The organism is Salinicoccus jeotgali (assembly GCF_055379195.1).
The window spans coordinates 1-56,030 of sequence record NZ_AP043833.1; the positions used below are offsets into that span (position 1 = coordinate 1).

71 protein-coding genes (1 of these 71 running past the window's edge) are annotated in these 56,030 nt (G+C 37.0%); 46 read left to right on the forward strand and 25 right to left on the reverse strand.

Annotation, left to right across the window (positions count from 1 at the left end; genetic code table 11):
- Positions 1-275: ribbon-helix-helix domain-containing protein (locus tag ACZ43I_RS12125; RefSeq protein WP_464761775.1), on the reverse strand; the 275-nt coding region annotated here is incomplete at its 3' end.
- Between the two features lie 197 nt (positions 276-472).
- Between ACZ43I_RS12125 and ACZ43I_RS12130 the strand changes: the two genes are divergently transcribed.
- Positions 473-901 (forward strand): hypothetical protein, encoded by a 429-nt coding sequence (locus ACZ43I_RS12130; protein WP_344701887.1) that lies wholly within the window; start codon positions 473-475, stop codon positions 899-901.
- A gap of 94 nt (positions 902-995) precedes the next feature.
- Positions 996-1,220, forward strand: coding sequence for a type II toxin-antitoxin system RelB family antitoxin (relB, locus tag ACZ43I_RS12135; protein ID WP_344701885.1), 225 nt, complete (start codon positions 996-998; stop codon positions 1,218-1,220).
- A 100-nt stretch (positions 1,221-1,320) separates the two neighbouring features.
- Here the strand turns inward: relB (ACZ43I_RS12135) and ACZ43I_RS12140 are convergent, their stop codons facing one another.
- From ACZ43I_RS12140 to ACZ43I_RS12150, 3 genes are all read right to left on the reverse strand, one after another.
- The gene (locus ACZ43I_RS12140; RefSeq protein WP_344701884.1) at positions 1,321-1,617 is read right to left on the reverse strand and encodes a type II toxin-antitoxin system RelE family toxin; all 297 of its coding nucleotides are present in this window, start codon (positions 1,615-1,617) and stop codon (positions 1,321-1,323) included.
- 3 nt (positions 1,618-1,620) lie between these two features.
- A complete protein-coding gene (locus ACZ43I_RS12145) occupies positions 1,621-1,932 on the reverse strand; it encodes a hypothetical protein (protein ID WP_239416358.1) in 312 nt (103 codons plus the stop codon).
- A gap of 142 nt (positions 1,933-2,074) precedes the next feature.
- Entirely contained in the window at positions 2,075-2,191 is a 117-nt protein-coding gene (locus tag ACZ43I_RS12150; RefSeq protein ID WP_464761771.1) for a hypothetical protein, read from the reverse strand.
- Here ACZ43I_RS12150 and ACZ43I_RS12155 point away from each other — a divergent pair.
- The 3 genes from ACZ43I_RS12155 to ACZ43I_RS12165 all read left to right on the forward strand — a co-directional run bounded on the left by ACZ43I_RS12155 (position 2,139) and on the right by ACZ43I_RS12165 (position 3,390).
- Entirely contained in the window at positions 2,139-2,306 is a 168-nt protein-coding gene (locus ACZ43I_RS12155; RefSeq protein WP_239416362.1) for a hypothetical protein, read from the forward strand. The two genes, ACZ43I_RS12150 and ACZ43I_RS12155, sit on opposite strands and share 53 nt — an antisense overlap.
- A 198-nt stretch (positions 2,307-2,504) precedes the next feature.
- Positions 2,505-2,708, forward strand: coding sequence for a hypothetical protein (locus tag ACZ43I_RS12160; protein WP_344701879.1), 204 nt, complete (start codon positions 2,505-2,507; stop codon positions 2,706-2,708).
- Position 2,709: 1 nt separating this feature from the next.
- Entirely contained in the window at positions 2,710-3,390 is a 681-nt protein-coding gene (locus ACZ43I_RS12165) for a uracil-DNA glycosylase (RefSeq protein WP_344701877.1), read from the forward strand.
- Between the two features lie 228 nt (positions 3,391-3,618).
- Here the strand turns inward: ACZ43I_RS12165 and ACZ43I_RS12170 are convergent, their stop codons facing one another.
- Complete coding sequence (locus ACZ43I_RS12170) at positions 3,619-4,125, reverse strand: hypothetical protein (protein ID WP_344701875.1); 507 nt, start codon at positions 4,123-4,125, stop codon at positions 3,619-3,621.
- Positions 4,126-4,210: 85 nt separating this feature from the next.
- Between ACZ43I_RS12170 and ACZ43I_RS12175 the strand changes: the two genes are divergently transcribed.
- Positions 4,211-4,441: a helix-turn-helix domain-containing protein gene (locus tag ACZ43I_RS12175; RefSeq protein WP_344701873.1), complete on the forward strand. Its 231-nt coding sequence runs from the start codon at positions 4,211-4,213 to the stop codon at positions 4,439-4,441.
- A gap of 748 nt (positions 4,442-5,189) precedes the next feature.
- Here the strand turns inward: ACZ43I_RS12175 and ACZ43I_RS12180 are convergent.
- Both ACZ43I_RS12180 and ACZ43I_RS12185 read right to left on the reverse strand, forming a co-directional pair.
- Positions 5,190-5,720, reverse strand: coding sequence for a hypothetical protein (locus ACZ43I_RS12180; protein WP_344701870.1), 531 nt, complete (start codon positions 5,718-5,720; stop codon positions 5,190-5,192).
- 10 nt (positions 5,721-5,730) lie between these two features.
- A complete protein-coding gene (locus ACZ43I_RS12185) occupies positions 5,731-6,012 on the reverse strand; it encodes a hypothetical protein (protein WP_344701868.1) in 282 nt (93 codons plus the stop codon).
- 139 nt (positions 6,013-6,151) lie between these two features.
- On the opposite strand from ACZ43I_RS12185, the gene ACZ43I_RS12190 reads away from it, so the two are divergent.
- The gene (locus ACZ43I_RS12190) at positions 6,152-6,967 is read left to right on the forward strand and encodes a protein rep (protein ID WP_464761772.1); all 816 of its coding nucleotides are present in this window, start codon (positions 6,152-6,154) and stop codon (positions 6,965-6,967) included.
- Positions 6,968-7,767: 800 nt separating this feature from the next.
- Here the strand turns inward: ACZ43I_RS12190 and ACZ43I_RS12195 are convergent.
- Positions 7,768-8,319 carry a hypothetical protein gene (locus tag ACZ43I_RS12195; protein ID WP_344701864.1) on the reverse strand — a complete coding sequence of 184 codons (552 nt, stop codon included), beginning with the start codon at positions 8,317-8,319 and terminating at the stop codon, positions 7,768-7,770.
- A 167-nt stretch (positions 8,320-8,486) separates the two neighbouring features.
- Here ACZ43I_RS12195 and ACZ43I_RS12200 point away from each other — a divergent pair, with 167 nt between their 5' ends.
- From ACZ43I_RS12200 to arsB (ACZ43I_RS12220), 5 genes are all read left to right on the forward strand, one after another.
- Positions 8,487-8,672, forward strand: coding sequence for a hypothetical protein (locus ACZ43I_RS12200; protein WP_344701862.1), 186 nt, complete (start codon positions 8,487-8,489; stop codon positions 8,670-8,672).
- A gap of 194 nt (positions 8,673-8,866) precedes the next feature.
- Positions 8,867-8,989 (forward strand): hypothetical protein, encoded by a 123-nt coding sequence (locus ACZ43I_RS12205; RefSeq protein ID WP_344701860.1) that lies wholly within the window; start codon positions 8,867-8,869, stop codon positions 8,987-8,989.
- Positions 8,990-9,201: 212 nt separating this feature from the next.
- Complete coding sequence (locus ACZ43I_RS12210; RefSeq protein ID WP_239416306.1) at positions 9,202-9,531, forward strand: ribbon-helix-helix protein, CopG family; 330 nt, start codon at positions 9,202-9,204, stop codon at positions 9,529-9,531.
- On the forward strand, positions 9,528-10,052 hold the full coding sequence (locus tag ACZ43I_RS12215; protein WP_344701858.1) for a hypothetical protein: 525 nt from the start codon (positions 9,528-9,530) through the stop codon (positions 10,050-10,052). Before ACZ43I_RS12210 ends, ACZ43I_RS12215 begins: the two co-directional genes overlap by 4 nt.
- A gap of 802 nt (positions 10,053-10,854) precedes the next feature.
- Positions 10,855-12,123, forward strand: a complete 1,269-nt coding sequence (arsB, locus tag ACZ43I_RS12220) for an arsenite efflux transporter membrane subunit ArsB (protein ID WP_344701907.1) — start codon at positions 10,855-10,857, stop codon at positions 12,121-12,123.
- Between the two features lie 66 nt (positions 12,124-12,189).
- On the opposite strand, the gene ACZ43I_RS12225 is transcribed toward arsB (ACZ43I_RS12220), so the two are convergent.
- The 3 genes from ACZ43I_RS12225 to ACZ43I_RS12235 all read right to left on the reverse strand — a co-directional run bounded on the left by ACZ43I_RS12225 (position 12,190) and on the right by ACZ43I_RS12235 (position 13,634).
- On the reverse strand, positions 12,190-12,306 hold the full coding sequence (locus ACZ43I_RS12225; protein ID WP_046790824.1) for a hypothetical protein: 117 nt from the start codon (positions 12,304-12,306) through the stop codon (positions 12,190-12,192).
- Positions 12,307-12,339: 33 nt separating this feature from the next.
- Positions 12,340-13,224, reverse strand: a complete 885-nt coding sequence (locus ACZ43I_RS12230) for a permease (RefSeq protein ID WP_344701853.1) — start codon at positions 13,222-13,224, stop codon at positions 12,340-12,342.
- An 89-nt stretch (positions 13,225-13,313) separates the two neighbouring features.
- Positions 13,314-13,634 carry an ArsR/SmtB family transcription factor gene (locus tag ACZ43I_RS12235; protein WP_020006652.1) on the reverse strand — a complete coding sequence of 107 codons (321 nt, stop codon included), beginning with the start codon at positions 13,632-13,634 and terminating at the stop codon, positions 13,314-13,316.
- Positions 13,635-13,960: 326 nt separating this feature from the next.
- On the opposite strand from ACZ43I_RS12235, the gene ACZ43I_RS12240 reads away from it, so the two are divergent.
- The 6 genes from ACZ43I_RS12240 to ACZ43I_RS12265 all read left to right on the forward strand — a co-directional run bounded on the left by ACZ43I_RS12240 (position 13,961) and on the right by ACZ43I_RS12265 (position 18,120).
- On the forward strand, positions 13,961-14,263 hold the full coding sequence (locus ACZ43I_RS12240) for a PadR family transcriptional regulator (RefSeq protein ID WP_344701851.1): 303 nt from the start codon (positions 13,961-13,963) through the stop codon (positions 14,261-14,263).
- Complete coding sequence (locus ACZ43I_RS12245) at positions 14,260-14,709, forward strand: hypothetical protein (protein WP_344701849.1); 450 nt, start codon at positions 14,260-14,262, stop codon at positions 14,707-14,709. The genes ACZ43I_RS12240 and ACZ43I_RS12245 overlap by 4 nt, the downstream gene beginning before the upstream one ends.
- Before the next feature lie 421 nt (positions 14,710-15,130).
- Entirely contained in the window at positions 15,131-16,033 is a 903-nt protein-coding gene (locus ACZ43I_RS12250; RefSeq protein WP_464761770.1) for an IS30 family transposase, read from the forward strand.
- Between the two features lie 248 nt (positions 16,034-16,281).
- Positions 16,282-16,653 (forward strand): GntR family transcriptional regulator, encoded by a 372-nt coding sequence (locus ACZ43I_RS12255; RefSeq protein ID WP_344701647.1) that lies wholly within the window; start codon positions 16,282-16,284, stop codon positions 16,651-16,653.
- Positions 16,654-16,658: 5 nt separating this feature from the next.
- Complete coding sequence (locus ACZ43I_RS12260; protein WP_344701649.1) at positions 16,659-17,525, forward strand: ABC transporter ATP-binding protein; 867 nt, start codon at positions 16,659-16,661, stop codon at positions 17,523-17,525.
- Positions 17,518-18,120, forward strand: a complete 603-nt coding sequence (locus ACZ43I_RS12265) for an ABC-2 transporter permease (RefSeq protein WP_425568293.1) — start codon at positions 17,518-17,520, stop codon at positions 18,118-18,120. The genes ACZ43I_RS12260 and ACZ43I_RS12265 overlap by 8 nt, the downstream gene beginning before the upstream one ends.
- Before the next feature lie 373 nt (positions 18,121-18,493).
- Here the strand turns inward: ACZ43I_RS12265 and ACZ43I_RS12270 are convergent, their stop codons facing one another.
- Positions 18,494-19,108 carry a recombinase family protein gene (locus ACZ43I_RS12270; protein WP_344701653.1) on the reverse strand — a complete coding sequence of 205 codons (615 nt, stop codon included), beginning with the start codon at positions 19,106-19,108 and terminating at the stop codon, positions 18,494-18,496.
- Positions 19,109-19,448: 340 nt separating this feature from the next.
- Between ACZ43I_RS12270 and ACZ43I_RS12275 the strand changes: the two genes are divergently transcribed.
- The 8 genes from ACZ43I_RS12275 to ACZ43I_RS12310 all read left to right on the forward strand — a co-directional run bounded on the left by ACZ43I_RS12275 (position 19,449) and on the right by ACZ43I_RS12310 (position 26,584).
- Positions 19,449-19,790 carry an ASCH domain-containing protein gene (locus ACZ43I_RS12275; protein WP_239416343.1) on the forward strand — a complete coding sequence of 114 codons (342 nt, stop codon included), beginning with the start codon at positions 19,449-19,451 and terminating at the stop codon, positions 19,788-19,790.
- Positions 19,791-19,888: 98 nt separating this feature from the next.
- Positions 19,889-20,890, forward strand: coding sequence for a S66 family peptidase (locus ACZ43I_RS12280; RefSeq protein WP_344703173.1), 1,002 nt, complete (start codon positions 19,889-19,891; stop codon positions 20,888-20,890).
- 538 nt (positions 20,891-21,428) lie between these two features.
- Positions 21,429-21,641 carry a helix-turn-helix transcriptional regulator gene (locus tag ACZ43I_RS12285; RefSeq protein ID WP_344703171.1) on the forward strand — a complete coding sequence of 71 codons (213 nt, stop codon included), beginning with the start codon at positions 21,429-21,431 and terminating at the stop codon, positions 21,639-21,641.
- A gap of 22 nt (positions 21,642-21,663) precedes the next feature.
- Positions 21,664-22,035, forward strand: a complete 372-nt coding sequence (locus tag ACZ43I_RS12290; protein WP_344703169.1) for a DUF2178 domain-containing protein — start codon at positions 21,664-21,666, stop codon at positions 22,033-22,035.
- A gap of 23 nt (positions 22,036-22,058) precedes the next feature.
- Positions 22,059-22,229: a DUF3784 domain-containing protein gene (locus ACZ43I_RS12295; RefSeq protein WP_464761777.1), complete on the forward strand. Its 171-nt coding sequence runs from the start codon at positions 22,059-22,061 to the stop codon at positions 22,227-22,229.
- 97 nt (positions 22,230-22,326) lie between these two features.
- A complete protein-coding gene (gene istA / locus ACZ43I_RS12300) occupies positions 22,327-23,562 on the forward strand; it encodes an IS21 family transposase (protein WP_344703131.1) in 1,236 nt (411 codons plus the stop codon).
- Complete coding sequence (gene istB, locus ACZ43I_RS12305; RefSeq protein WP_239416364.1) at positions 23,555-24,286, forward strand: IS21-like element helper ATPase IstB; 732 nt, start codon at positions 23,555-23,557, stop codon at positions 24,284-24,286. Before istA ends, istB begins: the two co-directional genes overlap by 8 nt.
- A 495-nt stretch (positions 24,287-24,781) precedes the next feature.
- A complete protein-coding gene (locus tag ACZ43I_RS12310; protein ID WP_344703165.1) occupies positions 24,782-26,584 on the forward strand; it encodes an ATP-binding protein in 1,803 nt (600 codons plus the stop codon).
- 217 nt (positions 26,585-26,801) lie between these two features.
- Here the strand turns inward: ACZ43I_RS12310 and ACZ43I_RS12315 are convergent, their stop codons facing one another.
- Positions 26,802-27,908, reverse strand: coding sequence for an AAA family ATPase (locus tag ACZ43I_RS12315; protein WP_344703163.1), 1,107 nt, complete (start codon positions 27,906-27,908; stop codon positions 26,802-26,804).
- Positions 27,908-28,759, reverse strand: a complete 852-nt coding sequence (locus ACZ43I_RS12320; RefSeq protein WP_344703161.1) for a DUF6414 family protein — start codon at positions 28,757-28,759, stop codon at positions 27,908-27,910. The genes ACZ43I_RS12315 and ACZ43I_RS12320 overlap by 1 nt, the downstream gene beginning before the upstream one ends.
- Before the next feature lie 589 nt (positions 28,760-29,348).
- Here ACZ43I_RS12320 and ACZ43I_RS12325 point away from each other — a divergent pair.
- Complete coding sequence (locus ACZ43I_RS12325; RefSeq protein WP_344701905.1) at positions 29,349-29,930, forward strand: recombinase family protein; 582 nt, start codon at positions 29,349-29,351, stop codon at positions 29,928-29,930.
- Positions 29,931-29,947: 17 nt separating this feature from the next.
- Positions 29,948-30,535, forward strand: coding sequence for an AbiV family abortive infection protein (locus tag ACZ43I_RS12330; RefSeq protein ID WP_344701903.1), 588 nt, complete (start codon positions 29,948-29,950; stop codon positions 30,533-30,535).
- 891 nt (positions 30,536-31,426) lie between these two features.
- Here the strand turns inward: ACZ43I_RS12330 and ACZ43I_RS12335 are convergent.
- Genes ACZ43I_RS12335 through ACZ43I_RS12345 form a run of 3 tightly spaced genes read right to left on the reverse strand, consistent with a single transcriptional unit; the run spans position 31,427 to position 37,286 of the window.
- On the reverse strand, positions 31,427-33,982 hold the full coding sequence (locus tag ACZ43I_RS12335) for a type I restriction endonuclease subunit R (protein ID WP_464761779.1): 2,556 nt from the start codon (positions 33,980-33,982) through the stop codon (positions 31,427-31,429).
- Positions 33,979-35,277 carry a restriction endonuclease subunit S gene (locus ACZ43I_RS12340; protein WP_344701899.1) on the reverse strand — a complete coding sequence of 433 codons (1,299 nt, stop codon included), beginning with the start codon at positions 35,275-35,277 and terminating at the stop codon, positions 33,979-33,981. Before ACZ43I_RS12340 ends, ACZ43I_RS12335 begins: the two co-directional genes overlap by 4 nt.
- Positions 35,274-37,286: a type I restriction-modification system subunit M gene (locus tag ACZ43I_RS12345; protein ID WP_344701897.1), complete on the reverse strand. Its 2,013-nt coding sequence runs from the start codon at positions 37,284-37,286 to the stop codon at positions 35,274-35,276. The genes ACZ43I_RS12340 and ACZ43I_RS12345 overlap by 4 nt, the downstream gene beginning before the upstream one ends.
- Before the next feature lie 389 nt (positions 37,287-37,675).
- On the opposite strand from ACZ43I_RS12345, the gene ACZ43I_RS12350 reads away from it, so the two are divergent.
- The 3 genes from ACZ43I_RS12350 to ACZ43I_RS12360 all read left to right on the forward strand — a co-directional run bounded on the left by ACZ43I_RS12350 (position 37,676) and on the right by ACZ43I_RS12360 (position 40,691).
- Positions 37,676-38,506, forward strand: a complete 831-nt coding sequence (locus ACZ43I_RS12350) for a ParA family protein (protein WP_344701895.1) — start codon at positions 37,676-37,678, stop codon at positions 38,504-38,506.
- A gap of 15 nt (positions 38,507-38,521) precedes the next feature.
- Entirely contained in the window at positions 38,522-38,833 is a 312-nt protein-coding gene (locus ACZ43I_RS12355) for a hypothetical protein (protein WP_344701893.1), read from the forward strand.
- 382 nt (positions 38,834-39,215) lie between these two features.
- A complete protein-coding gene (locus tag ACZ43I_RS12360) occupies positions 39,216-40,691 on the forward strand; it encodes a primase C-terminal domain-containing protein (RefSeq protein WP_344701891.1) in 1,476 nt (491 codons plus the stop codon).
- Positions 40,692-40,892: 201 nt separating this feature from the next.
- Here ACZ43I_RS12360 and ACZ43I_RS12365 read toward each other — a convergent pair whose 3' ends face one another.
- Complete coding sequence (locus ACZ43I_RS12365; RefSeq protein WP_344701889.1) at positions 40,893-41,321, reverse strand: ribbon-helix-helix domain-containing protein; 429 nt, start codon at positions 41,319-41,321, stop codon at positions 40,893-40,895.
- Between the two features lie 197 nt (positions 41,322-41,518).
- On the opposite strand from ACZ43I_RS12365, the gene ACZ43I_RS12370 reads away from it, so the two are divergent.
- Both ACZ43I_RS12370 and relB (ACZ43I_RS12375) read left to right on the forward strand, forming a co-directional pair.
- Complete coding sequence (locus ACZ43I_RS12370; protein WP_344701887.1) at positions 41,519-41,947, forward strand: hypothetical protein; 429 nt, start codon at positions 41,519-41,521, stop codon at positions 41,945-41,947.
- A gap of 94 nt (positions 41,948-42,041) precedes the next feature.
- Positions 42,042-42,266, forward strand: a complete 225-nt coding sequence (gene relB, locus ACZ43I_RS12375) for a type II toxin-antitoxin system RelB family antitoxin (protein WP_344701885.1) — start codon at positions 42,042-42,044, stop codon at positions 42,264-42,266.
- Positions 42,267-42,366: 100 nt separating this feature from the next.
- Here the strand turns inward: relB (ACZ43I_RS12375) and ACZ43I_RS12380 are convergent, their stop codons facing one another.
- The 3 genes from ACZ43I_RS12380 to ACZ43I_RS12390 form a co-directional block, all read right to left on the reverse strand.
- Positions 42,367-42,663, reverse strand: coding sequence for a type II toxin-antitoxin system RelE family toxin (locus ACZ43I_RS12380; RefSeq protein WP_344701884.1), 297 nt, complete (start codon positions 42,661-42,663; stop codon positions 42,367-42,369).
- Between the two features lie 3 nt (positions 42,664-42,666).
- A complete protein-coding gene (locus ACZ43I_RS12385) occupies positions 42,667-42,978 on the reverse strand; it encodes a hypothetical protein (RefSeq protein ID WP_239416358.1) in 312 nt (103 codons plus the stop codon).
- A gap of 143 nt (positions 42,979-43,121) precedes the next feature.
- Positions 43,122-43,238, reverse strand: coding sequence for a hypothetical protein (locus ACZ43I_RS12390; RefSeq protein WP_464761771.1), 117 nt, complete (start codon positions 43,236-43,238; stop codon positions 43,122-43,124).
- Between ACZ43I_RS12390 and ACZ43I_RS12395 the strand changes: the two genes are divergently transcribed.
- The 4 genes from ACZ43I_RS12395 (at position 43,186) to arsB (ACZ43I_RS12410) (ending at position 45,775) form a co-directional block, all read left to right on the forward strand.
- Positions 43,186-43,353, forward strand: coding sequence for a hypothetical protein (locus ACZ43I_RS12395; protein WP_239416362.1), 168 nt, complete (start codon positions 43,186-43,188; stop codon positions 43,351-43,353). The two genes, ACZ43I_RS12390 and ACZ43I_RS12395, sit on opposite strands and share 53 nt — an antisense overlap.
- Before the next feature lie 198 nt (positions 43,354-43,551).
- Positions 43,552-43,755: a hypothetical protein gene (locus tag ACZ43I_RS12400; protein WP_344701879.1), complete on the forward strand. Its 204-nt coding sequence runs from the start codon at positions 43,552-43,554 to the stop codon at positions 43,753-43,755.
- 1 nt (position 43,756) lies between these two features.
- Positions 43,757-44,437, forward strand: a complete 681-nt coding sequence (locus tag ACZ43I_RS12405) for a uracil-DNA glycosylase (RefSeq protein ID WP_344701877.1) — start codon at positions 43,757-43,759, stop codon at positions 44,435-44,437.
- A 69-nt stretch (positions 44,438-44,506) separates the two neighbouring features.
- The gene (gene arsB / locus ACZ43I_RS12410) at positions 44,507-45,775 is read left to right on the forward strand and encodes an arsenite efflux transporter membrane subunit ArsB (RefSeq protein WP_344701907.1); all 1,269 of its coding nucleotides are present in this window, start codon (positions 44,507-44,509) and stop codon (positions 45,773-45,775) included.
- Positions 45,776-45,841: 66 nt separating this feature from the next.
- On the opposite strand, the gene ACZ43I_RS12415 is transcribed toward arsB (ACZ43I_RS12410), so the two are convergent.
- The 3 genes from ACZ43I_RS12415 to ACZ43I_RS12425 form a co-directional block, all read right to left on the reverse strand.
- Entirely contained in the window at positions 45,842-45,958 is a 117-nt protein-coding gene (locus ACZ43I_RS12415) for a hypothetical protein (RefSeq protein WP_046790824.1), read from the reverse strand.
- 33 nt (positions 45,959-45,991) lie between these two features.
- Entirely contained in the window at positions 45,992-46,876 is an 885-nt protein-coding gene (locus ACZ43I_RS12420) for a permease (protein WP_344701853.1), read from the reverse strand.
- 89 nt (positions 46,877-46,965) lie between these two features.
- Positions 46,966-47,286, reverse strand: coding sequence for an ArsR/SmtB family transcription factor (locus tag ACZ43I_RS12425; protein WP_020006652.1), 321 nt, complete (start codon positions 47,284-47,286; stop codon positions 46,966-46,968).
- Positions 47,287-47,613: 327 nt separating this feature from the next.
- Here ACZ43I_RS12425 and ACZ43I_RS12430 point away from each other — a divergent pair, with 327 nt between their 5' ends.
- From ACZ43I_RS12430 to ACZ43I_RS12455, 6 genes are all read left to right on the forward strand, one after another.
- Positions 47,614-47,916 (forward strand): PadR family transcriptional regulator, encoded by a 303-nt coding sequence (locus ACZ43I_RS12430; RefSeq protein ID WP_344701851.1) that lies wholly within the window; start codon positions 47,614-47,616, stop codon positions 47,914-47,916.
- On the forward strand, positions 47,913-48,362 hold the full coding sequence (locus ACZ43I_RS12435) for a hypothetical protein (protein WP_344701849.1): 450 nt from the start codon (positions 47,913-47,915) through the stop codon (positions 48,360-48,362). Before ACZ43I_RS12430 ends, ACZ43I_RS12435 begins: the two co-directional genes overlap by 4 nt.
- Positions 48,363-48,783: 421 nt before the next feature.
- Positions 48,784-49,686, forward strand: a complete 903-nt coding sequence (locus ACZ43I_RS12440; protein ID WP_464761770.1) for an IS30 family transposase — start codon at positions 48,784-48,786, stop codon at positions 49,684-49,686.
- 248 nt (positions 49,687-49,934) lie between these two features.
- On the forward strand, positions 49,935-50,306 hold the full coding sequence (locus ACZ43I_RS12445; protein WP_344701647.1) for a GntR family transcriptional regulator: 372 nt from the start codon (positions 49,935-49,937) through the stop codon (positions 50,304-50,306).
- Positions 50,307-50,311: 5 nt separating this feature from the next.
- Entirely contained in the window at positions 50,312-51,178 is an 867-nt protein-coding gene (locus tag ACZ43I_RS12450; protein WP_344701649.1) for an ABC transporter ATP-binding protein, read from the forward strand.
- A complete protein-coding gene (locus ACZ43I_RS12455) occupies positions 51,171-51,773 on the forward strand; it encodes an ABC-2 transporter permease (RefSeq protein ID WP_425568293.1) in 603 nt (200 codons plus the stop codon). The genes ACZ43I_RS12450 and ACZ43I_RS12455 overlap by 8 nt, the downstream gene beginning before the upstream one ends.
- A 373-nt stretch (positions 51,774-52,146) precedes the next feature.
- Here the strand turns inward: ACZ43I_RS12455 and ACZ43I_RS12460 are convergent, their stop codons facing one another.
- A complete protein-coding gene (locus ACZ43I_RS12460) occupies positions 52,147-52,761 on the reverse strand; it encodes a recombinase family protein (RefSeq protein ID WP_344701653.1) in 615 nt (204 codons plus the stop codon).
- A gap of 365 nt (positions 52,762-53,126) precedes the next feature.
- Here ACZ43I_RS12460 and ACZ43I_RS12465 point away from each other — a divergent pair, with 365 nt between their 5' ends.
- The 3 genes in view from ACZ43I_RS12465 to ACZ43I_RS12475 are tightly spaced (each overlapping or abutting the next) and all read left to right on the forward strand, a layout consistent with a single transcriptional unit that may run on beyond the window.
- Entirely contained in the window at positions 53,127-53,495 is a 369-nt protein-coding gene (locus ACZ43I_RS12465; protein ID WP_046513385.1) for an ArsR/SmtB family transcription factor, read from the forward strand.
- Positions 53,488-55,956, forward strand: coding sequence for a heavy metal translocating P-type ATPase (locus ACZ43I_RS12470; RefSeq protein ID WP_344700745.1), 2,469 nt, complete (start codon positions 53,488-53,490; stop codon positions 55,954-55,956). Before ACZ43I_RS12465 ends, ACZ43I_RS12470 begins: the two co-directional genes overlap by 8 nt.
- Positions 55,953-56,030: the start of a CadD family cadmium resistance transporter gene (locus ACZ43I_RS12475; RefSeq protein ID WP_344700746.1), read on the forward strand. Its footprint extends 543 nt past the window's final position; 78 of the gene's 621 nt are visible here — the first part of the coding sequence; the start codon lies at positions 55,953-55,955; its stop codon lies off the right edge, out of view. The genes ACZ43I_RS12470 and ACZ43I_RS12475 overlap by 4 nt, the downstream gene beginning before the upstream one ends.

Here is a 56,030-nt window from a genome sequence, read left to right on the forward strand (position 1 = left end):
ATTATATTATCATTTTCAACTTTATCTAGGAGATCTTTAATTGCTCGATTAATGAATTGACTTTTATATCCGTATTTTTCTTCAGCTAATTTATCTAGACGATTTATTAGGTCTTTTTCAATGATAAATGTAGGCCGTATATGGGTGTTTTCTAGTTTATTTTCTTTTTGATAAATATAATTAAATTTCTGTTTACTAGATGGGGAATGGGAAGAGTTTTTTTGTGTTCCTTGGTTGAGTTCTTTAAAGATATTTTCTAGTTCTTTTTTTGTCATGTTCTCATCGTTTAAGTAAAATTTAAAAGCGGATTTTTATTAGGGTTTTATGTATTTTTCCTTAGTGAATTATATAATTAAGAATATCTTATTTTAATACTAAAATGAAATATAAGGTTTAATCGGAGGGAATAAAATAGATTTAGAGACTTCTGAATTAGTTACTTAATTCGCTGCTGAGTTAGCGAAAATATCTTATGAGTGGATCCTTTCTAGGATGGAACAAGCGAAACTTTAAAAAAAAGAGTGATGAGCAACAGGAGATTTATCAAGAGATAATTATCAAATTGATGAATGATAAAGCTGAATTGGAACTTATTGCGGGTGAATATAAATCCAGATATGAGAAAGTTAATATTAGTGACGATGATATAGAGTACCTTCAATCTTCACTTGAGAGACTTGAGAGACTTGCAGAGATTCTAAAAAATTATGGTGTTGTTCCTGTAGGGAAAGATGAAGATGTGAGAATGGTTATTGATTTATTTAATAAAGATACATTAAAGACTGCGCAGTTGTTAGGTTTTAATTATAGAGAAGCTATTGGAGAACCTCTCACGGTAGCTTGTGCAAATGTAATCAATAACAAAGTGGGTAATACTAGAACGAACCAGTCAAAAAGGTAGGAAATAATCTTAATTAGAGATGTTTACTGAGATTCTTTTATTGAAAATATAATATCGGACAATATATATGGTCCAACAGAAGGGGTGGATGCAGGTGGGTACGGTTACAGTGCGTTTGAATGCTAAGGAACAGGAAGTGTTTGAAGCCTATGCTGAGCGCCACGGCGTGCTTCTGTCTACGATGATGAAGCATGCGCTCGAAGAACGTATAGAAAATGAATTTGACATCGCAGTTCTTAAATCTTATGAGTCCGATGTTCAAAATGATGGCGTGACGACTTATGACTACGATGAAATGAAGAAAATGCTGGATTTATAGCATGATAATTGGACCGACGTCCTTAACGGGGTGTCGGTCTTTTTTCCCCAGAAAAGAGTGCTTGGTTTATCCTGAAAAAAAAAGACGAGCGTATGCCCGTCTATTCATCTATGATGCGTTTCATTGCATCTTTATATACTTGTGATTTATCGCGTTTACCGATGGCAATGACTTGTATGACTTCCATGCGACCTTCCACTTCACGAAAGACGATACGGAGCCCCTGCTTTTTGAGCTTGATCTTGTTGCATCCCTTGAGTTCGTCCCGGAGTGCCTCTCCTGCTTGCATACCGCGTTCCTTGATGCGCTTTAAGCCTTTCAGAATCAACTGTTTCTGACTGCCGTCGAGTTTTTCATAGTCCGACTTGGCGTATTCTGTGAGTTCTACAATATACATTGATTACTCCCAGCCGTCGTTTTCATCAAGTTCAATGTCATCGAGATTGATGCCTGTGGCTTCTTCAACACTATAGGTTTTGACGTTGGTATCTTTGAGGCGTTCTTTGACGATGAGTTCATCGATGCGGTCATACAGTGCTTCGATTTCGTTATTCATGTTTTCATACTGTTCTTGCGTCAGGACAACCCCTGCGACTTTGTCGCGATTGAAGATATAGACGCCATTATTTCGTTCTTCGGCCTCTTTGAAGATGGTCATCGGGGATTTCTTTACATCGGAGATGCTTTTGAATGGTACATCTAAGGTTTTCATGCTATCCCTCCTCTAATCCATTTAAGTATAGCACGAATAAAAGTTTTTTAAAAGTCTTTATAATATACTTTTAACCAGGGTCTGTCGGTCTTTTTTTGCCAACAGTCCATTTGCTCGAAGTACCAGATAACTCCAGGACGGATTACTGACCGGCTTCGCCGTCGAGTTGCTCGCGCAATATGCGGGCAACTTTTGGACTCAACACAATGTTGCCACCAGCAAGCACCATATTGTCCTGGGATGACTCCTCAGTAATCATACAGGTCATCATCGTATCCTGCCGCCACGGTGGCGATACGCGCTACACGACAGAAGTCCTCGCCGTCGGTGCTAAGACACCGGAGGAAGCCATAGAGACTGCCAAGCGCAAGTAGAAGAAGCATTACCGCTATGTGTGCCACCGGGTCGAAACCACCCCGGAGACCCGGCTCCTGCAAGGAGAAATTGCATTCCGCATCAAGCGTGACACAAAGGGCGACCGGTTGACCTATCATCCGATGCGTAGAGGCTGACCGCCTAGCAGAAACGAATATATCGAAAAAGTTGTTCTAAATCAGAAAGGAAGAGATACCATGACCGACATCGTCATCCATTACGTCAGCGGAAAAGCTGACCACATCTACGACCTGGCGGGCGTTCGTGCCGCAGCCGACGAATTAATACTGTTTCATAAAGACCCCGATACCGGGGAGATCATCAAAGAGTATATCCGATATGCGTCCATCGCCTCATATTCAGTTACGCACCATGTCTCCATCGAAAGGCGGGTCAGCTAGTATGCTCCAACGCATGCCACAGGACTGGGTACGTGCAATTACGCCCCATATATCCAATCCAAACGCGCTGTCGGCACTAAAATGCGCCGTGGACACGGAATACCAGAACCACACCGTGTTCCCCCAGCGCAGTCTGATTTTTCACGCGTTCCAAAGAACGCCGTATCGAGACGTCAAAGTGGTCATTCTCGGCCAGGACCCTTATCCGACACCGGGACACGCCACGGGGATGGCGTTCTCAGTACCCCAAAACGTCAAAATTGCCCGTTCCCTCTCAAACATCTTCAAAGAGCGACTCAACGATGTCGGGATTCCCGTCAGTTCGTCCGGCAATCTATCGCACTGGGCCGACCAGGGCGTCTTATTGCTCAATACGATCCTGACGGTAAGGTCCGGTGCGGCAAACAGCCACAAGTCAATCGGCTGGCAGCACATCATCGACCCTGTAATCGAAGCGCTGAACCATAAACCCCACCCCATCGTCTATATTCTGTGGGGCGGTCATGCACATGCCTACGAAAAACGGATCGACACGTCCAAGCATATCGTGATCAAAAGCAGTCACCCGAGCCCACTCGGTGCATACAAATCGGGCGCGCCGTTCATCGGGTCGAAATGCTTTTCACGAACAAACGCCGCATTAATCCGTCATGGGCTTACCCCCATCGACTGGTCGAACTGACTAATCGTAAGAAAAACCACGATATTAACGTGGTTCGGATTAGATCGGTTTTGATGAGCACCGGAAACTCGGGATACCCCCCTGTATTAAGTCGGTTTTGGGAAGTGCCGAAAACTTGGGCGATGCCCTGTATTAATATTGTTTTATTTGATATTGGTTGTCACATGTAAAAATAAAAATCATCCATGAAAATTCTCAGGCTGAAGTGTGTAAATGGATATGTATCAATTAATCCTCGTAAATCACCTGATAATTCGTGTCGGCTAAATCGATTTTAACAATATCAAACGCCTCATACCAATCATCTTGTTGAATTAATTTTTTGATTGTAGACACTAAAAAAGGATGAGAAAAATCATCAGTGTAAGGGTCATCTGAGTGTTTCGCTTTGTCTAATTTTTTAAGATATTCTAAAGCAAATTGCGGTTCGTCATTCCAAAACTGTCTGGCATTGCTTTCAATCCATGAATCAATATAATCATCTTTCTCTTGTTCATTTAATTGCTGTAGGCGTTCAGGGACTTCATTTTGATCTATATCAAACAGATATCCTTGATCATCGTGATAAAACTGTGTAAGCAATCCGTCACCAAAAGAAAAATCTTTGATAAAGTAATTGAGATTTTCATCGTCGATTTGATCCATAGCAAAGGTATCCAATGCTTCTGCTTTTGACTCAGCTTCGACAACTGAGATTTTACTATCTAATGCATAAACAACATATAAGTGACTCAAAATACTGCCTCCTTTAAAGTGTTTAAAAATAAAATGCTATTTATAGTCTGTCGATTTATAGTATTCATATTAGCAGAATTAATCCATGGATACTAATAAAAATAAATCAGAAGTACTGAGAGACATCGGTAAAAACATTCGTCAATATCGTAAGCAAAAAGGCTGGTCACAAGAAGATTTAGCATTTGAATGTGAGTTTCATCGCACATATATCGGCGCCGTGGAAAGAGGGGAGAAGAACATTACGATACTAAATCTATTGAAAATAAAAGAGCAACTGGGGGTGCGTTTAGTAGATTTATATCCAGAAGAATAATACATGTGATAGTCGGAAGTACCCATTTAAGAAATGTTTATCTTGAATGTTATATGCGCTTTGGCATTGTATGTAGAATGATTTTTTCTTTAACTACTCAAAAATCACTTTAAATTTGCATATATACTTTTGTATATATTTCTATTATTACACCAAAATAAGGCCGTTTTTATATATAAAACCATATATACTTAGCCGAAAACCATCCGGAAGAAAAATATGTCGGCACTGCCGACATATCAAGGGGTTTGAGGTTTTGCAGGATAGAAATCCGGAAAAACCTCCTTATGCTCTTTTACTTAAATTAACGATTTTCAAATTCTGGATTCATTCCTGGTATCCAAACTAACTTGAAGTTAGATGTCTTTTCAAAGCTCAAATAAGCCCATATGAGCATTTAAATGAATTTTAAGGGGTGTTTATATGGGTCTGGGTTAAGATAATCCATGAGGGCGCACTTATACGTCGCATACGATGTTTCTGCGGGAATTTTTCTTGCCTGTGCTAGAAAAAACAGTGGAGATCCATTTATGCCGAGAAAACTTTTGGTGGGAAAAGCACCCCTGAATAAACTAAAAAGCCGGTAGGCAGATACCGTGAGGTATCAAAAATGCCTGCCGACAGCTTTTGGGTTTTTAGGGGTGCCGTTGGTTCACACCAAAAGGAAATTGGAATAAAAAAATAAAAGGTCTGACTAGATAGAATTAGGCCTTTTATTTAATTTTGTGTAGTTTTAATATTAATTATTTTAAGTTACTTGTTGACCACCACAATAAGCAGTGTACATTACTAATTGGCCGGCAGTTGCTACTACGTTTGCTTTACCTACTGAACCTCCAATAGAACTTAGAACTATTCTCGCAACTTCCATCCAGGCGCCTCGTTCAACAGCACCAGCGATAGCATTAGCAAGATCTCCATTTACAGCAGCGATTTCAGTGCTGAAATAATTGGCTAGAATACATTTACTGTAGTCTACTATCCCATAGGTAGTTATTCCTGTTTGTTGTGCTTCATAGTTAGCTTGTGCTAGAACACCTTGGGCTGTTTCGTCTCCAGAATCTGCTCTTTCTTTAAGTAATTCATAATCATGTATAGTATAGTTGCCGTTTTTGTCTAATTTACCGACTTCTTCAAAATAGAATTGCATTTCTTTTGCTACTTCTTTTACTTCTTCTTCAGTAAAATTTTCAACTTCTGATGCCATAGTCACATTAGATAAAATTCCCGAGGAAGCGATTAAAATTATCGCTAGAGAAAGTATAATTTTCTTATACAAAAAATCACTCCTAATTTTTGAAAGATTTTATTAATACCCATATTGGAGATATCAAATAGGCAACAATCATTGAATAACTAGCAATAATAGCATTCCAATCTTTAGTCTTTTCTCCAAGTTCTGTACTAGCTGGAGTTAGCGTGAAGATAGAAATAAAAAAATATATTGTTAGTATGATAAAGGGAAAACTAAGAATATCTTGATTAAGTACGGCATTAACAATTGTAGTATAAAAAATAAAGAAGAAAATGCCGACCAATATATTAAGAGAATATGTGGCTTTTTTATTCATAATTTAAAAACTCCTATCCTTCTATATTTATTCCTATATTTTGAGTGATAAAACATATTTTATAATATTAGAATTTTAAACAAAGAGGGTGTTTTTGAAGTTCTTTTTTGTAGCTTTGAATTAGTTTTTTCTTATCTTGATGGTGGCAGATAAAACTATGGAAAAAACAAAATTACATCGCTCGAACAATTGTGATAATCGATTTTGTCCGATTTGTGCTTGGAAGAAGTCACGTAAGAATGCACTGAAAATTAGTGTGTTAATGCAGTATTTGAGAGAAGAAGAAAGGAAAGATTTTGTCTTTCTAACTTTGACTGCACCAAATGTTAAAGCAGATGAACTTGATGATGAAATCAAGCATTATAACAAGTCATTTCAACGGTTAATGCAACGTAAAGAAGTTAAGAGTGCAGTAAAAGGTTATGTACGAAAACTTGAAGTGACTTACAACAAAGAACGAGATGATTATCATCCACATTTTCATGTAATTTTAGCAGTAAACAAGAGCTATTTTACGGATACTAAAGCTTATATAGCACGTGATAGATGGCTTGAACTTTGGCAAAAATCAACGAAAAATAATTTGATAACACAAGTAGATGTTCGAAAAGTCAAAGCAACAGATAACAAAAAAGAAGTCTCTGAAATTGCAAAATACAGTGCAAAAGATAGCGATTATCTGGAAGATGAAAAATTTTTTGATACGTTTTATAAATCACTTTCTGGAAAAAGATTAATCGTTTATTCGGGATTATTTAAAGACGCCAGCAAACTTTACGAAAATAAAGAATTAGAAAAATATAAAGAGTTAGATCCAACTCAATATATTTATCAAATTTTTTATCATTGGGGTCAGCAAAAATATCTAGAAACTGAGAAAAAATTAATGACTGAAGATATGCAAAAAGAAGTCAATAATCAAATGCTAGACGAAGAAGATTTTGAAGATGAGTAACTGAAAAGTTGCTCATTTTTTGTTTTCACCCATGAGGCGATATTTTGCCCAGTGAGCGCTCGTTTTTTCGTAAGAAAAATATGTGCGTATAACTGGGCGGTGTTCCGATATTCAAATAATGCAAATAACAAAAGTGCTAAAAAAGAATTGTACTTTGAACTTAAAATGCAATTTAAAACGCAAATAAAGCCCATATGAGCTTTTAAATTAAATTTAGGTACAAAAACTAGTGTTTAATACAAAAATCTTCTCTATGAGCTTATATGAGCTTTAAATGCTTTTCTGTTTTTAGAATTTATCAGTAAACCCGTATAGGGTGCATTTATACGTCGTTGAACGACGACATGCAAAAAAAGACACCAAAACTTTTGAAAAGTGGTGTCTTTTTTATTCTCGCCTACGCTCGATTTATCAAAAGTCAAAACCTAAAAAAACGGCAATGATCTGTTTATGCCGAGAAAACTTTTGGTGGGAAAGGCGAAACGGAAACATACTAAAAAGCCGAATGGCTGATACCGTTTAGGTATCAATTTTGCCATTCGACAGCTTTTTTATTTTTTGTTTCGCTGTTGGTTCACACCAAAAGGAAATTGGAATAAAAATTATATAATATAAATTATTGTTCTAGCGATGTAATATGCAATTAAAAATATTAATAGTGGTTTTATAAAACTTTTATTTTCTTTTTTGTAAACTACAATAATTGAAATGGAGAATATGAGTGGTAACCATAAGAACCAAAACAATAAATTATTGAAAAAAAATTCTAAAATGTTAATCATCCTTTTAGTTCAGATTAATTAATATACACTATGTTTTGAATTTGCTTCTTTAATACATGTGTAGTTCATATGAACATATACAGCTGCTAGCCCTGCAGGTGTTACTTTAGCACCATTTTTAACAAGTTCTTTAGCGGCTGCTGACCAATTACCAGCAAATACTAATCCTATTGCTGAACCTAAAGCTGCTACGCTGAATTCATCTTTTAGATATTGTGAAGCACAAGCATCTCTTGCTGCTACCCATTTAGGATTCCTATTATCTGAAGCCATTGTTGCTATATTTGGGTTTTCCTTTGTTGTTAACATATTTGCGTTTTTTAATTCAGTATAGATTTCATCATAATGTTTGTTACTTCCTAGATTTTCTTTTAATTTATTTTCGTTGATTAAGCTAGTGCCGTCTGCCATTTGTACACTACTTTGATTTAAACTTTCAAGAATTTGAACGGCTTCTTCCGTTTTTAATTCTTGTGTACTTGCTGATGCGTTTAGAGATAAAGTGCTAGAAATAGTTAGAACAAGAGCTAAAATCATAAAAAATGTTTTTAAGGCAAATTTTTTAGACATATTAATCTCCTTTTATAATTTATGTATTTTCTTGTAGTTTGTCATTGTTTATTTACTTTTAATAGTCGAGTTAGATAATCTTAACTTAATCTTTACATTGATTTTTAAGAACGCAGCGCATCACACACAGAAAAGGAAATTGGAATAAATGTATGGGGGGGTAAAACATGAATAACTTTTTTTACAGAACATTACTTGCAGTTGGTATTGTCATTCTTTTTTATATAATTTTTGATACTAAACCTAGTGGCTTTATATTATTCATTCTTGGGTTATGTATTATTTATTTGCTTGCGATGTTTTTTAAAAATATTTTTGTAGGAAAAAGTAAAGAAAAAGAGAGAGATATTTAAGGGGTTTTGACCGGTTTTTTCTTATCTTGATACTATACGTCATATCTTTTTCAGTTGCTTTTATCTAAAAGAATACGATATGACTTTAATGCTATAACTTTATAATATTCAATACGAATATATATCATCAACTTAGAAAATATTTAATCTTTGTAATATTTTGATCTCTGAATTGCTTAACTTAAGTAATTTATATGATGACGGACGAAGAAAAAAGCGAGATAGAATCTTTTGAAGAAGACATAAAAGATATCGAAAATGACATTGAAGGACGTGAGGAAAAGCTTTCAATCCTTGAAGCAAATCTCTCAAATTGATTTTTTAAGTAAGAGCATAAGGAGATTTTTCCGGATTTTCATCCTACAAAACCTCAAAAACCTTGATATGTCGGCAGTGCCGACATATGTTTCTTCCGTCTCAAAAATAGTTAAATATATAGTGAATTATATAGAAAAATGCTATCTTTTTAGGGTAATATTATAAATATATAGAAATATATATAGGATAATTAAAGGAGATTGATAAAAAAATGGCACGTATTGATGTAAAAGATTTTGATGAACAAGTTATGATTCAGCTGAAAGCCATTGCAAAAGAAAGAGGTATGACATTTAGTGATTTGATTAGAGAAGTATTAGAAAATTATGTGGAAGATCGGATTTTATCGACGTCTCTCACGAAATTTGAAATCGCATTGAGGAATACTCAGGAAAGTTTAGATGCAAATACAGAGGCATATAATCTATTCCTTGAGGAAAATAAACGCTTCAGGAAGTTCTTTATTGACTTAATGACTGAAGAGGTATTGCATCTGGATGAAGATTTTTATCATAATGATGAGGCGGGTGAGATCAAATGAAATTGAAGTCATTTGAATTAAGTGAAGAGACAATATCACTCATCAAAACAATTAAAGCTGCGAAGAATATGAAGTCAGAGAAACAAGTTATTGTCGAAGCAGTGGAAAACTATGCTTTATCTGAAATGATCGAGCATCAATCTGCTGAGTATAAAATGCTTGAAAAGATGCGTGATATTGAAAATGAACTGAAAAATTTGAAGAGAAAAATCAATTATATCGATCATGGGGTCAGCGTGAATAATCTGTTTCTTGCGTCTTGGTTTGAGATAGGGAAATATCCAAAAGCAATTATTAATCGAAGAACATTGGATGGATATTATCATGATGCAGCGAGAAAAGAGATTACAAAAATGATTCGTGAGCGAGATGCGAAGAATAGAATTTCAAAGCAGTCAGAAGAAAAATTAGAGACGAAAGAAGAAGTGACTGAGAAGAAGAAAGCGGATGTTACAGACGATGCGCCAAAGAAAAAAGATCGAATAGATGAACTGTTTGGGGATGACTGGTTGAACATTTAATCATGGAAATAAGAATGATGGATTGATAGTCAGAGTACCGGGTAAAGCATTTGCAGATATTGATTGCGAGTCGTGCGGTGCATTCGAAATCAACTCAGAAACGAAAAAATCATATTAAGATGTAGTGAAAGCAGAAACTCAAACACTGATGACATGGCTAAGTACCGCTCAAGAAAATTTATTTTCAAAAAATGAGGAGAATTATGACTTTGGGAAAGCGTTAGATGAGTTTATATATGATAATCAACATGCACAAGCCAGTTGTCATTATGTAATCAACCCAATAATCGTTATGAGTACCTTGTGAAAAATAAAATTAATGACGACGAACTTTTAGTTGGTGGTGAATGTATAAAGAAGTTTGTAAATGAGCTCGGAGAGATTGGGGTGAGGTTGTTCGATAAGAATAAAGTTAAAGTCACGGAAGAATGATTGGGTCTGATAAAAAACCTTATCTGAAAGACGTCACTTTAAGACTGATCCAGTATTGTTGGAAAAGCAACATGACAGATTTTAAAAGCGCGATTATTCAAGTTATTGAAGCAGGTCAAACTTTGACAATGAATCGAGCCAAATTTTTTAAACAATGTCCATGTTTTTGGAAAAAACGGGACAAAAGGTATGAAACGGCTAATGAAGAGTGCAATTAAGATTTCATTAAAGAAGAAAAAACATAAACATCAGTGGAAACAACTGAAACATGATGAAAAAGCGTTTATCAAGTTATTTCTATCTACACAATAAAAACATACTAAGATTAGTACCACAGGACCCGGCCAGGTCCTGTGGTACTAATCTTAGTATGTTTTTAGTCACACTGATCTTTGTTATATGGCAGCCCAGAAACCTAGATATCGGCATTACTGCCTTGGCGGGGGCATTGCTTGCAATCATCACTGGGGTCGTTTCGTTCGGTGATGTAATCGAAGTCACGGGTATTGTCTGGAATGCGACGTTAACGTTTGTTGCAGTCATTCTTATTTCATTGATCCTTGATGAAATTGGCTTTTTCGAATGGGCTGCAATACATATGGTTAAAGCATCAAACGGAAATGGCTTGAAAATGTTCATATATATCGCACTATTAGGTGCAATCATCGCAGCATTTTTCGCTAACGATGGGGCGGCTTTGATACTAACACCCATTGTGCTTGCCATGGGCAGAAACTTAAAATTAGAAGAAAAAGTTATTTTTCCATTTGTGATCGCCACTGGATTTATTGCAGATACCACATCTCTGCCGTTGGTCGTCAGCAACTTAGTAAATATTGTGTCCGCAGATTACTTCGATATCGGATTTCTAGAGTATTTAAGCCGGATGTTTATCCCGAATATTTTTTCATTAATTGCGAGTATTGTCGTCCTTTGGCTACTATTCAGAAAATCCATTCCCAAAACAATCGACCAAACGCAGTTAAAAACGCCCGAGTCTGCGATAAAAGACAAAAAAATGTTCAATTATTCCTGGGTGGTCCTTTTAATATTACTTGTTGGTTATTTGGTCAGTGAATTTATCAATGTCCCTGTCTCATTCATTGCCGGGGGTATTGCGATTATCTTCTTGATACTGGCCAAACAATCTCACGCTGTAAATACAAAAGCAGTCATCAACGGGGCACCATGGAACATCGTATTGTTCTCAATCGGTATGTATGTTGTCGTCTTTGGATTGAGAAACGTCGGTTTAACCGATGCTCTAGCAAGTGTATTAATGGATATTGGGGAGTATGGGCTGTTTGCTTCAGTAATGGGGATGGGCTTTATTGCCGCAATTTTATCTTCCATCATGAACAATATGCCGACTGTAATGATTAATGCAATTGCCATCGATCATGCGAACATTACAACACTGATCCAAGAAGGTATGATCTATGCCAATGGCATTGGGTCAGACTTAGGACCGAAGATTACACCCATTGGATCTTTAGCCACACTGTTATGGCTCCATGTATTAGCCAGAAAAGATATGAAAATTTCATGGGGCACCTATTTTAAAATCGGCATTATTATCACTCCCCCTGTTTTATTCATTACATTACTCGGTCTCTATCTCACTCTAATAATGTTTTAAATAAGTGAGTGATTTTCCATAAAAGCGTATAGCCCCCGTCGGGCTATACGCTTTTATTACTATGAATTACTTTTGTTTCTTGGGTTCATTTGAATCTTTCTCTGTTTTTTTCTCTTCAATCTCTACTGAGCAACAGCTTTGTTCTTTCGGTTTTAATTTATTAACAAAATCTTTCACACCCATGAGCTCACCTCCTTTGATGGTTGAATATACTTACTAAATGATTAGATTGAAAATCAGACCAGCTCCAATGGCGACTGTTAAGATCGCTGAAATGAAAGCGACTAAAAATTTCTTTTTTAATAGTTTAGACAATAATGCGAGTTCGGGAATGCTGGCTCCTGCGCCTCCGATGATTAAGGCAATGACGGTTCCCATTGCCATCCCCTTGGTCACAAGCGCATCCGCAATAGGAAGCATTGTTTCAGGCCGAATGTACATGGGAATGCCGATTACTGATGCAATGACTATAGAAATAATGCCATCTCCACTTGCATATCGTGTCACGAATGCTTCAGGCACGAAGCCGTATATGAATGCGCCAATAAACACACCGATAAATAAGTAAGGAAGTAATGGATATAAGAAAGACCAGGCATCATTCAACGCTTGCTTTACTTTTGATCCTTGCTTATCAGCGAAAAACCCTTCTCCTTTAATTGTCACACCTTTATAGGCTTCTTCTAAATTAAGCCGGGAAAATATAACACCCACAAGCATACTAAAAAGACTAACAATCAAAAAGTACACCCCAGCCACCTGCCATCCCAATAAAATCCACAACGTAAAAATCATCACTGGATTCATTAACGGTGAAGCAATGAGAAAACTCATTGAGGGGCCAAAAGGGGCTTTTGCGTTCAAGAGACCCGCCAGGATTGGAATGGTTGAGCAGGAACAAAAAGGCGTAATGGCACCAAAGAGCGTCCCTAAAACATAATTGATTCCTTTATTCGGTCCATTCAGTACCCGTCTTATTTTCTCTTCCGACACAACTTGTTGGATCAGGCTGACAACAAAACTGATGATGATAAACAGCACAAGCAATTCAAAAAATAATATTAAAAATGTTTTGATAAATTCCAGTATTGAATCTAACATCAATATAACGCCTCACTTTCATTAAATCAACATTATTTGATATATTAATCAAAAATAGTTGATTTAAACGTTGAAAATAAAGATACTCATTATAAAATTCTGCAACAAGTATCTTCTGATAGCACAACCTGTATCTGTGCCTCATTAATTCTATAATAGTTCCATGTTCCATGTTTTTCTGTTAAAAGAATATTGGCATCCACAAGTTTCTTGAGATGATAAGAAATTTTAGATTGTTTCAAGTCCAACACTGTTTCCAAATCACAGACACACAGATTTTTCTCCGGACTTTTGTTGATTTCTTTTACGATCTTCAAGCGTGTTTTATCTGCCAAAGCATTAAACATATTTTCATAGAATTCGAGTGCTTGATCGTCACTCAATTCATTTATAGCATTCATTAATTTCATTCTAGTCACCTTCTTTAATAAATCAATTTTTTTTGATATATCAATCATAATACTGGCTACAAAGAAAATCAAGTATAAAAGATATGAGCTTCTATGTTAGCTGGAAGATATATATTCATTAGAATATGATGCAAGATAACATTTAAACTAAGTGCAAAATAACTCCTAAAGTGACACCGATTCCATAGATGTGACAAATCTTCCAATAAACGGTCGTTTTTTAACGAAGCAATATGGCTTGTTTTATTGACTTTCATTTCAATATATTTTATTATTACTTTATACGGTATAACGTTAAACGTAATACTTTGAAAAGGAGTGAGTATATGACAACAAATAAATTCTCAGAACCCACGTTGTTGATTTTGATCAGTCTTGCAGAACAAAATCGTCATGGCTATGCAATCATGGAGGACATTCAAAGTAGTTATGATGTTAAATTAGGACCTGGCACATTATATGGAGCCATTTCGCGTTTAGAAAAGGCAGGGTATATAAGTCCGATTGAATCACAAGATCGTAAAAAACCTTACAAGATGACAACAGAAGGGGAAATATATCTAACAGAACAAATTAAAGAAATTCAAAAGGTAACAAATATAGGTATGAAAAGGCTTGGATTGGTATGAGATGGCTTGTATATTTGTACCCTAAAACTTGGAAAGAACGTTATGGAAATGAGCTAACCGATATATTAAAACAAACAGATACATCGTTCAAAACAATAATTGATTTGCTTATAGGCATTATTGATGCTTGGCATATGGAGTTAAAGGAAAGAAATGCTTACGGTTATCGTATAAGTCAAGTATTGGTGGTAGTTGCCGTCATTAATCTTTTTATTGTTTTGAAATTAAAACCATTAGGGGAGGTCATTGAAGTGGAAATAGCTGCTACGATTGCAGTATTAATTGCTATGGCATCATTGTTTTTGGCTGCTGTTGCATTGGTAGTAAGTATATTTAAATTTGGCAGAGACGGTTTAACCCTCAAACCAAAATTAAGTAAAGCAGCACTTGGTTTAATGGGCAGTTATGCAGTATTTATGGTGACATTTTTGGTATTGATTAATTAGAGTTGTGTCGCAAACAGATGTGATTATTGTATAAACCATTACCTCAAGCTAAGAGATTGCCATTAAAGCAATCTCTTTTTATTTACAAAAACACAAGATAAAGAGGACTAGAATTGTAATCATACTGGTATCCGCCTCATATTTTAAAGTGTCCATCCAAAGCATAATTAAAGTGCTATTTACCCTTTAGCGACTAAAGTCATTCGTCACGTTCCTCTCTTTCAGTTGTTTGTCGTTCGTTTCTTATACTTTTACGGACGATTTTCATTTATAACTAGAAAAATAGTCTTCCGCTCAAACAATTTGTAGATGTATTTTTCTCTCTTAAATTTATGTTTGATTAGAGTAGACACATAAAACGGTCACACATGATACACTCAAAATGGTTTTCCGACAAAAGAAATCATAGGAGTGATCATGCATGACCTACACCCATATTACCACGGATGAATTAGTATTCATAGAAGCCTATTTCCGACACGGAACTACCGTGGCTCAGATTGCGAAACGGCTCGGACGTGCCCGGCAGACTATCCACAATGTCATCACGCATTTCAAGGCCGGGCACACCGCCATCGACTACTATCAGCGCTATAAAGAAAATAAGAAGCGATGTGGTAGAAAACAAAGTGTCTTGCCGACCAGTCAACGGAAGTACATCGAAGAAAAGGTCGCTCAGGGCTGGACACCGGATGTGATCGTCGGCCGGCAGGAGATGCCAATTGACTGCTCGGGTCGCACGCTGTATCGCATGTTCAAACGGGAAACCTTTGATGCGGCCAAGCTGCCAATGCAGGGCAAGCGAAAACCGAATGGCCGTCAGGAACGCCGGGGCAGACAAGCCTTCAGGCGTAATATCTCTGAAAGAGTGGATGACTATCCCACTTTCAATGAAGAGTTCGGCCACCTCGAAGGCGACACCATTGTCGGTGTCCGTCACAAGAGTGCGGTCATCACGCTGGTTGAGCGTCTGTCAAAAGCCATCATCACATTAAAACCCAAAGGCAGAACCGCACTGGATATTGAGTCTGCCATTAATACATGGTGTCAAAAGATGCCTAAAAACCTATTCAAATCCATCACCTTCGATTGTGGCAAGGAGTTCTCCAACTGGCAGTCGATGAGCAATCGAAATGATCTATCCATCTACTTTGCCGATCCGGGCACACCATCACAGCGGGGATTAAACGAACATTCCAATGGCTTGCTCAGAAGGGATGGCCTGCCTAAAGATATGGATTTCAACACGGTCGACCAAGCTTTTATCTCATCGGTTGCCGCCAGAAGAAACCATATCCCAAGAAAATCATTGAACTTAAGATAATATGCAAAATCGATGCCTCCTAAGTTATTAATATATAGCAACCTATTTGAAATAAAGACTTCAGACGGTTCACCTTTTTCTTATAAAACCCCGTTATTGGCCAATATATTCGCCAGTAATGGGGTTTTATAAAATTCTAAATTTTTTTCTGGAAATTTGATTTATAGGGTAGAAAAGAAGGAAAAAGTATACTATGATAATTGTATACATTGTATAGTAACAATATAATTAAAAGGGAGGGTTAAAATTTGAAAATATTTTTATCGAACACTTCCAAAGAACCCTTCTATACTCAAATATATGTACAAGTAAAATCTTTGATACTGACAGGTGATTTGACTGAGGGCCAATCATTGCCTTCGATGAGGAAATTAGCAAAAGAATTGGGTGTTAGCGTAATTACTGCAAAACGTGCATATGAGGAGCTGGAAAAAGAAGGCTATACTTATTCGATTGTTGGCAAGGGATCGTTTGTAGCTGAACAAAATCTCTCAATAATTAAAGAGAGGAAAATGAAGGCTGTAGAAGAACAAATGCATGACGTCATAGCAAACAGTAAAGAGATTGGAATCAGTTTGGAGGAATTACAGGAAATGCTGAACATATTCTACAAGGAGTGATTATATTGGAAACAATAATTAAATTAAAAAATGTAAACAAAAAATTTAAAGATTTTTCTTTAGAAAACTTGAGCCTGGACATTAATAAAGGCTATATTACTGGGCTCATAGGCTCTAATGGTTCAGGGAAGTCATCTACGATACGAATCATGATGGATTTGATGAGACCCGATTCAGGGGATTTAGAAATTTTCGGACTGAATTATGAAGAACATGAGAAAGAAATTAAGGGTCGAATCGGCTTTGTTTATGACAGCAATATCTACTATGAAGGATTGAATCTTTCAGATATCCAGAGGATAGTCGGTCCGGCCTATCGTAATTGGAATAAGGGCACTTATTTCAATTATCTTAAAAAGTTCAATCTGCCTAAGAATAAACCGATAAAAACATTTTCTAAAGGAATGCAGATGAAAGCCTCCCTCGCTATTGCACTTTCACATGATGCAGAGCTGTTAATTATGGATGAACCTACTGCAGGTTTAGATCCTGTCTTCAGACGGGAGCTGCTGAATATCCTGCAGGATATTCTGATTGAAGAAAATCGGACGATTTTCTTCTCTACTCATATCACATCAGATTTAGAGAAAATTGCAGATTATGTGGCTTTTATAAAAGACGGACGAGTCATATTCAATCACTCTATAAATGATTTACAAGAAAAATTTTCCTTGGTAAAAGGTGAACTAGAGCTGTTGGATAGAGATACTTCTAAAGCGTTCGTCCATATCAACCAGTCAAGTGATACTTTTGAAGCGATGACTGATGATGTTGAAAAAATTCGACGGATTTTTGGAGATACCGTGATTATAGATAAAATATCTTTAGAAGAAATCATGTACTTTTTCAATGGAGATGACAATGATGATTAATTTAATAAGAAGAGATTTGATATTACAGAAGAAACTTTTATGGTTATACATACCATTTATACTATTCTTTGTACTCATGTGGTCTTCACCGTTTTTGATATTTACATTAGCAGCTTTATATATACCATTTAACGCTTTTGCTTATGATGAAAAAGTAGAGTCGGATAAATTACTGAATTCTCTTCCTTATACAAGGCTGGAAATAATTACTTCAAGATATCTCGGTGCAATACTTTATACCATTGTTTCCATCATTCTAGTGAGTGGTTCCCTGCTTTTATTCAACAAACCATTTGCTATGTCGGATATTTTAATAGGATCATCCTTATTTCTTTTGTTAGCTGCATTTACGTTTCCATTATTTCAAATCTTTAAGCAGGGTAATATCACATCTATAATTTTATTAGTTTTTATTGTAAGTACTGTATTACTCAGTAATTCTTCTGAGTTAATGAGTACTTATGGAATTACCTTATCAAATAGTGATGGTGTTCTCAGTTGGCTAGTACCCATAGTTCTTATGATGGCAGTTCTAATCATTTATACAGTATCTTGGTTAACCACATATACTATCTACAATAAAAAAGATTTCTGAATTGGGGAGTGATTTTAATGTTGAAGAAAATACTCAGTGTGGTAATTCTTGTTGCAGTAACGTTAATCATACTTTTTTTAATGGACCTGAGTGGTCTCAACACTCAAGGTACAGATAATTTTCTCGGTAATCTGGATAACCTGGGAATAACATTTATTAACTACCATGCAGATCAAATATATAACATTCTTGCCAGTTTAATTATCATACTCTTTTTCTTGTATCTGATATTCACACTACTTTTTGGTGCAAGAAAAAGTAGTAACTAGCTATAAACTTGTTAATTGCTGTGTGACTTTTGTTTTTACTTTGCACCTATTTTAAAAGCTATTTTGCGCTATATATATATAAAGAGATTGGAACAAAATCACTTTTATGTTCCAACCTCTTTAAGTTCCACCCGTTTAACCAGTTTATAGAACGTTGTTTTTTTAACATTCGCTTGCTGCATCGCCTGTGTTGCTGTAATCTCACCTTTTTTCCATTCATCATACGCAACCATGAATGTCTCTGTAATCTGGACTTTTGGACGACCAAAAACCTTTCCTTGATTCTTTGCTGCATCGATCCCTTCACTTTGTCGTTTGCGAATGCGTTCCCGTTCATCTTGTGCGATCCAAGAAAGTATCTGTAAAACCAGGTCGGCGATAAAGGTGCCCATGCTGTCTTTATATTGGGTTGTATCCAGTAGGGGCATGTCCATCACAATAATATCAGCGTGAAGCTCTTTCGTGATGGCATTCCATTCTTCCACAATTTCTTCTTTATTCCGTCCAAAGCGATCAAGTGAATGGATATACAACACATCTCCAGGTCGAAGAATCCGTTTGAGCAGTTGGTATTGGGAACGTTGGAAATCCTTACCACTACCTTTATCCATAAAAATATCGCGTTCATGGATGCCTTTTTCTTTCATTGCAACAACTTGACGCTGCTCATTTTGATCTTTACTGCTGACACGGATGTATCCATATTTTCGATTTTCCATAGAACACATCTTCTCCCTTTTCCTTAATCTCTCTTTTTTCATTTTACCAGAAAATCGTTCGCTAACGTATATGTAACATAATGAACGTTCACTAAGTATTTTAACATGTTTGTGAACGATTGATTCTATATGTTTAAGGATATTTTTAGGGCGTTCGTTAATGTGTACTTTTACGAACGGTTTTCTTTAAAGCAGATTTATTTTTATCTGATTAGTTAGTTAAATTTAATGTTAATATTTAGAAGTAACCTTTTAATTATGATTACTTACTACAGATATTAAACATCGGTGGATATGAAAGAAAAATTGAAATTAGAAATTTAGAAGACAGGGCGAAATTATGGAGCATACTATGGGTTTATACGGTGACTATTTTGAACCGATTAAAGAAGGCAAGAAAAAGATTGAAGTACGATTGAATGACGAAAAGAGAAGAGAAATAAAAGTTGGGGATACAATCAAATTTATTAAGGTTCCTGAACAGAATGAAGTTTTAAAAGTTGAGGTATCAAAGCTTCACAAGTATCCTACCTTCCAAGCTATGTACGATGAGATACCATTTGTAGATTTAGGATGTGAAGGGTGGACCATAGAAGAAATGATGGAAGGAACTTATGAGATCTATTCGAAAGAACAAGAAAGAAAATGGGGTACATTAGCTATAGAAATAACCGTAGCTTGAACTCTCTAATTAAATCTTTATAGAAAACTCAATATACAATAGATGCAGTTGAGTTGCAGTTCATTGCGTCATCATAAGAAAATAGAAGGAGCTTATTCATGATAGTATTAAATCGATTAAAAAAAGGTGACAAGATTGGTATATATTCACCGTCTTCTCCTATAACTCATTCCTCACCTATTCGTTATGCACGGGCTAAAAGCTTTTTGGAATCAAAAGGGTTTGAAATTGAACAAGGTAACTTAACAGGCAAACGCGATTTCTATCGCTCCGGAACTATCCAGGAACGAGTTGAAGAATTGAACGAACTTATTAGGAATCCGGAAATCAGCTGCATCATGTCCACAATTGGCGGAACTAATTCTAATGCACTCTTGCCATATATAGACTACGAAGCTTTTAAGAAAAATCCTAAAATTATGATCGGTTATTCCGATGCAACTGCAATTCTGTTAGGGATCTATGCACAAACTGGAATTCCGACTTTCTATGGCCCGGCTCTCGTTCCATCATTTGGAGAACACGAACCATTTCTTGACTATACATATGAATATTTTTCTAACATGCTGATAGAAGAACAGCAGCTGCCTTTACAAATCCCAATCCCTCCTTATTGGTCTGACGAACCACTAAACTGGGAAGTCAAAGAAAGAGAGAAGGAACAGCGCAAGAATGAATGGATCTGTGTAAATGAAGGAACAGCTAAAGGGAGATTGATTGGCGGAAATTTAAATACCATGACGGGCTTTTGGGGAAGCAAATATATGCCGAACATCGAAAATGGCGACATTTTACTTTTGGAGGATTCCATGAAATCAGCTTCTATTATAGAAAAGAATTTCAATCTATTAAAAGTGAATGGTGTATTTGATCGGATTGCTGGAATCCTATTAGGAAAGCATGAATTATTTGATGATGAAGGAACAGGACGGAAACCATACGAGATTCTGCTTGAAGTTTTAGGGGACAAGGCTATTCCAATTCTAGCTGATTTTGATAGTGCGCATACCCACCCGATGTTAACGATGCCAATTGGCAGTACGATTACTCTAAATGCTACGGAAAAGAAGGTTCACGTTATGGAACAGTGGATTTTATAAAATCCAGTTTATATATGATGATTCATCAGATGATACTTAAATTAAAAAGAGGGGGAGAAGATGCTGAAAAGACAGTACTTCTCTCCCTTTCTGTTTGTAAAAGTGTAACTTTTACGAACGGTTTAAAAAGAGCTGTGGTTTAAAATATTTAATGAGTGATTCACCTCCATTTTAAAATCATCCTTGGTTGGAGATATGTATTCTAAGTAGACTCAGTTCTCTAAGAAAAAAACTAACTTATGAAAATAATCTAGTTTATATATCACCATTTATGAGGAGCACAATTGTAAAATTATTGATTAGAGGATTTAGATCCGATGTGCTGGTAAAGATTTAATCAATTATATAGCGTCGATCTATTAGTCTTTACTTTCACTGCTCGCTAGCAATGAGGGGATTCAAGCCAATAAGTATTAAATAAATTTTAAGCAGTATAAATATTTGATATGGTATTTATAAGAATTTATTATCATATATATTTTACTTAAGTAATATATATGTTACAATTTAGTTGTAGATAAATATAGGGGGTGAATATTTGAAAGATATCGTCGTTCAAAACAATGTAAAATTGGCACGCATCGAAAAAGGAAATCTTAACCAAAGCGAATTGGCAAAACTAGTGGGTGTGACCAGACAAACTATGAATTTGATTGAATCACAGAAGTACAATCCTACTATTAAAGTATGTCTCTTAATCAGCAAATACTTAGGTAAACCATTGGATGAATTGTTTTGGGCCAAAGAATAGTAAATAAGAGGGGGAATTCTTTTTGAACAATAAAATACTCTTAGTCATTTCGATAACAATTGCATGCTCTTTTATAGCGTATATGATAACAAATCAACTACATTGGGCAGCAGTCATCGGTCTTATTTTTATAGTAGGTGGTTTAAAGTGGACAAGAGTTAAAAAAAACGAAAAAGATGATGAAATTGAATATGATGATAGGGTAAGTTACAACATTCAGAGAGCTTCTCTACAAACTTTCTCTATATCAATCATATTATTGTTCATTTATTTGTTGTTCTCAGAAATAGCATTTGATCATTCTGACATTGTGATCGATTATCTTTTGATTTATCTCGTTGTAACATTAGCTCTCGCTTATTATATTGTACCAACCATTGTTAAAAGAAGATAAAATTTATTGAAAAAGGTGATTTAATGAATCTATATCTAATTGCTGCAAGTATTGTTTTATTTCTCGTGGCCTTCCTAATCGGTGTAAAAAAGCAAACATGGTTATTGTCAGGTTTCAACCAAAAACGTGTAAAAAATCAAGATAAACTCTCAAAAATTGTTGGATTTTATAGTCTTATAATCGGTATAGTGTAAATGGCAGTATTAAAATGTAGGAAATCGGCAATTGAAAATTGTTGGTTTACCTACATTTTTTTGTATGCTTTTCTTATGACATCGAAGGAGGATATTCATGAGAAAAGACGTACGCGAAGGAGTCAGGAAATTTATGAACGATGGTATCAAACCCAACTTTGCCGCATTGGCCCGGCAGTATGGCTGCGATTACCGGACGGTGAAAGCGGCCTATGAAGCAGAGACACAGTACCCAGAGAAGAAAAAACGGGTGAAGAGAAAAAGTAAGCTGGATGAATTTAAACCAATCATCCATGACAAACTGGAAATCCAGTGCAGCGCGTATAGTATATTTAAATTCATTGAAAAAAAGGGATATGACGGGAGTTACAGTCTGGTGAAGCAGTACTGTCGAAAAGAGAGGAAAACCCGTCAGAAGCAGGCAACCATGCGCGTGACCCACACCCCCGGTTTAGCCGGGCAAGTGGACTGGAAAGAAGACATGACTTTAATCAGCCGGCACGGCGAGATCTTCCGTTTCAACATATTCTTATACGTCCTGTCGTTTTCCCGCAAGAAATACATCACATTGACCTTTGATCGCCATCAGGACACCTTGTTTGAATGTCTGGACGATGCCTTTCACCACACTGGCGGCGTACCGGGGGAGATCTGGTTTGATAATATGCGGACTGTGGTGGATCAATCCAGCACCCAATATAATAAGGTCGTGTTTAATCAACGGTTCTACGCATTTAGTAAGGATGCCGCCTTTCAGCCCATTGCCTGCCGGCCATACCGTCCCCAGACCAAAGGGATGGTCGAGGCACTGGCACGGACGATGGACCGGTTGCGGGTCTATAACCATGAGTTCGATGACAGTGTGGATTTGATCCATATCGTCCATGATTTGTGTCATGAACTCAATACGGAAGTCTCCCAGGCGACCGACGCCATCCCCGACGCACTGTGGCTGGATAAAGAAAAAGAGCACCTACATCCACTCCCTGAAGACCTGTTGAAGCCGTACTTTGAAGACCAATTGACGAGAGTGGTCTCTAAAGAGGCGATGGTTCAGTTCCGTAAATGTAAGTACTCTGTAGATCCCCAGTATATTGGAAAGACGGTTGAGATTGAACTGTCGGATACTGAGGACAACATACACATTTATTATAACGGAGAAACGGTGCGTTCACACCCGTTAACCACCCAAAGATTCAATTATAATCAGGCAGATATGTTCAACATATTGAAGTCGGATCTGCTGGCTGGTCGGCCGGACGATGATATCCATGCGTATATCCATGAATCCCTGCAGTTATATGATGCGGTGGGAGATGGTGTCCATGAGTGATTATCAAACGCTTCTGTCCAATTTTGAAGCCCTCGGTTTAAATAATATGCGTGAATATTATCCGGTGTTGTTGGATAAGGTTCATACAGAAGACATGTCGCTGACGAGTGCGTTTCTGGAAATCACAGACAAAGAAATGAAGTTTCAAAAAGAAAAGAAGATGGCGCGTGCGATTCACCGCGCACGCTTTCCTAAAGTGAAGACATTCGATACGTTCGATTTTGATTTTCAACCCAGCCTGAACCGCACGGCCGTCCTTGAATTGAAACATCTGGGGTTCATGGAATCTAAAGAGAACATTGTCTTCATCGGCAGCCCTGGTGTCGGTAAAACCCACCTGGCGATTGCTCTGGGGGTCGAAGCCTGCCGTCAGGAGAAACGCACGCTGTTCATCAACTGCCATGAGTTGTTGATCCGACTTCGGGCCGCTTATGAAAAAGGGACCGTTGAGCGTGTGCTCAGACGGTATGCCAGATACGAGCTGTTGATTATTGATGAAATCGGCTACCTCCCCATTCAGAAGCATGAAGCCGACTTGATCTTCCAGTTATTGAACATGCGCTATGAAACCCATTCAACGATATTCACCACCAATATCGCACTCTCTGGATGGGGTGAACTATTCAAAAGTCCGGAAACGGCCGCAGCGATACTGGACCGCATGGTCCACCATGTAAAGATTTATAAAATTAAAGGTAAGTCATACCGGATGAAACACACTTAGGCTTTCCTCCACAAATTACATTGTCAAAAACCTACATTTTTAGATTGCCGAAAACCTACAATTTTAAGTTGCCCTTGACAGGTATAGTAATGCTAGCCGGTGGAATAATTAACTACCCAAACAGTGAAACGATGCTGTTTTTAATTATGGCAATGGGCTTCATAGCTCTACTTGGTTATGTAAATACCAAAATGGTTGAGTAACAGTTTAAGAAAGAATCTATACAAATACCACTCCTTTGATCTAAACATAGATTAAAAGAGTGGTATTATTTTTCATTAGAGCTTTTTCTCTTTTTTGTTTGGATAAGTGTACTTTTTCGAACCAAGACTAGAAAATCCAGTTCGTATAATAGTTTCATAGACTATTCACTTAACAATGGTAAAATAAGTAAAAGAGACTTTTGATATTTGCGATAGTGACGGTTATTGCTTTACAAAGTACGAGGAATGAAAAATCTATTATTTAATAATAACCGTGGAAGGAAGCGATTACATGATATTAAAAACAGTTAAGTTGAAAAACTTTAGAGGTTATAAGAATCCTATTAGTGTAGAATTTGAAGAACTAACAGCTTTTATCGGAAAAAATGATGCTGGTAAGTCAACAATTTTAGAGGCTTTAGAAATATTCTTTAATAATTCATTAGTAGTATGTGAGCGAGAGGACCTAAATATTAACGCTGATGATTCAAATATTGAAATAACTTGTGTATTTAGCGACGTACCTGCAGAAATTGTTTTAGATACATCATCTCGGACTGATTTATCAAGTGAGTACTTATTAAATGCGGATAAAGAACTAGAAATAAAGAAAGTTTTTAAAGCTACTTCAGCTAAACCTAAACCTAGTATTTACATAATATGTAACCACCCTACAATAGAACCATATAATGATTTACTATCAAAAAAACGCCCAGAGTTAAAACAAATTGCTAAACAGTTGGATATACCAGAAGATAAATATAATGCTACAAGTAACACTAGTCTAAGGAGTGCAATTTTGAACTCTGCTGAAGATTTAGAGTGTGAGTCGCAGGAACTTTTAATAGATAAAGAAGATTCAAAAAAGATATATGAATCACTAGAAAAATTTTTACCCATTTACTCATTATTTCAATCAGATCGTGCAAGTAAAGATAATGACAAAGAAGTTACAGACCCTATGAGTTTAGCAATAGAACAAGCTCTTAAAGAAGTGATGCCAGAATTAGATAAAATAAAAGAAACTGTTAGAAAAAAAGCAATAGAGACTGCGGATAGAACACTAGAGAAATTAAAAGAAATGGATAAAGATTTAGCTAAATCACTAACTCCAGATTTTAAATCTGATCCTAAGTTCGATTCACAGTTTAAATTAAATATTAAATCCGACGATGGAATATCAATAAATAAACGTGGCAGTGGGGTACGAAGACTAATATTATTAAATTTCTTTAGAGCAGAAGCCGAAAGGAAATTAAATGATAGTAATTCTAGAAATATTATCTACGGATTTGAAGAACCTGAGACATCCCAACACCCTAAACATCAAGAAATGCTTATCAAGTCATTTATACAATTGGCTTATAATACTAACTCTCAAGTGGTCTTAACTACTCATACACCAGCTTTAGCTGGATTACTTCCCTTAGAAAGTTTAAGGTTTGTCACTAAACAGAATGAAGAACGGGTCATAAAATCAAAAGATGAAGATGTTTATAAAGAAATAACCGAGACATTAGGTTTGATGGCTGAAAATATTAATGCTCAAACAAAAGCTATTTTATTATTAGAGGGGCAAGGAGATGTCGTTTTTATTAGACACCTTTGTGACATGCTTAAAGAAGGAGGGGCTATACCTGCAACCCTGCAAGAAAGTGGTTTTGCATTCATTCCCACGGGCGGTTGCGGTAATCTTAAATCGTGGAAAACCTTAAAGCTTGCAGATCAATTTGGTGTCCCTTGGTGTGTGCTACAAGACTCCGATGAACCGACCCCGGCAGCACAAAAAAATATTGAAGCAATAGAATCCTTGCGAGCTCAAGAAATTAAAGCTTATTTAACCAGAAAAAGAGAACCAGAGAATTATTTACATTCAAGTTGTTTTGACTCTCCTTTAGTCATTGGTGATTATATGGACGCTAAAAAAGAGGTAAATAAACATACCCGTGTAGCAACTAGCAAAGTATTAGAAGTATATTGGCCTAAAATGACTTTTGAAAATATAAGAGAAGTTGAAAAATATACTGATGATCAAGGACAAACTCGATTTGAATTTACTGAAATGATTATGGATTTTCTTTCTTTGGTGGATTAAAATTCTAGCTACAATTAAATTTAATGTAATAGTTAGAACTTAACATAATTCCACTGATCGGCAGTTACTGTAATTACAAAAAAACTCCAATATCCTTTTCTTAGCAAAGGTGTTGGAGTTTTCTCATTTACATGCAAAATAAAGATGAAAGTGGTAATTAGTAAAATCAATATCCTATTAATGTTTATTTAGTGTCAAGGGTAATATAAAAAGTTCTTCACTTACTCTGTAAGAAGATATTAAATATATACCGGTTGAAAATATAAACAACCAAATTTTTAATCTCTCTTATATTCCTATTTTCTAGCGATTCATGCTCTAAAATATTCATTATATCTTCTATTTTGACTTGTTTCTTATATGGATCTAGTAAATTCTTATAAACCTCCTCCACATGTTTATAAAGAATTTTTTGTTTTACGTCATTAGCAATATGTTCAAATTTTACTACTTTATCAAATCGACTGAATATAGGTCTACCTACATGAGCAATAATTTCTTCTATGGATTGAAAATTGGAAGTACAAAATATAACATTATCTCTTAAATCAACTTCAAAGTGATTATCTTTATACTTACTTTCATCAAACATTTGATAAAAAGCATTGTAAAGATGAGGGTTACATTTATCGAATTCGTCTAATAAAATAAATTTACTTTTTCTCTTTAATAAGTCTTCTGACAAGGATCTCTCGTTAATATCATTTCCAAATAAATAATCATGACCTTTTATGTCGTTAAGCATAGACATTTGTATTCTTCTTATATCTTTATGACCAAATATGCTCTCATGTATCTGAAGTATTGCATCTGTTTTCCCAACTCCGGAGGGGCCATATATCATGATGACCTTAGTATCCTCATTAACGAAGTTCTTCATTATATTTGAATGTATGGATTTTAATGCAGCGTCTTGTCCTATAATCTCACTATTGACCAATTGAAAAGTATTAATTACGTCATCGTTACTATAATTCGGAAAACTATAGTTACACTCTTGAATTATATTACCTAATATTTTATATAAAGAATCTTCTAATTGTTTTGTAGGAAGAATCACATATAAGTTCTCTATAATACTTTTCTCCATCAAGTTTTTTATAAATAAAGATACCTCATTACTAAAACTATTACTTAGCCTTTTTACGCTACCTTCATTTAATATATAATCTCCTACCCCAACTGTCGGTTGATATTCCACATCAATATCTTCAGTGCTACTTTTCAAATTCAGTAAATCAATTAAGTTATAAAAGTTTATATCTTTATTAGCTGAATAAAATTGATCAACGACCCCTTTTACAAGGTAGATACTGTTCTCCATTACTTAACACCCGCTACTATTAAATCTATCACATCTAATTTTCTATCCTCGCCTATTCTCTCTACCAATACTTGTGAGTTCGTTATTTTCTCTGGCGAGGGAGGATTATCATCTTTCGATGGGTTTTCCTTAGTGGCTTCTGATATCTTGTCAATTCTACTATCTGTATCATTACCTTCATTAGCAAAAACTCTACTATCATCTGTGTTAACTAGAGATTCAAAAGAAATTTCTTTAATTGTAGCTTGCCCAATTTTTACACCTACCATATTTAAGCTCATACTTCTAAGGTCCGTTAATTTATAATCATTTACCATGTGTTTAGGATTCACTCTTATTATTTTATATGAATTACCTTTATTAGCTAAAAATTCGTGGTAGGCTTTCATGTCATCTAAAGTTTCTTCGAATTTTTCGAAGTTTATGTCTTTCATTTCCGTTGTATTTGAGAACTTCTCTATATCTTTTATCATTCCTATAATCGGAGAAAGGGTTTTTAAATAAGTAGTTGTTTTTTCCAATATATTCAACTTATACCCCTGAATGTATTCTAAATCAAAATCTGTTATTTTATCTTCGATTTTGGCTAGGAAATCATTTTTTATAGTATTTGTCATTTGTTGCTCAATCTTTTTTTCAAAGTTAAGTCTAGAAAAGAAGCCTAAAGCTACTTCTATATTATCAATCGGTTTTGAAGATCCAGTCATCTTTGATACCAAATCAAATTTAGCATCTCTAGTGACTTTTTCAAAGTATTGTAGTCTTCCTCCATCATTTTGATCAAGTATATCTAAGGCAGCATCTTCATCAAACAGTACGATTTTATTGTATTTAAATATAGATTTTCTCAAAAATATCACTCCAATTACTATTAATTATATATTAGAAAGAAGTTTTTTTATACATCACGAATTTCAAGTTTAGGTTAGACAATTGTATATCCCCTTAATGCAAAGTTTTTGAAAGCACTTTGATAGCCAGTTTTCATCTTGCGAAAAAGAAAGAAACATTATACCCTAGGCACTTCGTACCTACTTTGTCTAATTCATTATCTTGACTAAATACTCAGATGATATCTGGTATCCAAGAATTTAATGTGGGTAGTCATTCATCCATCGTTGGATGGGTGGAATCTGTCAATCACTGATGGATGAAATGGATTGATTTTTCAAGGCAAACAAGCGTATAAAATTATGATGATTCTCCCTAGACGCCCTTCCTCCAATGTTCCAATAAACGACCGTTTATTGAAACATTTTAGGTAGTTATATTTTCAGTTATATTTATATGGTTTGTAAGTACAAAAACACGTATAATTATCTATGTATACTAATTATAAAACTATTCGAGTTTTTGTACCATCGTCTTATTTTGTACACCTTAATAAATGACAGAATGCGTATAACTCCCCTAATAATTGATATTCCAGGAGGATGAATGATGAGTAAGATTGGTTATGCGAGAGTAAGTACAAGAGATCAAAATCTAGATAGTCAGATTGACACCTTAAAAGATTACGGTTGTGAACGTATTTTTTCTGAAAAAGTAAGTGGCCGGAAATACCAACGGACTGAATTAGATAAAGCATTAGATTATATGCGTGAAGGAGACACCCTGGTTCTCACTAAGTTGGATCGGTTGGGTAGGACAACGAAACAGCTCATTGAACTGTCGCAATACCTTGAAGATCAAGGGATCGATCTAGAGATTATAGATATGAATATCAATACTAAAGATGCCATGGGGAAAATGTTCTTCACCATGATGTCAGCATTTGCTGAACTTGAAGCGAATCTATTGAGCGAAAGAACGAAAAAAGGATTAGATGCTGCAAGAGCAAGAGGAAGATCCGGAGGAAGACCAAGAATATCAGAAGATAAGGAAAAGGTTTTGCTCTCCTTATATGATAGTAAGAGTTATACAATCAATGAGATCATTAAAATAACGGGACTATCTAAAGGTACAATCTATCGGATTATTAATGATAGAAAGCATAACGAAGATGATCTAAAATTCTTGTGAATAAAAGGGGGTACAATATGGATAAAGATAAATCGTTAAAGGAATTTGAAAGGTCATTATCCAAGGCAAGCAATTTTAAAATAGAATCAGTAGAAGACTTTAATGAATGTGTTGATCATGTCATACGACTTGTTAAAGATTCCTTTATGTTATTCCAAATGAAGTCATTTTCTACATCATTATTCCTATCAATTGCTATTATTGAAGAAGTAGGAAAAATTCATGTAGGACTCTTTAATACAAGACAAGCTGAAGTAAAAAGAGACCCTCTAAGGGATCACAAGAGGAAGCAAATAATGGGATCGAACTATACTATTAGTATGGGCGATAGACTAGTAAATGCTATTGGAATGGAAAGATTAGAAGAAATATATAGCATGTCATACAGTGGACAGCTAAAAGATCTGAGAGAGAAATCAATATACTGTGATTATGAAGGCGATGGTCTTATAATTCCACATGAATATATTAATGAACAATTTTCAAAAGACATACTCTTATTTGCAATTGAATCTTTTGACGATAATTTAGTAGGATATACAAGGCATTCTATGGAGAGATCGAAAATTACTGACAAAATATTTGAGAATTTATCAACTGATTAAATAAGGAAAAGTATTTACTATGCTTATTATGATAGGAAAAGTTACATAACCAATAAAATCATTAAAATAATCAGGTTGTCTAAAGATACTATTTATCGAACCGCAAATGAAAGAAAATGATAACTAAATAACACAATAACATTTACGTTACTTATTGGAAGACTAATACTCCCATTTGAAAATGACAAAGTCAAAGGTGATTTAGAAAACTGGGAAGGGAACCATGTGTATGTGAAAGAATTGCCACTTGATCACATCATATATATAAATGAGTCAGGATAAAGTAATAGTGTATTCGATAGCTATAAACCAGAAAATTAGACAGACTTGGACTAAGAAGCGCAAATTTGACTTTTAGATGTATGGTTAATAAACCATAGACATTTTACTATCAATTTATAAGTTCATGTTGATGGTTTTTCTAGTTAGTCAAAATCCATATAACCCTCGTATAGTGAACCGCCTGCACCTGAGATTTCATCTCCACATGCCCTGCATTCTCCTCCTTGGCGCATGTTGACTCCTGCACCACAGGTCGGACAGCTGATCACCTTGCTAGTGGATCGCGGAGTGATAATAAAGCTCTTGTGTTGGCCGTTAATTAGGTAAGTGCCCTCTTCCAATGACGCGCTCCCACATTTGGGGCACGCATTCAAAGAATCGCTGACTATGGTTTGACAATGGGTACATCTTTTTACTTTAAGTTGCATACGGGTCTCTCCCTCAAAAATAAAATAGGCATTTCTTGGTTTATTTAAGCGCTGATTGTAAAATTAAGCTAGACACATAAAAAGGTTCACGCATAGTACACTCAAATAGGATCAAATAGATTTGGGATTATCGTTCTTATTTCAGATCGATAATCCCAATGTTTTAAAGAGATTTTAATATCTACTTTACTCTCCTCAAGTCTCTATACACTTCATCAACCATATCTTCCACCAAGTACTTTTTAAACTCCGGATTCTCCAATATTTTCATGAAGAAGCTCTCATTACTTTTCATCCGACTGATTACAAAATCCAAGAAGCTACGTTCGAAACTGAACTTGAAGTTCTCCTTCGTATTATTTTGTGCTTTTAACACCAGTTCTTCATCGGCTTTCATGTCCTCGATGATTTGATCTCTGGACAATTTGTCTGCTTCTGTGAAGTCTGTTCCAAAGCGATCATTAATACGGTCGATAATTGAAGACAGGCGTTCTTTTTCTTCTTCTAATCCTCCCCCATTTCCATGCTGTGGCGGAGAGAGTTGTTCTCCCCCTGTAGTGTCTAAGGAGATACTGCCTTCAAATGCTTTTTCATTACGGTAGTATTCCAGGGCTACATCGTCAGAGATATAAACAGGGTCCTCTGATTTCTTTGGCAGTTTTTTCAGCAATGAACTGAGGTAGATGAACCGTTTATGCAGATCCAAATCAGAGAACGGCCCAATCTGCAGAATAAATGCATACGTCCTCACAAATTTTACAGCTGCGGACTTAAAATGTTCCTGTGCTTCATCACCCAGTTCCTGTTTATACCTTTCCACTCCGGGGTCCAGTGTTGCATTTAATTTGCCTTGAAAACGAGCACTTTTTGCAGATTGCTCACTATACTCCAGATTTGCTACAGTATCTACTTCTTCATTTGTATAAACCTGCATCGCATCCAGTTCGCCCTGCAAATCATAGAGGATATTCGGATCTGTCTTTTCCCCGAGTCCTGTCACTTCGTAATAGGTTTGGAAAGCAGCTTGAATGGTTTCCGGGTCATTCACAAAGTCCAGCACGAATGTATCGTCTTTTCCGCGACATGTTCGGTTGAGACGAGAGAGGGTTTGGACAGCTTTAATCCCATCCAATGGCTTGTCGACATACATCGTATGGAGTAATGGCTCATCAAAACCGGTCTGATACTTTTCAGCGACAATCAGCACCTGGTAGTCATCCGAATGAAACTTATCCGGCAGTTCATTTTCACTGATTTTATTTATGTCTGCTTCAGTATAAGATACTCCAGAGTCTTCTACGGTGCCTGAGAATGCCACAAGTGTCTGAAGATCTGTATATCCTTTTGCCTTCAAGTACTTATCAAAGGCAAGTTTATATCGGACAGCGTGGAGGCGACTGCTTGTGACGACCATTGACTTCGCACGACCATTAATTTTGTGACGGGTGACATTTCTAAAATGCTCAACCATGATTTCTGCTTTTTGTGCAATATTGTGAGGATGAAGAGAAACGAAACGCGCAATCTGCTTGCTCGCTTTGCTTTTCGCTACTTCCGGGTCATCTGTGATGCTCTTTTCGATTTTATAGAATGTTTCATACGTAACATAATTCCGCAGCACATCATGAATGAAGCCCTCTTCAATGGCCTGGCGCATGGAATAGAGGTGAAACGGCTCAAACGTGCCATCTGGATTTTGAGTACCGAATCGCTCTACGGTCTTTGGTTTTGGTGTCGCTGTGAACGCAAAGAAGGAAATATTAGACTGGTCCAACCATGAAATACTGTTGGTTTTCCCACTGCCTGCAGAGTGTTGAATCAAATAGTTTCGCCCGGCCTGGTGCAATTTTACGTCAGTCTCGATTTTACGCACGGCATCCAATTGGTGGTACCTCGGGAAAATGACCACTTCTTTTTCATCGATAATGTCCCCATTGCTGTCTCTTATGCTCTTTTTTTCAACATATAGAAATCGGAAAAGGATGTCGAGGAGGCTGTCCGGCTGTAGTACTTCCTGCCAGAGATATGAGGTTCGATAGTCCCCTTCCACAGGTGGGTTCCCTTTCCCACCATTGTTCCCTTTATTGAAAGGGAGGAAGAATGTATTATTCTTGTTGAGTTGGGTTGCCATATATACTTCATCGGTATCCACGGCAAAGAAAACAACGGCACGCTTCTTGAACTGGAATAATAGTTCTTTAGGGTCCCGGTCTTTCTTGAATTGCCGCATTGAATGCTCTACAGTTTGGTTGGTCAGCTGGTTTTTCAGTTCCATCACAATCAGTGGCAGCCCATTCAAAGCAATCATCATATCGATCGAATTCTGATTTGACGCACTATAATACACCTGCCGGCTCACGGTGAAAATATTATTTTCATAGTTTTCGACGAGTGTCTGATTCATCTCCGTCGGTGGTTTATTATAGGCGAGTTTGAGTGTGGCCCCATAATCTTTGATACCATGGCGCAGGCAATCAATGATGCCCCGGCGCTTCAGTTCTTTGTCGAGGCGCTCCATGATCTTGGACTGATAGTCATCCTTGTAGACCTTCTGTAACCGTTCCAAAGCCTTTGGCTGTGTCGCTTCCAAAAATGTGAAAAAGACTTCCTGATCGATCGCCCACTTTCGGAACTTGGCAAGTGCAGGCCCCTTCAGGGTACGCTGTTGAAAGCCGGATGCCATCAACGCCTGTTCTATATTCTCTTCAAAGCCTGTCTCACTTTTGTCGATACTCACGACGACGATACCTCCTCCTGCTCTGTTTCTTTCAGCATCTCCTGAATATCTATTTTGCCTGTGACGGCTTCGTAAATAAGAGATTGGCGGTATTCTTTGAGTTTAGTGATTTGTTCTTTTAGTTGAATCAAAGTTTCATCTATATTCTCCGTGAAGTTTTTTAGGTAAATACATATATCATATTGCTCTTCCTTACTGGGAAGTAGAATAGGCAACTTCTTTAATTCCTGAAATCCTATAGACTGTCTTACACCACTACCAAATCCATAAAAAACTTTTTTTAAGTCATATGCATGAAGTAATAAACTAGCATATTCACTTAGAATATTTTGGTTTGGGACTAATGTTAAATAAGCAGAAGTAATAATTCCTTTTTCTTTTACTAAGCCTACTCGAAGGCTTCTTTTATCATTTTGTAAATCGGTTAGTCTTAATACTATATCTCCATTTTTAACTACTCGATATGTCTCAAATGATTCTGGCAAAAGACCAAAATTATTTTTAATATTTCTCCTCTTTATTCGTCCATAACTTAAGGAAAGTACATTTTTTTCTTTATTTCCTATATTTTTTGTTTTTGATTCTTTTAAATGAAGATTTAGGGAGCTTATCTCCCAATGCTCCGGAATCTCGCCAATCCACTCCACACCGGAGTCTTTCATTTTAACGTCCGGATTAAGCCCTTTTGTAACGGTTTCTGTAATAATGGCTTGCCGTTTCTCTTCGAGGAGTGCGATGAGTTTTTCTTTGTCTGATATTAAAGTGTCGATTTCTGAGGTTTTTTGGTCGAGGAAATTTATTATTCTATTTTGTACTGTTAAACTTGGTACATCGATTCGGAGGGATCGAATGATTCCTTGGCTTATATTTTTTTGTCCCCCTCCTACAGATCGCTGGATAATCCCTTCTCGATTGGCAAGAAACCAGTAAAATACAAAATCAATATTTATATTTCTAGGTTGATTAAGCACACAACAAGCTTGATTTGTTGTTACATCAAATTGAGTAATAGCCAGTTTTCCAATTGTTGCTCCATAAAGAGCAACAATTAAAGAATTTTTCGGATGTACTTTAAGAGCAGGATAATCAGCAATTGCTTTTCTGGTTATTTTTTTATTTACACTAGATAATTTTCCATCAGTTAAATCTCCTGTATTTACCCAAGGGATTTCACCATCTTTATAGTATTCTTCATTCGTAGAACTAGGGGTAGTTCCACTTGATATATCATCGAACAGCCAAGCTATTTTTAAACGTCTCCAATTAGGGTGGCCAGATCTATTCTCTATTCTCACATCATCACCTGCTTCAGCTTCTCTAAAATACTCTCTTCAAGTTCTTGTATTTCCGTTTTGATTTCATTGGAAGGTCGAAGTTCCTGATACTGATAGAAGTGTCTAGTGAATGGTATTTCGTATCCGATTTTCGTTTTTTCTTCATCGATCCAAGCATCTGGTACATGAGGCAGTACTTCACGTTCGAAATAGTCATGAATGTCCTCTTTTAGTGGCACATTTTCTGTGTCACGTGAATCAGGGTCTGCTTCCACATCACCCTTCTTATTTTTCACACAGATATCAGCCGTCTCATCCTTCTCAGCCAGGGCTGCGAGCAGTGCCTTTAGCAACGGAGCCTTCATATCGATGCCAGCGTCTGCAAATGCAGCTTTCAATTTTTCAGTGAATACTTCCCGGTTCTTATAAAGGGTGTCTTCTTTCAGTTGCTGCAACACTTCAATAATAGCGTTTTGGACTTCTCCACCGGCTTCTTGCTTTTTAAGGCCGCCTTCCCCTTTTTTCTTTGATTTAGCCAGGTTCTGAAACGCTTTTTGTTCGTATAGACGCGCAATGCGTTCATCATCTATTTTGAAGTTAAGCTTCAGCGGACGCTCTACAACAATCTTTTGATAACCAAAATTTTCGTTATCAAAAATCTTCACATTATCCTGCTCTTTAAATTCACCATATATGCGAATGATCTCCTCGATTTGCTTCTGAGAGATCTGATTCCGCTTTTCCCCCAAGCTTTTGCGCATCTTCTCATAGTAATCAACAGCGTTAACGAGTTGAATCTTACCTTTACGCCATTTAGATTTATTATTGGTAAGAATCCAGATATAAGTGGAAATACCAGTGTTATAGAAAAGATCTTTAGGCATCGCTACAATGCCCTCTACCAGGTCATTTTCAATCACATAGCGGCGTATCTCACTTTCCCCACTGCCCGCATCTCCTGTGAATAATGGGGAACCATTCATGATGATTGCCATACGGGAACCTTGTGGGTTGTCTTCGCTGACAGGTTTCATTTTCGATACCAGGTGTTGCAGGAACAGCAGCTGACCATCACCAATACGAGGCAACCCGGCACCGAAACGGCCATCCATTCCTAAATCTTCATGTTCTTCCCTGACCACTTTCTCAGCGGGTTTCCACTCGACCCCATATGGTGGATTCGAAATCAGGTAATCGAATTTTTGAGTCGGAAACGCATCTCTCGTTAATGTATTTCCAAAGCGAATGTTCTGAGCGTTCTCTCCTTTGATTAAGGTGTCCGCCTTACACATGGCGAATGATTCCTCGTTGAACTCCTGAGCGAAAAACTCCAATTCTGCAGTTTCGTTCATTTCATGTAAGTATTCTTGGGCGATGGATCCCATGCCACCTGTACCGGCACATCCGTCATAAAGGGTCTGGGTGATTCCAGGTTTAGTAAGAATCTCATCATCCTCATTGAACATGAGCCCTACCATCAGCCGTACGACTTCCCTCGGTGTATAGTGATCGCCAGCTTCTGCATGTTCAGAATAACGCCGAATCAGTTCTTCAAAAATATACCCCATTTCAAGGTTAGAGACGGTATTGGGATGCAGATCAACCTCTGCAAATCGTTTCACGGTCAAATACAAGAGATCATTACGATCCATCTTTTCAATCTGCTTATCAAAGTCAAAGTACTCTATGATTTCTCTTGCCGTTTTTGAAAAGCCATTGATGTAATCCCGGAAGTTTTCTGCGATGTTATCTGAATCATTCAATAGCTTCTGGAAGTCATAGTTGCTTGTATTATTGAAACGCTGCTTTGATTTTCTATTCAGTATTTCGTCCCGGGCTTCTTCAGGCAAATGCTTGAATTGTTGATAGCTTTCGAGTACATCCTCTTTCGTATCTTCCAGAACATTATCGAACCGACGCAATACCGCCATCGGTAAGATCACTTTCCCATAGTCTTCTGGTTTATACGGCCCTCTTAATATTTCTGCGATGGTCCATAAAAAGTTTACTTTATCCTGAAAATTCATCATGTCTATCTATTCCTTTTTCTATAAGATTATTGTGGTGTACTTTCTGCGAAGCGTATAAATTCCTATTATGTAATTTGAAATTATGTCAGAGAACAAAATGAGGGGATATACAAACCCTACTACTTTTAGCTTAACATAGCACTTTATCAAGTAAGTAAAGATTATTCCTCAAAGAAATATGCAATATACAATATATTGCATATTATATATTAATTGATACAGAGTATTAGCTTAACTCTAAGTCATATTAACTTTATTTAGTCTTTGTACTTTTAATAATTTCAGCAACTCTGAAACTGAGTAGTGAATACCTAAACTATATAATATATTGTATGCAGTATATTATATATGATATGTTGTATATAATATGATACAAAGGAGTGAAGCAGTTGGGGAAGATTATAAGCATCAATAACTTCAAAGGCGGCGTCTCAAAGACATCAACAGCATGTGCTCTCGCATATGTTTTGTCTGAGAAAAAAAGAATGAAGACGCTACTGGTAGACTTCGATCCGCAAGCTGATGCGACGGAGCTTTTAATTCGAACGTATGATAATGCAGAGAAACCAGATGCGCTTAACGATGAAGGCTATAAAACAATATACGAGGGTATCCAAGATGGAGATAGAGTAGGGACAACGCTTCATTTATCTGAGAATCTAGATTTAATACCCAGTGACTTTAATTTAATCGGTTTTCCAGATCACCTAATAAAAAAATACCGCTATAAGGATACCTTTGACAAAGTTAAAGAACTGAGCAACTTCCTAGAAGGAGTCAGGGAGGAGTACGATATTATTTTAATCGATACCCCGCCGACTATATCTGACTTTAGTAACAATGCAATATATGCTTGTGACTATAGCTTAATAGTAATGCAGACTCACAGACGATCTTATCGCTCAGTAGAAAAATTTCTTGTGCATTTGGTAGACTTCCAAGAAACTTACGGGAATGAGTTTGATGTCCTAGGTATTATACCTGTGATGTTTTCGAATAAGACAAAGACAGACACAATTACACTACAAGATGCGATGGAAGATTATAAAGACTATGTATTTAAGCATATAGTGAAAGCGATGGAAAGGGTAAAATACTGGGATGAGTTTGGAATCTCAGAGGAAAGTCATTGGGATAGGATGGCAGTGAATGCATATGCGGGATTGACTAAAGAATTCCTGGAAAGATTAGAACGAATGGAAGAAAAACAAACTCAATAATTGGGAGTGAAATAGATGGGACTGTTAGATGAAACGAAAGCAAAAAGGGAAGGTAAAAAACATGAAAATCCTTTGGCCAATCATAATATTAAAAAAGAAAAACTTCCTGTAACATCTCTTCGTTTGGATGGAGATACTCACGCGAAAATACTAGCCCTTAAAAATGTAGTTGCGAAGCGTAATCTCAACAATATGCAAATTATTACTGAAGCTATTGATAACATGATTGAAGATCTTGATGAGGAAAGTTTGGAGGTTTTCGATAAGTATTATCGTATTAATATTGAAGAAAAAGTCGATGTCTTAAAAAGAAAAGGCCAGTACTAATATCAGCATATTATATATTGCATATTATATATAATATGCAATATGCTTTTTTGATTTTACAAATAACGTCTAGTCTTGTATGCTTATTTTATTAAATCACTACAATAAAACTAAATAAAAAGAGTGTGTTAATAACAAAAAACTCATGATGTGGGGACATCACGAGTTCTCCGGAATCAACGCTTGGGGAAGCATTGAATTCAATTGTTATAATTCGCTCACATATCTCTGTGCATAGAGTGTTTTTGCGAACATTTATATATATTAGGATAGCTATAGAATAGCAAATGTTCGTACATAAATCAAGTTGACGATATGAGTACGTTTATTTACTGTACTTTTATATTGTTGCATTTGAGTAGATTATAGAGGTGTGTGAGTGATGGATGCTTATGTCTATCGCTTTTTTTATTGGAAAGGACTACCTATGCACGATCTATACAAAATCTATTCTCATATCTTAAAAAGAGGAATATCAGATAGAAAAATCAAGAGTAAAGAAATGAACCCTTATGGTAAAGTAGCTGCAGCAAATTCTAAAAATCAGATGATTTACAATCAGGGTTACACGGTGAGCTCAGTAGAGACACTTATGAGTAATAGCAACGTTGTGACTCATTTCACCCCTAATGTTTATTATTGGTTAAGTAGAAAAAATAACACTATTTCTGGTCATGAAGAGAAAAACTTGAAGCAAATAAATACATTCGTAATCGACTTTGATAATTATGATATTGAGTATACCGATATTCTCAATGTAGGACTAAATCTAGAATTAATGCCTACTTTAATTGTGCAAACTGACCAAGGATTTCATGCATATTTCATATTAGAAGAACCAGTTTATGTTACAAAAAATAAAAACTATAAAAGTTTAAATGTAGCTAAAAAAATCTCTCAAAACTTGAGACTGGCCTTCAACGAAGAGATAGAAGGAGTAGATCTTAACTGTAATCATTTTGGCTATTTTAGATGCCCGAATGCGCACAATGTCCTATTCTATCAAAAAGATTTAGAGCATACATTTAAGGACCTCATAGCTTGGTCGAAACGCAAATCAGATGATGCGAGGGAACATCTCAAAGTTGTGGTAGATAACACTTTCAATACTCAGCACAAACAAATTGAAGAAGCTTGGTATCGTAAATTGATCCAGCAGCAAGCTATCCATGGCGGAGAAGACTGTGGGCGTGACAACACTGTCTTTACGTTGTCTTTAGCTAATTATCAATCTGATGTCACATTTGAAAACTGCCTAAATAAGATGCATCAGTTCAATTCAATGCTAGAGAGACCGTTAAAGAATAAAGAGATCGAAAAGACCGTTAAAAGTGCATACTCTGGGAAATATAGAGGCGCTAGTAAAGAGTATATAGAGAGAATAATGAAATCCTGGGTAAATGAACAATATAAGTCAAAAGCCTTTAATCGCTGGTATAAGCATAAAAAATCTCGCCAAGATCGTAAGTATTCGCATGCGTACGAACGAGAAGAAGAGATCATCGAATATATAAATACGCACGCCTCAAATGGGGTAGTGAGGATATCATTGAGAAGTCTTGCAACTGAATTTGACATCTCAGTTACAGCACTCAAAAATGTATTGAAGAAATCTAACAAAATAAAAATAAAAATCGTAGGCAGAGGACGTTACACCGTCACCAAAATTTATACTTTGCAGACGTTAGTTCAACATGCTCAGAAGTTGAAAGCAAGAACACAATTATTTATTAAAGACATAAATGAACTCTTCAGATTAACTCCTAGTAAATACCAAAGAGTTATTGCAAACATCTTAGAAATGAATACAGAAAAGACATCCAAAAGTAGAATCAAGCAGATCAGATTACTGATTTGAAGTTAATGTAACAAACTGCCTGACATTATATGTGTATATGGTTCTTTATTCTCCTGATGGATGTGGTGATTAAAACAGCATAGAGGTATATAGTATCTATTGATCGTTTATTATAGTGATTTGGGGAGTGTTTTTATGGTGAGGGTAAACTTATGATGTGACATACAATATATGATATATCATATATTGTATGTGTGAGGTTTACTTATGGGTGTGGTTGATTTTATTTAGTATGGTATTTAAAGCTTCATTTATAAAGTAATTTTGATTTTCTTTGTTATTATCTGTGAGTTGATCTATTTGTATTTTTAAATCATTCCTTAATGGAAATGTTGTATTTTTATAATTTTCCTCTATTATATTATCATTTTCAACTTTATCTAGGAGATCTTTAATTGCTCGATTAATGAATTGACTTTTATATCCGTATTTTTCTTCAGCTAATTTATCTAGACGATTTATTAGGTCTTTTTCAATGATAAATGTAGGCCGTATATGGGTGTTTTCTAGTTTATTTTCTTTTTGATAAATATAATTAAATTTCTGTTTACTAGATGGGGAATGGGAAGAGTTTTTTTGTGTTCCTTGGTTGAGTTCTTTAAAGATATTTTCTAGTTCTTTTTTTGTCATGTTCTCATCGTTTAAGTAAAATTTAAAAGCGGATTTTTATTAGGGTTTTATGTATTTTTCCTTAGTGAATTATATAATTAAGAATATCTTATTTTAATACTAAAATGAAATATAAGGTTTAATCGGAGGGAATAAAATAGATTTAGAGACTTCTGAATTAGTTACTTAATTCGCTGCTGAGTTAGCGAAAATATCTTATGAGTGGATCCTTTCTAGGATGGAACAAGCGAAACTTTAAAAAAAAGAGTGATGAGCAACAGGAGATTTATCAAGAGATAATTATCAAATTGATGAATGATAAAGCTGAATTGGAACTTATTGCGGGTGAATATAAATCCAGATATGAGAAAGTTAATATTAGTGACGATGATATAGAGTACCTTCAATCTTCACTTGAGAGACTTGAGAGACTTGCAGAGATTCTAAAAAATTATGGTGTTGTTCCTGTAGGGAAAGATGAAGATGTGAGAATGGTTATTGATTTATTTAATAAAGATACATTAAAGACTGCGCAGTTGTTAGGTTTTAATTATAGAGAAGCTATTGGAGAACCTCTCACGGTAGCTTGTGCAAATGTAATCAATAACAAAGTGGGTAATACTAGAACGAACCAGTCAAAAAGGTAGGAAATAATCTTAATTAGAGATGTTTACTGAGATTCTTTTATTGAAAATATAATATCGGACAATATATATGGTCCAACAGAAGGGGTGGATGCAGGTGGGTACGGTTACAGTGCGTTTGAATGCTAAGGAACAGGAAGTGTTTGAAGCCTATGCTGAGCGCCACGGCGTGCTTCTGTCTACGATGATGAAGCATGCGCTCGAAGAACGTATAGAAAATGAATTTGACATCGCAGTTCTTAAATCTTATGAGTCCGATGTTCAAAATGATGGCGTGACGACTTATGACTACGATGAAATGAAGAAAATGCTGGATTTATAGCATGATAATTGGACCGACGTCCTTAACGGGGTGTCGGTCTTTTTTCCCCAGAAAAGAGTGCTTGGTTTATCCTGAAAAAAAAAGACGAGCGTATGCCCGTCTATTCATCTATGATGCGTTTCATTGCATCTTTATATACTTGTGATTTATCGCGTTTACCGATGGCAATGACTTGTATGACTTCCATGCGACCTTCCACTTCACGAAAGACGATACGGAGCCCCTGCTTTTTGAGCTTGATCTTGTTGCATCCCTTGAGTTCGTCCCGGAGTGCCTCTCCTGCTTGCATACCGCGTTCCTTGATGCGCTTTAAGCCTTTCAGAATCAACTGTTTCTGACTGCCGTCGAGTTTTTCATAGTCCGACTTGGCGTATTCTGTGAGTTCTACAATATACATTGATTACTCCCAGCCGTCGTTTTCATCAAGTTCAATGTCATCGAGATTGATGCCTGTGGCTTCTTCAACACTATAGGTTTTGACGTTGGTATCTTTGAGGCGTTCTTTGACGATGAGTTCATCGATGCGGTCATACAGTGCTTCGATTTCGTTATTCATGTTTTCATACTGTTCTTGCGTCAGGACAACCCCTGCGACTTTGTCGCGATTGAAGATATAGACGCCATTATTTCGTTCTTCGGCCTCTTTGAAGATGGTCATCGGGGATTTCTTTACATCGGAGATGCTTTTGAATGGTACATCTAAGGTTTTCATGCTATCCCTCCTCTAATCCATTTAAGTATAGCACGAATAAAAGTTTTTTAAAAGTCTTTATAATATACTTTTAACCAGGGTCTGTCGGTCTTTTTTTTGCCAACAGTCCATTTGCTCGAAGTACCAGATAACTCCAGGACGGATTACTGACCGGCTTCGCCGTCGAGTTGCTCGCGCAATATGCGGGCAACTTTTGGACTCAACACAATGTTGCCACCAGCAAGCACCATATTGTCCTGGGATGACTCCTCAGTAATCATACAGGTCATCATCGTATCCTGCCGCCACGGTGGCGATACGCGCTACACGACAGAAGTCCTCGCCGTCGGTGCTAAGACACCGGAGGAAGCCATAGAGACTGCCAAGCGCAAGTAGAAGAAGCATTACCGCTATGTGTGCCACCGGGTCGAAACCACCCCGGAGACCCGGCTCCTGCAAGGAGAAATTGCATTCCGCATCAAGCGTGACACAAAGGGCGACCGGTTGACCTATCATCCGATGCGTAGAGGCTGACCGCCTAGCAGAAACGAATATATCGAAAAAGTTGTTCTAAATCAGAAAGGAAGAGATACCATGACCGACATCGTCATCCATTACGTCAGCGGAAAAGCTGACCACATCTACGACCTGGCGGGCGTTCGTGCCGCAGCCGACGAATTAATACTGTTTCATAAAGACCCCGATACCGGGGAGATCATCAAAGAGTATATCCGATATGCGTCCATCGCCTCATATTCAGTTACGCACCATGTCTCCATCGAAAGGCGGGTCAGCTAGTATGCTCCAACGCATGCCACAGGACTGGGTACGTGCAATTACGCCCCATATATCCAATCCAAACGCGCTGTCGGCACTAAAATGCGCCGTGGACACGGAATACCAGAACCACACCGTGTTCCCCCAGCGCAGTCTGATTTTTCACGCGTTCCAAAGAACGCCGTATCGAGACGTCAAAGTGGTCATTCTCGGCCAGGACCCTTATCCGACACCGGGACACGCCACGGGGATGGCGTTCTCAGTACCCCAAAACGTCAAAATTGCCCGTTCCCTCTCAAACATCTTCAAAGAGCGACTCAACGATGTCGGGATTCCCGTCAGTTCGTCCGGCAATCTATCGCACTGGGCCGACCAGGGCGTCTTATTGCTCAATACGATCCTGACGGTAAGGTCCGGTGCGGCAAACAGCCACAAGTCAATCGGCTGGCAGCACATCATCGACCCTGTAATCGAAGCGCTGAACCATAAACCCCACCCCATCGTCTATATTCTGTGGGGCGGTCATGCACATGCCTACGAAAAACGGATCGACACGTCCAAGCATATCGTGATCAAAAGCAGTCACCCGAGCCCACTCGGTGCATACAAATCGGGCGCGCCGTTCATCGGGTCGAAATGCTTTTCACGAACAAACGCCGCATTAATCCGTCATGGGCTTACCCCCATCGACTGGTCGAACTGACTAATCGTAAGAAACATACTAAGATTAGTACCACAGGACCCGGCCAGGTCCTGTGGTACTAATCTTAGTATGTTTTTAGTCACACTGATCTTTGTTATATGGCAGCCCAGAAACCTAGATATCGGCATTACTGCCTTGGCGGGGGCATTGCTTGCAATCATCACTGGGGTCGTTTCGTTCGGTGATGTAATCGAAGTCACGGGTATTGTCTGGAATGCGACGTTAACGTTTGTTGCAGTCATTCTTATTTCATTGATCCTTGATGAAATTGGCTTTTTCGAATGGGCTGCAATACATATGGTTAAAGCATCAAACGGAAATGGCTTGAAAATGTTCATATATATCGCACTATTAGGTGCAATCATCGCAGCATTTTTCGCTAACGATGGGGCGGCTTTGATACTAACACCCATTGTGCTTGCCATGGGCAGAAACTTAAAATTAGAAGAAAAAGTTATTTTTCCATTTGTGATCGCCACTGGATTTATTGCAGATACCACATCTCTGCCGTTGGTCGTCAGCAACTTAGTAAATATTGTGTCCGCAGATTACTTCGATATCGGATTTCTAGAGTATTTAAGCCGGATGTTTATCCCGAATATTTTTTCATTAATTGCGAGTATTGTCGTCCTTTGGCTACTATTCAGAAAATCCATTCCCAAAACAATCGACCAAACGCAGTTAAAAACGCCCGAGTCTGCGATAAAAGACAAAAAAATGTTCAATTATTCCTGGGTGGTCCTTTTAATATTACTTGTTGGTTATTTGGTCAGTGAATTTATCAATGTCCCTGTCTCATTCATTGCCGGGGGTATTGCGATTATCTTCTTGATACTGGCCAAACAATCTCACGCTGTAAATACAAAAGCAGTCATCAACGGGGCACCATGGAACATCGTATTGTTCTCAATCGGTATGTATGTTGTCGTCTTTGGATTGAGAAACGTCGGTTTAACCGATGCTCTAGCAAGTGTATTAATGGATATTGGGGAGTATGGGCTGTTTGCTTCAGTAATGGGGATGGGCTTTATTGCCGCAATTTTATCTTCCATCATGAACAATATGCCGACTGTAATGATTAATGCAATTGCCATCGATCATGCGAACATTACAACACTGATCCAAGAAGGTATGATCTATGCCAATGGCATTGGGTCAGACTTAGGACCGAAGATTACACCCATTGGATCTTTAGCCACACTGTTATGGCTCCATGTATTAGCCAGAAAAGATATGAAAATTTCATGGGGCACCTATTTTAAAATCGGCATTATTATCACTCCCCCTGTTTTATTCATTACATTACTCGGTCTCTATCTCACTCTAATAATGTTTTAAATAAGTGAGTGATTTTCCATAAAAGCGTATAGCCCCCGTCGGGCTATACGCTTTTATTACTATGAATTACTTTTGTTTCTTGGGTTCATTTGAATCTTTCTCTGTTTTTTTCTCTTCAATCTCTACTGAGCAACAGCTTTGTTCTTTCGGTTTTAATTTATTAACAAAATCTTTCACACCCATGAGCTCACCTCCTTTGATGGTTGAATATACTTACTAAATGATTAGATTGAAAATCAGACCAGCTCCAATGGCGACTGTTAAGATCGCTGAAATGAAAGCGACTAAAAATTTCTTTTTTAATAGTTTAGACAATAATGCGAGTTCGGGAATGCTGGCTCCTGCGCCTCCGATGATTAAGGCAATGACGGTTCCCATTGCCATCCCCTTGGTCACAAGCGCATCCGCAATAGGAAGCATTGTTTCAGGCCGAATGTACATGGGAATGCCGATTACTGATGCAATGACTATAGAAATAATGCCATCTCCACTTGCATATCGTGTCACGAATGCTTCAGGCACGAAGCCGTATATGAATGCGCCAATAAACACACCGATAAATAAGTAAGGAAGTAATGGATATAAGAAAGACCAGGCATCATTCAACGCTTGCTTTACTTTTGATCCTTGCTTATCAGCGAAAAACCCTTCTCCTTTAATTGTCACACCTTTATAGGCTTCTTCTAAATTAAGCCGGGAAAATATAACACCCACAAGCATACTAAAAAGACTAACAATCAAAAAGTACACCCCAGCCACCTGCCATCCCAATAAAATCCACAACGTAAAAATCATCACTGGATTCATTAACGGTGAAGCAATGAGAAAACTCATTGAGGGGCCAAAAGGGGCTTTTGCGTTCAAGAGACCCGCCAGGATTGGAATGGTTGAGCAGGAACAAAAAGGCGTAATGGCACCAAAGAGCGTCCCTAAAACATAATTGATTCCTTTATTCGGTCCATTCAGTACCCGTCTTATTTTCTCTTCCGACACAACTTGTTGGATCAGGCTGACAACAAAACTGATGATGATAAACAGCACAAGCAATTCAAAAAATAATATTAAAAATGTTTTGATAAATTCCAGTATTGAATCTAACATCAATATAACGCCTCACTTTCATTAAATCAACATTATTTGATATATTAATCAAAAATAGTTGATTTAAACGTTGAAAATAAAGATACTCATTATAAAATTCTGCAACAAGTATCTTCTGATAGCACAACCTGTATCTGTGCCTCATTAATTCTATAATAGTTCCATGTTCCATGTTTTTCTGTTAAAAGAATATTGGCATCCACAAGTTTCTTGAGATGATAAGAAATTTTAGATTGTTTCAAGTCCAACACTGTTTCCAAATCACAGACACACAGATTTTTCTCCGGACTTTTGTTGATTTCTTTTACGATCTTCAAGCGTGTTTTATCTGCCAAAGCATTAAACATATTTTCATAGAATTCGAGTGCTTGATCGTCACTCAATTCATTTATAGCATTCATTAATTTCATTCTAGTCACCTTCTTTAATAAATCAATTTTTTTTTGATATATCAATCATAATACTGGCTACAAAGAAAATCAAGTATAAAAGATATGAGCTTCTATGTTAGCTGGAAGATATATATTCATTAGAATATGATGCAAGATAACATTTAAACTAAGTGCAAAATAACTCCTAAAGTGACACCGATTCCATAGATGTGACAAATCTTCCAATAAACGGTCGTTTTTTAACGAAGCAATATGGCTTGTTTTATTGACTTTCATTTCAATATATTTTATTATTACTTTATACGGTATAACGTTAAACGTAATACTTTGAAAAGGAGTGAGTATATGACAACAAATAAATTCTCAGAACCCACGTTGTTGATTTTGATCAGTCTTGCAGAACAAAATCGTCATGGCTATGCAATCATGGAGGACATTCAAAGTAGTTATGATGTTAAATTAGGACCTGGCACATTATATGGAGCCATTTCGCGTTTAGAAAAGGCAGGGTATATAAGTCCGATTGAATCACAAGATCGTAAAAAACCTTACAAGATGACAACAGAAGGGGAAATATATCTAACAGAACAAATTAAAGAAATTCAAAAGGTAACAAATATAGGTATGAAAAGGCTTGGATTGGTATGAGATGGCTTGTATATTTGTACCCTAAAACTTGGAAAGAACGTTATGGAAATGAGCTAACCGATATATTAAAACAAACAGATACATCGTTCAAAACAATAATTGATTTGCTTATAGGCATTATTGATGCTTGGCATATGGAGTTAAAGGAAAGAAATGCTTACGGTTATCGTATAAGTCAAGTATTGGTGGTAGTTGCCGTCATTAATCTTTTTATTGTTTTGAAATTAAAACCATTAGGGGAGGTCATTGAAGTGGAAATAGCTGCTACGATTGCAGTATTAATTGCTATGGCATCATTGTTTTTGGCTGCTGTTGCATTGGTAGTAAGTATATTTAAATTTGGCAGAGACGGTTTAACCCTCAAACCAAAATTAAGTAAAGCAGCACTTGGTTTAATGGGCAGTTATGCAGTATTTATGGTGACATTTTTGGTATTGATTAATTAGAGTTGTGTCGCAAACAGATGTGATTATTGTATAAACCATTACCTCAAGCTAAGAGATTGCCATTAAAGCAATCTCTTTTTATTTACAAAAACACAAGATAAAGAGGACTAGAATTGTAATCATACTGGTATCCGCCTCATATTTTAAAGTGTCCATCCAAAGCATAATTAAAGTGCTATTTACCCTTTAGCGACTAAAGTCATTCGTCACGTTCCTCTCTTTCAGTTGTTTGTCGTTCGTTTCTTATACTTTTACGGACGATTTTCATTTATAACTAGAAAAATAGTCTTCCGCTCAAACAATTTGTAGATGTATTTTTCTCTCTTAAATTTATGTTTGATTAGAGTAGACACATAAAACGGTCACACATGATACACTCAAAATGGTTTTCCGACAAAAGAAATCATAGGAGTGATCATGCATGACCTACACCCATATTACCACGGATGAATTAGTATTCATAGAAGCCTATTTCCGACACGGAACTACCGTGGCTCAGATTGCGAAACGGCTCGGACGTGCCCGGCAGACTATCCACAATGTCATCACGCATTTCAAGGCCGGGCACACCGCCATCGACTACTATCAGCGCTATAAAGAAAATAAGAAGCGATGTGGTAGAAAACAAAGTGTCTTGCCGACCAGTCAACGGAAGTACATCGAAGAAAAGGTCGCTCAGGGCTGGACACCGGATGTGATCGTCGGCCGGCAGGAGATGCCAATTGACTGCTCGGGTCGCACGCTGTATCGCATGTTCAAACGGGAAACCTTTGATGCGGCCAAGCTGCCAATGCAGGGCAAGCGAAAACCGAATGGCCGTCAGGAACGCCGGGGCAGACAAGCCTTCAGGCGTAATATCTCTGAAAGAGTGGATGACTATCCCACTTTCAATGAAGAGTTCGGCCACCTCGAAGGCGACACCATTGTCGGTGTCCGTCACAAGAGTGCGGTCATCACGCTGGTTGAGCGTCTGTCAAAAGCCATCATCACATTAAAACCCAAAGGCAGAACCGCACTGGATATTGAGTCTGCCATTAATACATGGTGTCAAAAGATGCCTAAAAACCTATTCAAATCCATCACCTTCGATTGTGGCAAGGAGTTCTCCAACTGGCAGTCGATGAGCAATCGAAATGATCTATCCATCTACTTTGCCGATCCGGGCACACCATCACAGCGGGGATTAAACGAACATTCCAATGGCTTGCTCAGAAGGGATGGCCTGCCTAAAGATATGGATTTCAACACGGTCGACCAAGCTTTTATCTCATCGGTTGCCGCCAGAAGAAACCATATCCCAAGAAAATCATTGAACTTAAGATAATATGCAAAATCGATGCCTCCTAAGTTATTAATATATAGCAACCTATTTGAAATAAAGACTTCAGACGGTTCACCTTTTTCTTATAAAACCCCGTTATTGGCCAATATATTCGCCAGTAATGGGGTTTTATAAAATTCTAAATTTTTTTCTGGAAATTTGATTTATAGGGTAGAAAAGAAGGAAAAAGTATACTATGATAATTGTATACATTGTATAGTAACAATATAATTAAAAGGGAGGGTTAAAATTTGAAAATATTTTTATCGAACACTTCCAAAGAACCCTTCTATACTCAAATATATGTACAAGTAAAATCTTTGATACTGACAGGTGATTTGACTGAGGGCCAATCATTGCCTTCGATGAGGAAATTAGCAAAAGAATTGGGTGTTAGCGTAATTACTGCAAAACGTGCATATGAGGAGCTGGAAAAAGAAGGCTATACTTATTCGATTGTTGGCAAGGGATCGTTTGTAGCTGAACAAAATCTCTCAATAATTAAAGAGAGGAAAATGAAGGCTGTAGAAGAACAAATGCATGACGTCATAGCAAACAGTAAAGAGATTGGAATCAGTTTGGAGGAATTACAGGAAATGCTGAACATATTCTACAAGGAGTGATTATATTGGAAACAATAATTAAATTAAAAAATGTAAACAAAAAATTTAAAGATTTTTCTTTAGAAAACTTGAGCCTGGACATTAATAAAGGCTATATTACTGGGCTCATAGGCTCTAATGGTTCAGGGAAGTCATCTACGATACGAATCATGATGGATTTGATGAGACCCGATTCAGGGGATTTAGAAATTTTCGGACTGAATTATGAAGAACATGAGAAAGAAATTAAGGGTCGAATCGGCTTTGTTTATGACAGCAATATCTACTATGAAGGATTGAATCTTTCAGATATCCAGAGGATAGTCGGTCCGGCCTATCGTAATTGGAATAAGGGCACTTATTTCAATTATCTTAAAAAGTTCAATCTGCCTAAGAATAAACCGATAAAAACATTTTCTAAAGGAATGCAGATGAAAGCCTCCCTCGCTATTGCACTTTCACATGATGCAGAGCTGTTAATTATGGATGAACCTACTGCAGGTTTAGATCCTGTCTTCAGACGGGAGCTGCTGAATATCCTGCAGGATATTCTGATTGAAGAAAATCGGACGATTTTCTTCTCTACTCATATCACATCAGATTTAGAGAAAATTGCAGATTATGTGGCTTTTATAAAAGACGGACGAGTCATATTCAATCACTCTATAAATGATTTACAAGAAAAATTTTCCTTGGTAAAAGGTGAACTAGAGCTGTTGGATAGAGATACTTCTAAAGCGTTCGTCCATATCAACCAGTCAAGTGATACTTTTGAAGCGATGACTGATGATGTTGAAAAAATTCGACGGATTTTTGGAGATACCGTGATTATAGATAAAATATCTTTAGAAGAAATCATGTACTTTTTCAATGGAGATGACAATGATGATTAATTTAATAAGAAGAGATTTGATATTACAGAAGAAACTTTTATGGTTATACATACCATTTATACTATTCTTTGTACTCATGTGGTCTTCACCGTTTTTGATATTTACATTAGCAGCTTTATATATACCATTTAACGCTTTTGCTTATGATGAAAAAGTAGAGTCGGATAAATTACTGAATTCTCTTCCTTATACAAGGCTGGAAATAATTACTTCAAGATATCTCGGTGCAATACTTTATACCATTGTTTCCATCATTCTAGTGAGTGGTTCCCTGCTTTTATTCAACAAACCATTTGCTATGTCGGATATTTTAATAGGATCATCCTTATTTCTTTTGTTAGCTGCATTTACGTTTCCATTATTTCAAATCTTTAAGCAGGGTAATATCACATCTATAATTTTATTAGTTTTTATTGTAAGTACTGTATTACTCAGTAATTCTTCTGAGTTAATGAGTACTTATGGAATTACCTTATCAAATAGTGATGGTGTTCTCAGTTGGCTAGTACCCATAGTTCTTATGATGGCAGTTCTAATCATTTATACAGTATCTTGGTTAACCACATATACTATCTACAATAAAAAAGATTTCTGAATTGGGGAGTGATTTTAATGTTGAAGAAAATACTCAGTGTGGTAATTCTTGTTGCAGTAACGTTAATCATACTTTTTTTAATGGACCTGAGTGGTCTCAACACTCAAGGTACAGATAATTTTCTCGGTAATCTGGATAACCTGGGAATAACATTTATTAACTACCATGCAGATCAAATATATAACATTCTTGCCAGTTTAATTATCATACTCTTTTTCTTGTATCTGATATTCACACTACTTTTTGGTGCAAGAAAAAGTAGTAACTAGCTATAAACTTGTTAATTGCTGTGTGACTTTTGTTTTTACTTTGCACCTATTTTAAAAGCTATTTTGCGCTATATATATATAAAGAGATTGGAACAAAATCACTTTTATGTTCCAACCTCTTTAAGTTCCACCCGTTTAACCAGTTTATAGAACGTTGTTTTTTTAACATTCGCTTGCTGCATCGCCTGTGTTGCTGTAATCTCACCTTTTTTCCATTCATCATACGCAACCATGAATGTCTCTGTAATCTGGACTTTTGGACGACCAAAAACCTTTCCTTGATTCTTTGCTGCATCGATCCCTTCACTTTGTCGTTTGCGAATGCGTTCCCGTTCATCTTGTGCGATCCAAGAAAGTATCTGTAAAACCAGGTCGGCGATAAAGGTGCCCATGCTGTCTTTATATTGGGTTGTATCCAGTAGGGGCATGTCCATCACAATAATATCAGCGTGAAGCTCTTTCGTGATGGCATTCCATTCTTCCACAATTTCTTCTTTATTCCGTCCAAAGCGATCAAGTGAATGGATATACAACACATCTCCAGGTCGAAGAATCCGTTTGAGCAGTTGGTATTGGGAACGTTGGAAATCCTTACCACTACCTTTATCCATAAAAATATCGCGTTCATGGATGCCTTTTTCTTTCATTGCAACAACTTGACGCTGCTCATTTTGATCTTTACTGCTGACACGGATGTATCCATATTTTCGATTTTCCATAGAACACATCTTCTCCCTTTTCCTTAATCTCTCTTTTTTCATTTTACCAGAAAATCGTTCGCTAACGTATATGTAACATAATGAACGTTCACTAAGTATTTTAACATGTTTGTGAACGATTGATTCTATATGTTTAAGGATATTTTTAGGGCGTTCGTTAATGTGTACTTTTAAGAACGAATAAATTATTTATCACAATAAAGTTCACTTACGATATCGTAATTTCTTTCAGTTTTATTTCAGAAAATTCTTTCTATGTCGCGAAAAACTTATACAAATTTATTATTATTCAAACATCTGCTTGAATAAAGAAAACAAGATGATATACTATATTCAAACAAATATTTGAATGACGGGGTGTATGTATGAATAAGAAAGAAACATGTGAAGTTTTTTGTTATGACGAAGAAAAGGTTAACCGGATGCAAGAGAATTTACAAACTGTCGATATTGCCGGTATATCACAGATGCTTAAGGCTATTGCCGATGTGAATAGGGCAAAAATCACCTATTCCTTATGCAAGGAAGAGGAATTATGCGTCTGTGACATCGCAAATATACTCGGTGTGACTGTAGCAAGTGCATCTCATCATTTACGCACGCTCTACAAAGAAGGCATCGTTAGATTCAGGAAAGAAGGGAAACTCGCGTTCTATTCTCTGGAAGATCAGCATATTAAAGAAATCATGACGATTGCATTAATACATAGGAAAGAAGTGATAACCAATGTCTGAAGGGATTGCAGAGCTGACTGAAGAAGAAAAAAAAGTTTACCGTGTTCAGGGGTTTTCCTGTGCGAACTGTGCAGGGAAATTTGAGCGCAATGTGAAGAAACTACCTGAAGTTCAAGATGCGAAGGTGAATTTTGGCGCATCAAAAATTTCTGTATATGGTTCTGCAACGGTTGAGGAACTGGAAGAAGCAGGAGCATTTGAAAATCTCAAAGTGGTGCCTGAAAAGTCTAGTCGTCAAGCGCAACCAGAAGTTAATAAAGAAAAAAATGTTTACCGTGTTCAGGGGTTTTCCTGTGCAAATTGTGCTGGCACATTTGAGAACAATGTGAAGAAACTACCTGAAGTTCAAGATGCGAAGGTGAATTTTGGCGCATCAAAAATTTCTGTATATGGTTCTGCAACGGTTGAGGAACTGGAAGAAGCAGGAGCATTTGAAAATCTCAAAGTGGTGCCTGAGAAATCCCGGGAAGAAAGTGGACAAGACAAAAAAGAAAAGGAAGTAACCATTCCATTTTATAAAAAGCACAGCACTCTGCTCTATTCGCTACTGTTTATCGCTTTTGGCTTCATTTCAATGTTGGTGAATGGTGATGACAATATTCTTACACCACTGCTATTCATCACTTCCATGATTGTCGGAGGGGCTTCAATGCTGAAAACGGGTCTCCAGAATTTAGTCCGGTTTGAATTTGATATGCGAACCCTGATGACAGTCGCAGTGATTGGCGGTGTCATCATCGGAGAATGGGCCGAGGTCGCCATTGTTGTCATCTTGTTTGCCATCAGTGAAGCGTTGGAGCGTTTCTCGATGGATCGAGCAAGGCAATCCATCAGTTCATTGATGGATATTGCTCCTAAAGAGGCACTTGTCAGACGCAACGGACAGGAAATGACAGTGCACGTCAATGATATTGCTGTGGGCGATATCATGATTGTTAAGCCTGGACAGAAAATTGCTATGGACGGCGTAATTGTCAATGGTTACTCTGTAATCAACCAGGCAGCAATCACAGGTGAATCAGTGCCGGTTGAAAAATCGCTCGATGATGAAGTATTTGCAGGGACACTGAACGAAGAAGGCTTACTGGAAGTTAAAATCACTAAATTGGTTGAAGATACGACCATTGCCAAAATCATTCATCTGGTGGAAGAAGCACAAGGTGAGCGTGCTCCTGCCCAGGCATTCGTTGATAAATTTGCAAAATATTATACGCCTGCCATTATGGGTGTCGCAGTGCTGGTTGCGATTGTACCCCCGTTATTTTTCGGTGCGAGTTGGTCCACTTGGGTGTATCAAGGGTTAGCGGTTCTCGTTGTAGGTTGTCCATGTGCATTGGTGATTTCCACGCCGATAGCAATTGTTTCAGCAATCGGAAACGCTGCCAAGAAGGGAGTCCTTATAAAAGGCGGGGTCTACCTCGAAGAAATGGGTGGATTAAAAGCCATTGCATTTGATAAGACCGGCACACTCACAAAAGGCGTCCCGGTTGTAACCGATTATCGTTTAATCGACAATGCAGTTGATGAAAAGGAAATGCTGGCAGTCATCACAGCATTGGAAGATCGTTCCCAGCATCCATTGGCATCCGCTATTATAAAGAAGGCAGACAGTTATAACCTTCCTTATTCTGATATCTTTGTCGAAGACTTTTCTTCCATTACAGGCAAAGGGATACGGGGTAAAATCAATAATGAAATGTATTATGTTGGCAGTCCGGCATTATTTGAAGAGATACCGGCAACTAATTTCAATGATGCAATTAAAAGTGATATCAAAACACTTCAGGAACAAGGTAAGACCGTCATGGTTGCAGGAACGAAAAATACAGTTCAGGCAATCATTGCGGTCGCGGATGAAGTCCGCGAATCAAGTAAAGCAGTGATAGAGAAACTTCATCAGGCAGGCATCGAAAAAACAGTCATGCTTACGGGAGATAATCATAGTACCGCCAGTGCGATTGGTGCACATGTTGGTGTCACAGATATTCAATCAGAATTACTCCCGCAGGATAAACTGGATGTAATTAAGCAACTAAAAACTGATTATCGTCATGTAGGCATGGTCGGCGATGGGGTCAATGACGCCCCGGCGCTGGCAGCTTCCACCGTTGGTATCGCTATGGGTGGCGCCGGTACAGATACCGCCCTTGAAACAGCAGATGTCGCCTTAATGGGCGATGACCTGAAGAAACTGCCTTTTACCATCAAGCTCAGCCGCAAAACATTGAACATCATCAAAGCGAATATCGCTTTTGCCATTGGAATCAAACTGATTGCTCTATTGTTGGTCATCCCAGGATGGCTGACACTATGGATTGCGATTCTCTCGGACATGGGTGCCACTTTAGTGGTGGCCATGAATGGTTTGAGGCTTATGCGTGTGAAGGAAGATGAATTAAGCTTGGGTTCTTCCCAGATAAATAAAAGTACTGATGCTGAAAAATTGGAGTTGGAACTATGATTGTAACGGCATTTACAGCTGCTGCCGTTTATGTAGCGACAGGAATCGACTACCTCGTTATATTGATTCTTCTG

Bases quoted from the DNA above. Each gene is read 5' to 3' on its own strand.
- ACZ43I_RS12455 (WP_425568293.1), top strand. From the start codon at position 51,171: ATGATTAATTTAATAAGAAGAGATTTGATATTACAGAAGAAACTTTTA.
- ACZ43I_RS12270 (WP_344701653.1), bottom strand. From the start codon at position 19,108: ATGGAAAATCGAAAATATGGATACATCCGTGTCAGCAGTAAAGATCAA.
- ACZ43I_RS12210 (WP_239416306.1), top strand. From the start codon at position 9,202: ATGGCACGTATTGATGTAAAAGATTTTGATGAACAAGTTATGATTCAG.
- ACZ43I_RS12345 (WP_344701897.1), bottom strand. From the start codon at position 37,286: ATGATGAATTTTCAGGATAAAGTAAACTTTTTATGGACCATCGCAGAA.
- ACZ43I_RS12420 (WP_344701853.1), bottom strand. From the start codon at position 46,876: ATGTTAGATTCAATACTGGAATTTATCAAAACATTTTTAATATTATTT.
- ACZ43I_RS12265 (WP_425568293.1), top strand. From the start codon at position 17,518: ATGATTAATTTAATAAGAAGAGATTTGATATTACAGAAGAAACTTTTA.
- ACZ43I_RS12190 (WP_464761772.1), top strand. From the start codon at position 6,152: ATGGTGGCAGATAAAACTATGGAAAAAACAAAATTACATCGCTCGAAC.
- ACZ43I_RS12150 (WP_464761771.1), bottom strand. From the start codon at position 2,191: ATGATTACTGAGGAGTCATCCCAGGACAATATGGTGCTTGCTGGTGGC.
- ACZ43I_RS12200 (WP_344701862.1), top strand. From the start codon at position 8,487: ATGAATAACTTTTTTTACAGAACATTACTTGCAGTTGGTATTGTCATT.
- ACZ43I_RS12245 (WP_344701849.1), top strand. From the start codon at position 14,260: ATGAGATGGCTTGTATATTTGTACCCTAAAACTTGGAAAGAACGTTAT.
- istB (WP_239416364.1), top strand. From the start codon at position 23,555: ATGAGTGATTATCAAACGCTTCTGTCCAATTTTGAAGCCCTCGGTTTA.
- ACZ43I_RS12470 (WP_344700745.1), top strand. From the start codon at position 53,488: ATGTCTGAAGGGATTGCAGAGCTGACTGAAGAAGAAAAAAAAGTTTAC.
- ACZ43I_RS12325 (WP_344701905.1), top strand. From the start codon at position 29,349: ATGAGTAAGATTGGTTATGCGAGAGTAAGTACAAGAGATCAAAATCTA.
- ACZ43I_RS12240 (WP_344701851.1), top strand. From the start codon at position 13,961: ATGACAACAAATAAATTCTCAGAACCCACGTTGTTGATTTTGATCAGT.
- ACZ43I_RS12460 (WP_344701653.1), bottom strand. From the start codon at position 52,761: ATGGAAAATCGAAAATATGGATACATCCGTGTCAGCAGTAAAGATCAA.
- ACZ43I_RS12310 (WP_344703165.1), top strand. From the start codon at position 24,782: ATGATATTAAAAACAGTTAAGTTGAAAAACTTTAGAGGTTATAAGAAT.
- arsB (WP_344701907.1), top strand. From the start codon at position 44,507: ATGTTTTTAGTCACACTGATCTTTGTTATATGGCAGCCCAGAAACCTA.
- ACZ43I_RS12435 (WP_344701849.1), top strand. From the start codon at position 47,913: ATGAGATGGCTTGTATATTTGTACCCTAAAACTTGGAAAGAACGTTAT.
- ACZ43I_RS12140 (WP_344701884.1), bottom strand. From the start codon at position 1,617: ATGTATATTGTAGAACTCACAGAATACGCCAAGTCGGACTATGAAAAA.
- ACZ43I_RS12250 (WP_464761770.1), top strand. From the start codon at position 15,131: ATGACCTACACCCATATTACCACGGATGAATTAGTATTCATAGAAGCC.
- ACZ43I_RS12230 (WP_344701853.1), bottom strand. From the start codon at position 13,224: ATGTTAGATTCAATACTGGAATTTATCAAAACATTTTTAATATTATTT.
- ACZ43I_RS12160 (WP_344701879.1), top strand. From the start codon at position 2,505: ATGACCGACATCGTCATCCATTACGTCAGCGGAAAAGCTGACCACATC.
- ACZ43I_RS12185 (WP_344701868.1), bottom strand. From the start codon at position 6,012: ATGAATAAAAAAGCCACATATTCTCTTAATATATTGGTCGGCATTTTC.
- ACZ43I_RS12130 (WP_344701887.1), top strand. From the start codon at position 473: ATGAGTGGATCCTTTCTAGGATGGAACAAGCGAAACTTTAAAAAAAAG.
- ACZ43I_RS12315 (WP_344703163.1), bottom strand. From the start codon at position 27,908: ATGGAGAACAGTATCTACCTTGTAAAAGGGGTCGTTGATCAATTTTAT.
- ACZ43I_RS12205 (WP_344701860.1), top strand. From the start codon at position 8,867: ATGATGACGGACGAAGAAAAAAGCGAGATAGAATCTTTTGAAGAAGAC.
- ACZ43I_RS12155 (WP_239416362.1), top strand. From the start codon at position 2,139: ATGTTGCCACCAGCAAGCACCATATTGTCCTGGGATGACTCCTCAGTA.
- ACZ43I_RS12145 (WP_239416358.1), bottom strand. From the start codon at position 1,932: ATGAAAACCTTAGATGTACCATTCAAAAGCATCTCCGATGTAAAGAAA.
- ACZ43I_RS12395 (WP_239416362.1), top strand. From the start codon at position 43,186: ATGTTGCCACCAGCAAGCACCATATTGTCCTGGGATGACTCCTCAGTA.
- ACZ43I_RS12370 (WP_344701887.1), top strand. From the start codon at position 41,519: ATGAGTGGATCCTTTCTAGGATGGAACAAGCGAAACTTTAAAAAAAAG.
- ACZ43I_RS12330 (WP_344701903.1), top strand. From the start codon at position 29,948: ATGGATAAAGATAAATCGTTAAAGGAATTTGAAAGGTCATTATCCAAG.
- arsB (WP_344701907.1), top strand. From the start codon at position 10,855: ATGTTTTTAGTCACACTGATCTTTGTTATATGGCAGCCCAGAAACCTA.
- ACZ43I_RS12195 (WP_344701864.1), bottom strand. From the start codon at position 8,319: ATGTCTAAAAAATTTGCCTTAAAAACATTTTTTATGATTTTAGCTCTT.
- ACZ43I_RS12415 (WP_046790824.1), bottom strand. From the start codon at position 45,958: ATGGGTGTGAAAGATTTTGTTAATAAATTAAAACCGAAAGAACAAAGC.
- ACZ43I_RS12175 (WP_344701873.1), top strand. From the start codon at position 4,211: ATGGATACTAATAAAAATAAATCAGAAGTACTGAGAGACATCGGTAAA.
- ACZ43I_RS12400 (WP_344701879.1), top strand. From the start codon at position 43,552: ATGACCGACATCGTCATCCATTACGTCAGCGGAAAAGCTGACCACATC.
- istA (WP_344703131.1), top strand. From the start codon at position 22,327: ATGAGAAAAGACGTACGCGAAGGAGTCAGGAAATTTATGAACGATGGT.
- ACZ43I_RS12465 (WP_046513385.1), top strand. From the start codon at position 53,127: ATGAATAAGAAAGAAACATGTGAAGTTTTTTGTTATGACGAAGAAAAG.
- ACZ43I_RS12280 (WP_344703173.1), top strand. From the start codon at position 19,889: ATGATAGTATTAAATCGATTAAAAAAAGGTGACAAGATTGGTATATAT.
- ACZ43I_RS12430 (WP_344701851.1), top strand. From the start codon at position 47,614: ATGACAACAAATAAATTCTCAGAACCCACGTTGTTGATTTTGATCAGT.
- ACZ43I_RS12215 (WP_344701858.1), top strand. From the start codon at position 9,528: ATGAAATTGAAGTCATTTGAATTAAGTGAAGAGACAATATCACTCATC.
- ACZ43I_RS12425 (WP_020006652.1), bottom strand. From the start codon at position 47,286: ATGAAATTAATGAATGCTATAAATGAATTGAGTGACGATCAAGCACTC.
- ACZ43I_RS12380 (WP_344701884.1), bottom strand. From the start codon at position 42,663: ATGTATATTGTAGAACTCACAGAATACGCCAAGTCGGACTATGAAAAA.
- ACZ43I_RS12440 (WP_464761770.1), top strand. From the start codon at position 48,784: ATGACCTACACCCATATTACCACGGATGAATTAGTATTCATAGAAGCC.
- ACZ43I_RS12295 (WP_464761777.1), top strand. From the start codon at position 22,059: ATGAATCTATATCTAATTGCTGCAAGTATTGTTTTATTTCTCGTGGCC.
- ACZ43I_RS12355 (WP_344701893.1), top strand. From the start codon at position 38,522: ATGGGACTGTTAGATGAAACGAAAGCAAAAAGGGAAGGTAAAAAACAT.
- ACZ43I_RS12225 (WP_046790824.1), bottom strand. From the start codon at position 12,306: ATGGGTGTGAAAGATTTTGTTAATAAATTAAAACCGAAAGAACAAAGC.
- ACZ43I_RS12405 (WP_344701877.1), top strand. From the start codon at position 43,757: ATGCTCCAACGCATGCCACAGGACTGGGTACGTGCAATTACGCCCCAT.
- ACZ43I_RS12390 (WP_464761771.1), bottom strand. From the start codon at position 43,238: ATGATTACTGAGGAGTCATCCCAGGACAATATGGTGCTTGCTGGTGGC.
- ACZ43I_RS12275 (WP_239416343.1), top strand. From the start codon at position 19,449: ATGGAGCATACTATGGGTTTATACGGTGACTATTTTGAACCGATTAAA.
- ACZ43I_RS12385 (WP_239416358.1), bottom strand. From the start codon at position 42,978: ATGAAAACCTTAGATGTACCATTCAAAAGCATCTCCGATGTAAAGAAA.
- ACZ43I_RS12360 (WP_344701891.1), top strand. From the start codon at position 39,216: ATGGATGCTTATGTCTATCGCTTTTTTTATTGGAAAGGACTACCTATG.
- ACZ43I_RS12365 (WP_344701889.1), bottom strand. From the start codon at position 41,321: ATGACAAAAAAAGAACTAGAAAATATCTTTAAAGAACTCAACCAAGGA.
- ACZ43I_RS12165 (WP_344701877.1), top strand. From the start codon at position 2,710: ATGCTCCAACGCATGCCACAGGACTGGGTACGTGCAATTACGCCCCAT.
- ACZ43I_RS12235 (WP_020006652.1), bottom strand. From the start codon at position 13,634: ATGAAATTAATGAATGCTATAAATGAATTGAGTGACGATCAAGCACTC.